The organism is Pseudomonas sp. DC3200b2, from assembly GCF_049895785.1.
In the GTDB taxonomy this organism is placed as follows: domain Bacteria; phylum Pseudomonadota; class Gammaproteobacteria; order Pseudomonadales; family Pseudomonadaceae; genus Aquipseudomonas; species Aquipseudomonas massiliensis.
In genome coordinates this window covers 1-49,198 of record NZ_JAFCTA010000012.1, presented here as the reverse complement: position 1 = coordinate 49,198, position 49,198 = coordinate 1, and the positions used below count along the sequence as shown (strand labels likewise).

The window sequence follows — 49,198 nt, the reverse complement described above, 5'->3', positions numbered from 1 at the left end:
GTGAACAAGGTACTTCCTTTGGGAGAATGGTCCGATGTTTACGACACGGTACAGAATATTGCGAGTTTGCGTGACCGCTACGGTTTGAAGTCCGATAATGCGACCGTTCAAGCCAAGTTTGATCGGATGCTAGCTGCCATGGATGCACTGGAGCGCAATTATAAGGCCACTACGGAGCGGGTCAGCAACGCTGAGCAGCTGCGCGCTAAGCTCAATGAAGTCCAAACCCCCCAGCAGAAAGAGGACCTCCAGTTGCGCTACCAGCAAGAGTTGCTGGAGCAGCAGAACCAGCAAATGCGATTGGCGAACATGCAAATGCTTCAGCAGCAGCAGGAAAAGCTTCAAAGTAAAAAGCTAGAGCAAGATATTAGCGACTACTACTTTGGAAAAACCACTACTAGACCTCAATAGCGAATTAAAGGTTTGATGTATGAATAAGGTTATATTAGCTGGGCTGGTAATTGTTTTCATGGGTACGCTAAGTGCTTGCCGGGACGATGAAGACAAATTGGCCAAGGAGCGCGAGGCTAAAGCCCTTGAGAGTCAAAGGCGCGCTCAGGCGGCTGAAGATTACTACTTTGGAAAAACCAAGGAGCGACCGCAATACAGTGAGGATAAAAAACAGAATTAATTACTGCTAAAAGGAGGAGGTGTGAATGGAAATCCATATCACCCAGCTGATGTATGATTTTTTTGACGCCTCGCTCGAAAGTACTTTGTTAAACGGCATGGCTAAGGTAATGCTTGTGCTTTCTGCGCTAATAGGTACTTTTTGGCTATTGCACATGACCTTAAGGAGTATCTATTGGCTTTTCCAAGGCATGAATACTATCTTTCAAGAGGTCGTTTTTGAGATCGCGAAAGTAGCATTCATATGTTCTTGCGCTTTTAATTTGCAATGGTATTGGACTACCATCGTGCCGTTTGTTACCGGTTTCCCATCATGGATGGGTGGAGTGCTTTCAGGTCAGGAAGGCAGTCAAATGAATCAAATAGATTCTATGGTTGCTACATATCTTGATAATTTGATGCAGTTATACGATGTTTGGAAGATAAACATATGGGATGTAGATCTAAAGACTTTATATCTTGGCGCGCAAGCCATAGTTATTTATCTTGTGGCTGGGGTTCCTTTCATGCTAACGGTATCAGGAACACTCATAGTCCTTAAGGCTGCATCCACCGCCATATTAGCGGTTGGTCCTTTGCTGATTGCCTTTTCATTGTTTTCTCAGACCCGGCATTGGTTTTGGGGATGGGTATCCCTGTTGGCAGGGTTCATGCTGACACAGGTACTGTTTTCGATGGTCATGGCGTTAGAGATGAGCTTTATCAACGGGAATATAATTAAAAACGGCGTGATTGATACCAGTTTGGCGGGTAATTTCACGATGTTTCTGTGTTTTTCTGCTTTTACAGTTTTGGCCGTTGAGCTTCCTAATTATGGAGCGTCTATTATGGGGGGTTCTCCTGTTGCGGCTACGGGAATATCTGGCTTGCTAAGTAAAGGAACTGGGATACATGCCGCAATGAATGGAGCCCGAGGAGCAAAACAATTGATTGATAAAGCTAAAGTTTGGCGGAGAAACAGAATAAACTAGTAAATAGTAGAGTTTTTAGCCCTTCTTACTTTCGCTTCATCCCCTCGCTTCTATCAGGTACTCAACCATGAACTTCAAACTTGCTTTGAGCGGGCTGCTTTCGGCTGCCTTGCTGACAGGCTGTGGCTCCGCGCCCAAGCTTTCTGAGCCTTCGGGAAGCTGGGAGGACATGCCCTTTACCCATGCACCCACGCCCCGGCAGGCCGTGATTGCAGCCCCTGTGCCGCCACCCCTGGCCGAACTAGAGCAGCCGGTGGCCAGCGCCGCGCCTGAAGCGCCGCCCATCACCGTGCGCAAGATCGTCAAGCGCAAACCGCGCCCGGTCGCCGCTTCGCCGGTCCCCGAGGCCCCCGCAGCCACCCCACCCAGCGATTCCAAATGCTCCACGAACTGAACCCCACGCAGCGCGTGTTCGAGCCCAGGTTTTAGGTGATTTTTATGATGAAGCTACGCAAGTCAAAGCAGGACGTGATCGAGCAGGAGCGGCAGCTGGCCGCCCGTACCAGCCTCGATGCTGCGACCGCACAGGACATCAGCCTGGCCGAACAGGCGTACATCCACGCGGCCCGGTATTTCGAAAAGAACATTGCCGCTGATGAGCGCGCCAAGGCCAAGCGAGCCACCCGCCTGAACTATGTGTTCGGTGCCCTGGCGTTCATGTCGGTCGGTGCCGTGATCGGCCTGACCCCGCTCAAGACCGTGGAAACCTACCTGGTGCGGGTAGACAACAACTCCGGTTTCACTGACGTGGTGAAGCCTGTCAGCAAGGAAAAGTCGCCCGAGCAGATCGACGACGAATTCTGGCTGGCCAGCTATGTGCGTTTCCGCGAGAGCTACAACTTTTCCAGCAACGACGCCAATTTCAACATGGTCAAGCTGATGTCCTACGACGCGACCTTTGCGGATTACCGCAATTTCCAGCTGTCGTCCAAGGGCTACCTGTCCGTGCTTGGCCTGAACCGCCAGATCCGCACGGACGTGACCAACATCAGTTTCCTGGACCGCAAGGACGGCAAGGGCACCGCCCAGGTGCGCATGACCAAGACCGTCCTGGACCGCAACGGCCTACCTGATCCCCAGCTGGACCCGGCGACCTGGATTGCGACCGTCACCTATGACTACAAGAACCCGGCCAAAAAGGCCGGCGATCAGTGGCTCAACGCCCGAGGCTTCGGCGTGAAGGCGTACACGATGACCCAGGAAGTCGGGGTGCCGCATGAGTAGCACATTCAAAACCGCTAGCAGCGCCGCCGTCCTGTTGCTCATGGCATGCGCTCCTTTGGCCCAGGCCGAAATCATGGGCAGCGGCTCAGCGCTGGATAAGCGCGTACAGACCGCCGTGTACAGCCCCGACAACGTATACCGCGTCCAGACCGCCATTGGCCGCACCACGCTGGTTCAGTTTCCGCCCAATGAAACGATCAACGAGGACTCCGGCCTGATGGCCTCGGGCGACCCCAAAGCCTGGACCATCGGCCCCAACAAGGCAGGCAACCTGGTTTCGATCAAGCCCATCACGGACCTGGAGCCCGACACCAACATGGTGATCAACACCAACCGGCACACCTACTTGCTGGAGTTGAAGCTGGTCAAGCGCACAGAGGATATGACCTACGCGCTGCGCTTCACCTACCCCGAGGCGCCCAAGAAGCCCGCAGCGGTGCGCCGTGACCCCGGCAACCCTTGCGCCGGCCCCGTGCAGAACGGCCCTTACCAGCGCCGTTCGGACGACACCAGCCGCTCCATTGCCCCGGCTGAAGGCTGGGACAACGGCATGCTGACCTGCTTCCGCTTCACCGGCAGTGGCCCGCGCCCGGTGCTGTACCAGGTGCTACCCGATGGCACCGAAACCCTGGCCAACACCCACAACGAGCAAAACGTGGTCGTGGTGCATGGCGTCAGCCAGCTGTTCCGGTTCCGGCTGAACAAGATGGTCGTGGAGGCCCGGCCCAAGACCCAGATCGACACCGGGTACAACTTCAACGGGACCACCACCGGCGAGATTCGGGAGCTTAAACATGCAGAACAATGACAACACCCAAGCCCCGGAGCATTCGTCAGTGCCTGACAGCATCGGTCCTGCTGAGCCTAACGGCACGACTGAAGCCACACCGGGCGCAGCCAGCACCCAGGTCCGAGGCGCCTTCGACGTGCGCACCAAGCGCAAGGCCGTGACCACGGACAAGAAGCGGCTTTACCTGGGCATCGCTGCCATCATCGTGGTGTTCCTGGTCGTGGTGATCGGCGGCTGGTCGATGCTGATTTCGAAGATGAAGCACGGCAGCACCAAGGTTGATGAAACCCACGTCAAGAAGGACGCCACCCTGGACGTGAATCAAGGCGAAGACGACAGCATGCGGCAAGCCAAGATGGCCAAGCTGCGCGCCGAGGCGGCCGAGGAGGAGCGCAGAGCCCGCGCTGAAAAAGAGCGTCAGGCCCGCGAGCAGCAAGCCAAGGCGAACCCGGAGCAACCGCCCCAGGCGCCGACCGCTCAGGCCGCACCTGGAGCCAGCAACAAGGCACAGCCACCGGTGATCACGGCCAGGCAACGCAAGCTGGACCCGGCCATGTTCGTGCAGTCGGACGAAGGCCCCGCCAACGGCGCCGTGGGCAGCGCGCATTCGTCACAGGGCGGCGAACAGTCGCCTAGACCGCCATCGCTCTTAGCCGATGGACAAGGCGGCTCAGGCGGCCCTCTAGGCGGCGGTGATGCGTCATCAAGGACACGCGGCAGCTTGAGCGACCTTGGCGGTACAGGGTTCGCCCCGGCCAAGGCGTACCTGGCCCCGCCGCGCAAGTACTTGGTCACGCACAACACCTACACCCGTTGCGCGCTGTACACGGAAATCATTTCCACTCATCCGGGGATGGTCGATTGCCGCCTGACCGAGCCGCTGTTATCGGCCGATGGCAGCACGGTCATTGCCGACGCCGGCGACAAGCTCACCGGCGAGCAGCGGGTACAGGTCGGTCGCGGTGAATCCAGCGTGTTCACCACCTGGACCGAGCTTGAAACCCAATCCGGTACGCGTGCTCAGATCAACAGCCTGGGCGCCGGCCCGATGGGCGCCAGTGGCACCGAAGCCTGGATCGATCACCACTACCTACAGCGCTACGGCGGTGCGGTGATGTTGTCGTTCATCCAGGACGCGCTTCAGGCCGCCGCCAATAGCACGCAGCAAAGCTCAAGCGGCTACACGGTGAACAACAGCGAGCAGAACGTGGAAAGCATGGCCAACAAGGCGTTGGACAGCACCATCAACATTCCCGACACCGCGCACGTTCTGCCCGGCACCGTGATTACTGTCATCGTCGCTCGCGACATCGACTTTTCGCCCGTTTTCGAGAACCGCTAAGGAGGCTGCATGACAACGCTAGTGCTACCTGACGAACCCCAGGGATTGACCGAAGACACCCTGGTTCAAGACTTCCTGGACCAGTCAGGTGTGACCGAGCGGCTGAACCGCCCGGGCACTACGGACGTGGCGATCAACCGGCCTTATGAAATCTGGGTAGACGGCTCCGAAGGCTGGCAGCGCGAGGAGGCGCCCTGGCTAACCGCGACCCTGTGCTGGAGGCTGGCCAACGCGCTGTGCGCGTTGAATTTCCGTGTGCTATCAGCGCACTCACCGATTCACACGGTCGAGCTTCCTGGAGGCGAACGCGGCCAGATCGTGATGGCCCCGGCCTGCGAGAAGGGGACGTTGTCTATGACGTTTCGTAAGCCGTCGCTGGAGCGCTTCACGCTTCAGGATTACATCGACAGTGGCCGCTTTGACCGTGCCCAGGCTATCGCCGCGCCTCGGACTCACCTGGCCCCCTGGCAAGTGCAGATGAAGACGGCGCACAAGGCGCGGGAGTGGGGACGGTTCTTCCCCCAGGCCGTAGCCTACCGTCAGAACATCATCATTTTTGGCGGTCCAGGCTCCGGCAAGACCACCTTTGGCAAATCGCTGATGGACCTGTTTCCCGAGCAGCGCCGGATGATCACCATCCAGGGAGTGAAAGAGCTTCAGCTTCCGTATCACCCTAATCATGTGCATCTGTTCTACGGCCATGTGGTGGCCCCCAAGGCCCTGGTGGCCAGTTCGCTACGGATGAAGCCTGACCACCTGTTCCTGGCCGAGCTGACCGGCGACGAGGTATGGCATTTCATCGAGATTCTGAACACCGGCACTAGGGGCACCGTGACCACCGCACACGCCAATGACAGCGAATCGGGTTATGCCCGCGTGTGCGGCCTGGTGAAGCAATCGGAGGTAGGCAAGGGCTTGGAATATGACTACATCGAGCGCCTGGTACGCACCTCGTTTGATGTCGTGGTGTACATGGAAGGGACTCACATCCTGGAGGTGCATTACGAGCCCGATCACAAGCTGGCCCTGCTCAGCGGCAAGCAAGCCCTAGCAGCCTAGGAGGCGCCTATGTGGTGGAAAGTCTCGTTATCGATTCTGGTCCTGATGGCCGTGTGTTTCGTGGTCGGCCTGTACGCCGGCGGCGCGCTGTTCCTGCACCTGAACCATATGCCCCTGGCTGGCCTGTCCTGGGACACGCTCTGGGAGGCTCGCAAGCTGCCCTGGAATGACAGGCGTGTGCTGTACCTGCCGTGGTCCTGGTGCGTTACAGCCGGCCTGACCTTCCTGCCAGCCGGCGCCGCGCTGCTGGCCGTATTCTTCCGGCTCAAGCCCAGGACCACGCTGCACGGCGATGCCCGCTTTGCCAACAACCGCGAGCTTCGCCAGTTCGAGTACGCCGGCGAGTATAAAAAAACCTAACGGGCACCTCACACCGCCGCTTGCTTCACTGCGTTGTATGCAACACCCCAAACCGTCCCGCCAGCTTCCCCAAACGCTTATCCAGCGTCCACAGGGTAGCCTTTGACATCAATGTGGAGGCGAGCAGAAACATGTCGACAAGCCCGCAGCCAAGACCATAAAGCTGGTGACGTTCAACAAACTCCAGCGCCTCGCTTAACGAGGCTTGTTGGCCATAGCGAAGGCTTGATAGGTCAGCCAATGTTCTGACCCGGTCAGGTGGTGTCCCGCAGGCCAACTCGCCAAGAATCATCGGGTGTATCAACACCTGGTCCCGGCTAAGCAGATCCACCAGTGCCTCATTACGGCTACGAAAGTGCGCTATCCACACTGAGCTATCGACCAGCACATCCATCAGCTGAGTTCACCCTGCCGGCGGGGAACGTCTTCCATCGACGGCGCTGCAGAACCCAGTGAGGCAAGGCGTTTGGCCGCTTGAATGCGCACAAACGTCTGTACGGCCTCACGAAACAGGTCGGCCTTGTCCATGTTGGGGTCGGCCAGTTCAAGAGCGCGCTCATACAACGCGTCGTCAATCGTTACCGTGGTTCTCATCATATGCCCTCATCAAAATTGATGTTCTAACGCATCAAAATAGATGATTGCATGTGTTTGTTTGTGCATCAACCTGTGGAGAGTCAGATGGCCAAACCATTGGCTTATAGCCCAGAAAATCCGCAAAAGCGGATCGAAGAGTACCCAGCGTTTTTGCTGGGCAAGCACCCGACCAAAGACACCTTCCTGGCCAGCTACGGGCAACAGTTCGTAATGCTGGCCGCGCCACCGGGGACGGGTAAAGGCGTCGGAGCCGTGATCCCCAACCTGCTGAGCTACCCCGATTCAATGGTCGTGAACGACCCCAAGTTCGAGAACTGGGAGATCACCTCGGGCTTTCGCGCCTCGGCAGGCCATAAGGTATTCCGGTTTTCGCCGGAGCGCCTGGAGACGCACCGCTGGAATCCCATTAGCGCCATCAGCCGCGATCCGCTGTACCGGTTAGGCGAGATCCGCACCCTGGCCCGCGTGCTGTTCGTGTCGGACAACCCGAAGAACCAGGAGTGGTACAACAAGGCCGGCAACGTCTTCACCGCCATCCTGCTGTACCTGATGGAAACCCCGAAAATGCCGTGCTCGCTGCCCCAGGCGTATGAAATCGGCGCACTGGGTACTGGCATCGGCGTATGGGCTCACCAGGTCATCGAGCAGCGAAGCAGTGGACCCAACCCGCTGAGTGTTGAAACCCTGCGCGAGCTTAACGGCGTGCTGGAGGCCTCAAAGAACAAGAGCAGCGGCTGGTCTACAACCGTCGATATTGTGCGCGACGTGCTGTCGGTCTACGCCGAGAAGACTGTGGCCTGGGCCGTGTCGGGTGATGACATCGACTTTGCCAAGGCCCGCGAGGAAAAGACCACCATCTACTTCAGCGTGACGGAGGGTTCGCTGAAAAAATACGGCCCGCTGATGAACCTGTTTTTCACCCAGGCCATCCGGCTCAACTCCAAGGTATTGCCCGAGCAGGGCGGTCACTGCGCCGATGGCACCCTTCGGCTCAAGTACCAGCTGGCCTTGATGATGGATGAATTCGCGATCATGGGCCGCATGGAAATCATGGAAACCGCGCCGGCACTGACCCGAGGCGCCGGCTTGCGGTTCTTCCTGATCTTCCAGGGCAAGGACCAGATCCGGGCCACCTACGGCGAGGAAGCAGCCAACGGCATCATGAAGGCGATTCACAACGAAATCGTATTTGCCCCTGGGGACATCAAGCTGGCCGAGGAATACAGCAAGCGCCTGGGCAACACCACCGTGCGCGTACAGAACCAGTCGTTCAACAAGCGGGACATGAACCACCGGGGCCAGACGGACAGCTACAGCGAGCAGGCACGGCCCCTGATGCTGCCCCAGGAGGTCAACGAACTCCCCTATGAGAAGCAGCTGATTTTCATCCAGGGCACCAAGCAAACCGAGCCTATCAAAGTGCTGTCTCGCAAGATCTTCTTTTACGAGGAGGAAGTGTTTCGGTCGCGGGCCAACATGACGCCCCCGCCGTTGCCGATCGGAGACGCCTCGAAGATCGATGCGCTGACCGTGCCGGTACGCACCACCGAGGCCAAGGTAGCCTTGTCGGACGAGCAGCCGCTACGCGCCGAGCAAGAGCAGCGCTGGAGCCCCCGGAATGCCGAGGCTCCAGCGACTCATGCTGAAAAGCTAGGTTGTGCAGCGCCGGATTCAAACTTTGTAGAAGAAGGAAGCAAGCACTTGTAAGGCTAGCGAATAAGAAAGGTATCAGCTGGAGACAAGCCCCAGCTGAGCAACGATGCTACTGACCTGATCGAGCGTCCAGGGCTTAGGTAGTAGATGTACGTTTGGAGGAACGTTAGGGTGCTCATAGTGGTTGTACCCACTAGTCACAATGACAGGCATAGAGGGGTGGGTCTTGTGGACTTCTTTCACAAAATCAAACCCGTTGAGCCAGCCTGGCGTCACCACATCAGTGATTATCAAGGATATGCCTGGGTTGTCTTTGAATACCTTAAGACCTGCATCAACGGAGTCAACGACTCTTACGCTTGCGCCGGCTTCTGATACAACGCTGGCGAGGATTTCGCTCAAAGCAAGGTCGTCCTCGATGATTAAAACTTTAAACATGTGACTAGCAAAAGGGCAGATGAAGGAAGTTTGCCATTATGGCATCAGCAAAAGAATCATGCCTCTTCATGACCTTACCTTTCGGCGGGAGAGGAAAATTCCGTCATATGCCTAATCGATCAAACACAGAAACGCCCTCTGAGTGACCGGCGCGCCTGCGCCTTTCAGGAAATACCACCATGAAAACATCCGTACACACGGCTGACCGCCCAGGTCAGGCCGAGGGCAACGCCGTGCCTGGACGCGGCAAAAAACTGGTTTGTGCGCTGTTCGCGGTGTGCCTGTTCGGCAGCCCCCAAGCCTTCGCCGGCGACGCCTGCAAATCGGTGCTGTGCATGTTCGGCAAGCTCACCGGCAACAGCGGCGGCAACGCATGCAGCAGCGCCGAGCGGGACTATTTCAGCATCGTGGTGAAGAAGCACGGAAACATCAAATGGGGCAAGACGGCCACGGCGCGCCTGAATTACCTCAATGGCTGTTCCGAAGCGGATCGCAGCTACACCCAAAAAATCAACGACAAGTTCGGCATGGTCCGGGGCTGAGCGCCCTGGTCAGGACAAGGAGACAACCATGCGAGTATTCATCGCTGAAAAGCCTGCGCTGGGCCAGGTCATTGCCGAAGCGCTGGGGACGGTCATCCGCAAGGACGGCTATTTCGAATGCGGCAGCAACGACATCGTGACCTGGTGCGTAGGCCACTTGCTCGAACTGGCCCCGCCCGAGGCGCACAACCCCGCGTATAAAGCCTGGAACCTGGCCGACCTGCCGTTGAAGCTGCGCCCGGCCAAGTACCAGCCCATTGCGCGTACCCAGGCCCAACTCAAGACGGTTCAGCAGCTGATCGGTCGTGCCTCGGAAATCGTCCATGCCGGCGACCCGGACGACGAAGGCCAGCTACTGGTCGATGAAGTCCTAGAGCATTTCGGCAACACCGCGCCGGTCAAGCGCATCCTGATTAACGACCTCAACGCCAACGCCGCCCGCAAGGCTCTGGAAGGCCTGCGCGACAACCGCGAGTTCTTCGGCCTGTACCAAAAGGCGCTGGCCCGCAGTATTGGCGACCAGCTGTACGGCTTCAACATGACCCGCGCCTGTACCCTGGCTGGCCAGGCTAAAGGCGTCAAAGGCGTGCTATCGGTAGGTCGCGTGCAAACCCCGATCCTGGGGCTGATCGTGAACCGCTACCTGGCCAACAAGAACCACGCCAGCGCCTTTTACTACACCGTCGCGGCGAGCCTCGCCTTTGATGGCCAGCGCGCCCAGGCGCGCCTTGTGGTGGCCGAGGATGCGCCGGTGGACGACAAACGCCGGATCATCGAGGAGGGGTACGCCAATCAGCTGGCTGACGCCTGCCGGCTCAAGCCCGCCAGCGTGATCGAGGCTCGCGTGGACGAGAAGCAGACGCCAGCACCGTTGCCGTTCGCCCTGCTGGACCTTCAGGTGTACATGAGCAAGGCCCATGGCATCGACGCCGAAAAAACCCTGGCACTGACCCAGGCGCTGCGCGAGAAGTACAAGGCCATTACCTATAACCGCTCCGATTGCAGCTACCTGTCCAGCGACCAGTTTGCCGAGGCACCGCACACCCTGGACCTGCTGAGCCAGGCCCTGCCGGACCTGGCCGGGATGTTCACCGAGGTCAAACCCGAGCGTAAAAGCCGCGCCTTTGATGACAGCAAGGTATCGGCCCATACCGCGATCATTCCCACAGCGGTGAAGCTCAACCTGGAGCAGCTGAGCGCCGACGAGCGCGCCGTGTACCTGGCCATCGTGAAACGCTACGTCGCTCAGTTCCTGCCGGAAAAACGCTACCTAAGCGCCGAAGCGCGGTTTGACGTGAGCGGGCACACCTTTGTGGCACGGTCCACCCAAGTGACCCAGCCCGGCTGGACCGCCCAGCTGGCCGAGGAGCGCGAGGAGGACGACGACCAGGACGCCCAGGCCGTAAGCCCGTTCGATGCCCTGGCCAGCCTCAAGGCCGGCGACAGCGGCCTGTGCGACGGCATCACCGTGGCCAAGGAAAAAACCAAGCCGCTACCGCTCTACACCGAAGCAACCTTGCTCAAGGATCTTCAGCGCGTGGCCAAGTACGTCAAAGATCCGCGCATCAAGCAGCTGCTGATCGACCGCGACCAGGGCAAGAAAGGCGAAAACGGCGGGATCGGCACTCCGGCCACCCGCGCCGCCATGCTGGCCAAGCTCCAGGAGCGCGGTTTCTATCAGGTTGAGAAGAAAAAGCTGATCCCGACCCCGCTGGGTCTGGAGTTCATCGCCGCGCTACCGGCCATTGCCACCACACCGGATATGACGGCGCTCTGGCATGAGCAGCAACAGATGATCGAAGCCGGCGAACTGACCGTAGATGCCTTCCTGGACGAGCTCGAGCGCTTCATTGCCGACCAGGTGAAAGGCGTAGACCTGGGCAACGTGCAAGGCACCCCCAAACCGGCCCCGATCGCGTTGAACGCCAAGTGCCCCATGTGCGGCCACGAACTGGCCGTGACGCCGCGTGTGATCGGTTGCCGCGCCTGCGCCTTCAAGCTGTACCCGGAAGTCAGCGGCAAGATGCTGACCCCTGGCCAGATCGAAACCCTGCTGACCAAGGGCAAGACCGGCGTGCTCAAGGGCTTTCACAGCAAGAAAACGGGCAAGTCCTTTGACGCGGCCTTGAAGCTGAACCACGAAGCCAAGCTTGAGTTTGTGTTCAGCCGCTAACCATCGCCGCACAACCTGACAGACACACGGAGGGCTTAGGCATGAGCCAGGCTTTAGACGTGCGCTGTGACTATGAAAAGGCGCTGATCCAGGACGACGCAGAAGCCGCGGCATTTGCCTGCTACGACGCGGGCTGTCTTGGGCACCGAGCTTACGGAGAGGGGCAGAACATGCCCCCTGCGCTGTTCAGGAGCGCCCTGGACCTGCACAACGCCTGGACCGCTGGCTGGAAAGCCGCGCAACGCGCCCAGGCCCTGGATGACTAGCCCCAGCGGCCAACAACCCAACGACCCAACCTGACCCGTCAGGTGCCGCGCTCCCGGCTCGTCGTGACGGCTCCACCGTCGCGACGAACGGAAGCAAGGGCGAAGCGAACACTTGACGGCACCCCGACCAGAAAAGGCTTACCGACGGAGTGTGGGGTGGCTTCATCACCCCGCGCTCCCGAGGTCAACGCGGCCGTTGCGGGATGACAAGGGCAGCGCCCTTGGTCTTGATCCTTCCTCACCCTATCACCTACTACCAAGGATTAATCAGCATGAAAGTTGTCACCATTAACTACACCGGCACTGTTGGCAAAACCACCCTGGCCGCTAACTTCCTTTCGCCGCGTATGAGCGGCGCACCGATTTACGCCATTGAATCCATCAATGAAACCGCCGAAACCCTCGGGCTGGACGTAGAGAAGCTGCGCGGGAACAAATTCCGCGAGCTGTTCAAGAAATTGATGCTGGAGGACCATGCCATTATCGACGTTGGGGCTTCCAACGTTGAAGACTTCATGGCCAACCTGGAAGGCTTCGACGAAGCCCACGAAGAAATTGATTTCTACATGGTTCCGGTGACTTCAGGCACCAAAGAGCAGAAGGAAACGATGACGCTGATTAGCAGCCTTTCCGCTATTGGCGTTCCGCCAGAGAAAATCAGGGTGATCTTCAACCGTGTTGAACGCGATGTCCGGGCAGAATTTCCAATTATTTTTGCCTACCACAACACTTCTAAGTCGTTCTGGCTCAACGAGCGCTGCGCCGTATTTGAAACTGAGCTTTTTGATGCCCTTTCGGTTAACCGAACTTCCATGCAAGCGCTGATGGAAGACGAAACGGATTATAAGCAACTGCTCAAAAACAAAGAGGCGAGCCCAGAGGACCGCAATCGCTGGTCTGATATGTATGGGTTGCGCGCACTTTGCCGTGGGGTCAACCGTAAACTTGACGTGGTATTTGCTGAGTTGTTCGCTGAGGAGACTGTCCAATGAATGAGCACGTCGCCATGCCAGCAACGGCCAGGGATGCATTAATCACGGAATTACTAAGCGATGTTGGTCGTCTGCATGACGATATCAAGAGCATTCCCAAGGTACTTGAACTGTCCATGCGAGATTCGCTCAACATCGTGGCCGACGCGGTTGAAGACGCCGAGGACACTGCGCTATCTCTGCAAAAAAGCACCAAGGAGTTCATCCAGGCGGCCACGGCTCAAGCTGGCATGGAGGTTGGCATTCAGCTAACCCAAGCGATCCACCAAAGCCTAGGCCGCGCTTTTGAACCTGCTCTGACCAGTGCAGCCGTACAGATCGAGCAGTTGGAAAGCAGGGTTAAAGCGCTTTCTGGCAGTGTGCGTGACACGCAAGCCACCCGGTTAAATTACATCCTATTGGCCGGCTTTGTCGCCGTAGCGCTAACGATGATTGGTGCCATGGGATGGCTTGCAATCAAGGCCCAGGATGCTAGCGAGACGAATAAATGGTTCTTTGATGAATACCAGACCCAGCGAAAAGCGATTGACGCGTTACCGCAGAGCATCCGGGATCGCTACAAGCTTCAGCCGTAAGCCTCACTTGTCTGCGTACACGATCCCTTTGCCTGAAATGAGCGCGTTTAGGTCCATTTTGTTCACGTCCTCCCTGATCTTCCTGAAGTCCGCTTGTGTAAGCGGGGCTTTAGGAGCCGGGGGAGCCTCTACCGCGCTTTCAGCGGCCTGTTGGGGACGTTCACCAGGCTGTTCGGTCACCGGTGCTGTGCGATTGCTTCTATGAGCGCGTGCCGGCATCTGGACGCTGGCTGTAAGGCCGAACGTCTTGATGTAGCGGCTGAATTGCGCAGCGCTCATCTCGAAATCCCCGCCCTGGCTCAATGCCTGGAGAATCGTGGTTTGAGTTTCGCCGGCATTTAGTCGTGCTTGGATCACCGCCAGGTGCCTCACAAACAGGGCTTTGCCGGTGCGGGGTTTGCTTCTCCAATCGGCCATTTTGCCGTCCTCATTGGTCGTTCGAGCCTCAAACCTACCAGCGCACGCCTATTAGTGCAACGCAGTGCAAGCTAGTGCATCTGTGTGCGTGTTAGTGAAATCTAGTGCAACGCAGTGCATTGTAATGCACGCCAGTGCATGGCTGTGCAACGTAGTGAAATCGTCCTCAATTTCCCGGGCCAACCCCCACCCTCGGGGGCGATAAGCAGGCACGTTACCGATGTATACGGGGGCAAGCCCCCTCCTACATCGACGTGCCAAAGGGGACACCCCTTTGAAACCCCGCAGAGCGTCAGGCGCTTCGCTTGTCGTTTGTCATCAGTCGTCGTCATTGGAGGCCCCCATGGCTGAGCAGCCCAAGAAAACCCGTGTCCTGACCCTACGCGTGACCGACGAGGACTTTGCCGAGATTGATAAAAAGCTCAAGGCCGCAGGCATGACCACCTCCGAGTTTCTGCGCGATGTGTTTATCAATTCCAAAGTCACGTTCAACGTCAAACAAGCCAGGCCGGTTGATTATCAGCGACTGCTGTTCTACTACAACAAGGCCAGTAACAACATTAACCAGCTGGCCCATAGCGTTAACGCCGCTCACCGACGCGGTTTGATTTCCGAATCAGTGTATCTCAAATGGCTCAACAAACTGGCTTCGATAGAGTCCCGTTTTCTGACAGGTATATCCAATGCTGATTAGGGCAAGTGGATACAATACCGACGCCAAAGAGTACCTGGAGGAAGGCAATAAATCGGGACGCGAATTCACCCGCGACGAACTAGACCATCGCATGGTGATTTCGGGCGACCTTGATTTGACCCGCGCCATTTATGAAAGCATTCCCGACCGAGGACAGGACCGGTATCTAACCTTCACGCTCAGTTTCTACGAAGATATTGTACCAGAGGAAAAACTTCGAGCGGTGACTACTGAATTCAAACAGTTTCTCATGTACGCCTATCAGGAGGATGAATTCAATTTTTACGCCGAAGCACATTTGCCAAAAATAAGATGGGTCAATGACAAGAAGACCGGAGAAGCCATCGAGCGTAAACCGCATATTCACGTCATCGTGCCGCGTATCAATTTGCTCAGTGGCAACGAAGCTAACCCGGTGGGTTTCTATAAAAACCATGAAAAGCACTTTGAAGCGTTTCAAGAGTATCTCAACCAGAAGTACAACCTTGTCTCACCCAGAGAGCGTGTTCGGGCTGACATCAGCGACGTGGCCAGCGTGCTGTCCCGATACAAGGGCGATGACTTCTATGGAAAGAACCGCGAATTCAAGCAATCCCTGGTCAAGCAGGTAATTGAAAAGAACGTAAAGAGCCGCGCCGATTTTTACGCTTTGGCGGCTAACTATGGCGAAACGCGGATTCGAAATCAGGGGAAGGAAAACGAGTACCTGGCAGTCAAGCGACCCGGCGATGCGAAGTTCACCAATCTGAAAGAGACCATCTTTCAAGACACGTTCATCGTCCGGCGGGAGTTGAAAAAGCCACCCTTGGACCAAGCCGTTATTGCCCAGCGGCTCACGGAATGGCCGCAGCGTTCCAAAGAAATCAAGTATGTGGAGAAGGCTTCGCCGTCCTTTCGCAAGCGCTATGTGGCGGCGAGCCCCGAGGTAAAACAGCAATTACTTGCTGAGCGTGAACAGACCTTCTACCGAATCCATGGAGAACATCATGACAGCCTACAGCCCAGCCAACGGTCGCGAGATTACCAGCGAAGTGCTGCTGAAACTTCGGGGCGACGCACTGCCCAGCCTGCCGATGGCCTGCAAAACCTGTCCGTCAGCCATGTGGCAGATCACCGGCAAGCCGGATCGACCAGAAGCCGTGACGGTGCGGTGCTACTGCCCAGTGATGCATACCTTCACCTGGGACAGCCGCAACCAGGAGGAGATTCTGGACTGCGATCATCTATACGAGGAGGAGGACGAGGAGGGCGCCGGCCCGCAGCTGAGCGAGGAGGAAGAGGAAGCCAGCCTACCGCCGTTCCTAAGACAGCAGCGGGCGCAGCAGCGCCAGCAGGCACCACAAGCCGGCGAGGAGTCCGAGTTGCCCGAACCCCTCGAACTGCCCGAGTACAACGAACTGGACGCCTAGTCCCGCCCTACGCGAAGAACCCGCACCGGGTAGCGACGATTGCCGACATCGAGGAGCGCGGGCGGCGTCTGTTCGACCCGCTCAAGCGGCCCGCGCAGAACGAGTTGGTGTTTCTCCGCGAGCCGTTCGGCAAGTCATCCAGCCCGCTGGCCAGCGAGCCACTGACCACGAAGCCCGCGCCGAAAGCAGTCCCAGGCGCTGGCCAAGCCCGCGCTTCACACAAACCCCGTAAGGGCCGGCCTGGAGCGGTCATCCCGCCCTATGCCAGAAACCGTCACCGGGTGGCCAGCGTGAACGACATCGAGCAGCGCGCCCGGATGTTGTTCGATCCGCTCAAGCGTCCTGCAGAACAGCCACTGGTGTTCAAGAGAGCGCCGATCACGGCGCTGACCGCCAACAAACACGCCTCAACGGTTGCCGCGTATTTCACGCGGGAGGCCCAGTACAACCAGATTTTGCCCGCGCACCGTCACGCGCTGCGCCGCCTCGACCAGCAGTTCTACTCGACTCGAAGAGCGGTGTTCGCTGACGAGCGTTTGACCCGCCAGGACAAGGCTCAGCTGATCTCCGTGCTGACCTTCGAGCGGCTGCGAGCGCGTGAACAGCTTCGATCCCCCCAACCCAGCAAAGAGGTAGACCTAATGGGCAGCGCCGCCATACGCGAGCTTATCGAGGACGAGAAGGACGAACCGGGCTTCACCATCACCGGCGCCAAGGGGCCTAGCCCTGAAGGCGTGCGCGACCGGGTGAAGCGCATCATGGATCGGTTCGCCAAGCAGGTAGACCCGCAGGCCGCCGAGGAACGCGCCCGCGACCTCAGCGCCAAGGATCTTTACACCAAGAAGGCCAAATTCAGCCAGAACGTTCACTACCTGGACAAAGCCACCGACAAGACCCTGTTTGTGGATACCGGCAAGGCCATTTCGATGCGCCGTACCGGCATCACCGAATCAGGCGTGGCCGTGGCCCTGGAGCTGGCCAAGGAGCGTTTTGGTAGCACCTTGACCATCAACGGCACCGCCGATTTCAAAAAGCTGGTGATCGAGGCCGCCGCCAAGAATGGTCTGGACATCCACTTTACCGACAAGGCCATGAACCAGGGCCTGGCCGCCAGACGCGCCGAGCTTGCAATTGAGAAGGAAGGCCAAAGCATCGAGCCCGGCGTTGCGCCGGCACCGGATGCCGAGAAGCCCGTCGCTGAACGTGCCGCAGAGTCCGAAACAACCGCCACGGCACCAACAGCCGAAGCCGCGGCGCCTGCTAAGGCCGGCCCGGATCCTGACTTGCAAAGCCCCAGCGAACTGGTCAGGCGCGAAGCCCTATACCGCCAGAACATGGGCATGAAAGAGGCTGACGTTCACGCCTCCGACACGATCATGAGCCTTCGCGGTGAAGATCATGCCATGTGGCTGATCGGCACCGGGGATAGCACACCTGAAGCGGCAGCGATGCTGACCGCCTACATGGAGCGTGACCACTATCGCGAGGCGTTCAAAGAAACGATAGAAGCAGCTTACCGGCAGGTAGGCGGCTCGCCCGAGGCGTTGAAGGCGTTGGACGAGGTGACCGGCCTGGCTGAGAAGATCGTCAACGAAGTGGAGGGGCGCCTTCGCATGGCAGACGCACCGGCAACCGCACCAGCGGCTACGACAGCAGCGGCGCCGACCGCCAACGCTCCTGAAGGCCGCTCCAGGGTGATCGAGGGCGAACTGGTGGACCATGGCGCAGCGCGCTACCAGCACCAGGATGACAAGCAGATGAGCTATTTCGTCACGCTCAAAACCGACGCCGGAGAACGAACCGTCTGGGGGGTTGGGCTGGAGGAGGCCATGAATGCCTCAGACCTGGCCCGTGGCGACCAGGTGCGCCTGGAAGACCACGGCACGCGGCCTGTCATCGTCCAAGAGGTCGCCGAAGACGGTACGGTGAAGGAGAAGATGACCAACCGCCGCGAGTGGTCAGCCGAACCGGCCTTGCCCGAACGCGAGGTGGCCGATACCACGCCCAAAGGGCTGGCCGTGGCGGCAGGCACGCCGGAATTGCCAGAGCCGGAGCCAGAGTCCGGCATGAGTACCGATTAACCCCAGCGAGCCGCCTCCTCAAGCGGGAGGCGGTGACGGTCATTGAGCAACCGCCGTCTGGATAGGCCAAGCAGGTTAGTTAACTGCACCGAGTTTTGAAGCGTTCTATCAAGCAGCTACACGCGCAGAAGCTCGGAAACCTTAGATCGCTTGCTTGGCCTCAAATGCCGCTTTAACTAGCCCATCCAGCCAATCTTGATGGCCGTTGATCATTGGATTGGGTTTAGCATTGGCCAATTCCACCGCAGGTTTGCCCTTTTGCGTCTCTTGCGTGAGGATGCGCACTCGGCCATGAGGCAAATCCTCAACTAGCCATGCGTGATGCACGTCCAGTCGTGTTTCGCCTTCACCCGTCCAACCGTGCCATGCAATGCGGCCTGGATTGGTTGTGGAAGGCGGCAGATATTCGTTGCACTGGGCTTCGACGGGAAAACCGAACGTCTCGAAGTAGAAGCGCACGCCGTCTTGCAGATCTGGACCGTCATGGTCGTGGAAAACCACATTCGCCGAGTTGCTGTAGTAAGAGGGCCATTTAGCGGCTTGACTGAGTAACGGCCAGATGTCCGCTGCAGAGAGGCCAGCGACAATTACCTCGTTGGAAACAAAGTTTTCAGTGAAACCAGGCAGATAATCTTCGGGCCAAATGATGTGATTCATGGTGCTTGCTACCTGATGCAATGGATTTACATCAGCATGCTTGCTAGCCTGAAATAACTCCAATCGTGAAAAATTATTAAATTCATCATGTCAGCTGATATCAGGAAGCTGGATCTTAATCTGCTCAAGACCTTGGATGCTCTGCTTGATGAGCGCAGCGTGACGCGAGCGGCTGAACGTCTTTCCCTCACGCAGCCGGCTGTGACCGGAATGCTCAATAGATTACGGGAAAGCTTTCATGACCCTCTCTTCGTACGAGCTCAACGAGGTATTGTGCCGACGCTTAGGGCTGAAGCGCTTGCTCGGCCCGTCAAGCAATGGCTCGCGGACGTTGAAAGCATGCTGCAACCTGATGCCTTCGACCCTCAGACAGCAGGGCTGACGATCAAAGTGGCCTCAACCGACTACGCGTTGCGGGCAATCGTGGTCCCTTTCCTGAGCACCCTTCGTCAGCAAGCGCCAAATATAAAAGTCTCAGTAGTGCCAATTGACGACAAGCTGCTCCAGGTGCAGATGGATCGAGGCGACGTTGATTTAGCCCTGATTTCAGCGAATCCGGGTGTAGCGGGTCTTCACAGCCAATTGCTGTTCGTCGAGCGCTATGTGTGTGTTATGCGGGCCAATCATCCTGATGCCAAAGTAGGCACGTTGTCCCTGGATCGGTTCTGCGCGCTGGATCATGCTTTGGTGTCCCCATCAGGTGGCGGATTCAGTGGCGTGACCGATGAGGCCTTACGAAGCATTGGCCGAGCGAGGCGAGTCGCGATTTCTGTTACGAGCTTCCTGGTACTGCCAGAAATTCTGTCAAGCAGCGATTTGATCGCTGTTGTGCCTCACCGACTGGCAGTTCGTCAGGCCGGGCTGGCGATCATTGAACCACCGGTTGAGATCCCGGGCTTCAGCAAATTGCTTGCTTGGCACGAGAGAACACACCGAGATGCAGCTCATCGCTGGCTTCGTTCTCTGATGGCAGAAACAGCAGCAGCGCTCTGAAGGCATTCATAGGGTCAGTATAAGGCTGTAAGGGAAAAGCTTACAAATACCTCGCAGCCTGTATGGCCTTGCCTTACACTTTAGGCATGATAAAAAGCTTCCGACATAAAGGCATCAAGGCCCTGTATCTGACGGGCAACGCCAAGGGCGTTCGAGCTGATCACGTTGCCCGGTTACGCCGCGTACTGGCTTCGCTGGACGTGGCCAAGGTGCCGGATGACATGGACGAACCAGGTATGCGCCTGTATCCGCTTAAAGGCGAGCTAGCAGGCTTCTGGTCAGTGAGTGTGTCGGGCAACTGGCGGGTGATTTTCCGCTTTATCGATACTGATGTAGAACTGGTGGATTACCTGGACTACCACTGACAGGAGAACGTCAAATGACCATGCACAACCCGCCCCACCCAGGCGAGGCACTACGCGAAGACGTATTGCCTGAAATGAAGCTGTCCGTGACGGCGCTGGCCAAGCATTTGGGGTATTCCAGAGGGCAGCTGTCCACGATCCTCAATGGCCGAGCGGCCATTACGGCTGACCTGGCTTGGCGCCTGGAGCTAGCCGGTTTGGGCAAGGCCCACATGTGGCTTGCTAGGCAATCAGCCTATGATTTGTGGCAGGCTAAGCACAAAGAGGTACCTGCGATCACTCGACTACATGCGGCCTAGTAAGCGGTTCCTTCGAGTCGTCGTTTAAGGCTCGAAGGAGCCTAAATATCCAGGTTCAGATGTAAGCATAAGCTGTTGCTCCAACAGTCCCAACGGCGCGCCGGCGGCTGAGTAAAGCAGCTCTGATGCTGCTAAGTCACAATACACCACATCGCTTAGGCTGAAATGCGCATAGCCATAGTCTTGGTTAGCGAGATCCATGGCCGCCGCCTCGCCATAGGCGGCGTACACCGCTTCCCTTCCTACGCGATAGGCCTGGAACGGGTGTGATCTGTCGTACTTCGCGTCGTTAGCTGCCTTCATATAGGTCTCCGTAGACCCTGTCAGGTTGTCTGAATGGGAATATCCGGCCCGCTTCGGCCAGCGTGGACCTGAGAGTCAGGCTCCAGGACCATGCAGAGAATCATAGCGAAGCGACAGAAACTTATGTAAGTTACGTAACTTATTCGAATGAGGCCGCACGTTTTTATGATCCTGTTACTAGGCGGTGAAAAGGGAGGTAGCGGCAAAAGCTGTCTCGCTCAAAACCTCGCCGTATGGCTCCAAGCTCGAGGGGGTGATGTCCTTCTCCTCGATGCAGACCCTCAGGGCACGACTGCAGATTGGGCAGCGGAACGTTCCGCCCAGGGAGATCTTCCGGCAATCCCGGTCGTACAGGCCCACGGTAATATCAGGCAGACGCTAGCGGACCTACGAGGTCGGTACAGGCAAATCGTAGTCGATGCTGGAGGGTCGGACTCTGAAGCCTTACGCTCGGCAATGACTGTCGCAACGCACATGCTGATTCCCTTCCGGCCAAAGCGGCGTGACTTGAAGACCTTACCTAAGGTAGACAATCTGGCCAGGCTGGCTACCGCTGTGAATCCTGCACTGACCATCCGTGCTGTGATTACGCAATGTCCCGCATTGCCCAGCCAGGTACAGCGAATTTTGGATGCCAAAGAGGCATGCCGGTCCTTTGGCATTCCGCCCCTGGACGCGATCACCACCGCCCGTAACGTCTACGACGATGCCGATGAAGACGGCTGCTCCGTTCTCGAAAGCACGAATGATCCGCGGGCTAAGGAAGAAATCGAGACGTTGGCCACCGAGCTCTGGGGGAACAGATCATGGGCCTGAAGGATTTGGTACGAAAACCTGATCAGGCTGTAATGCCCACCGACGCCAATGAGGAAGCTGCACTGGCCTTCATTGCTGGAGCGCCTCTAAGCGCGACTCCCAAGGCCAAGCGTAACCGGAAAAAGGCCCCTACCTTCGTAAGAACAACATTCTCTCTGTCTAAAGACATCAATCTGAAAATCGACAAAATGGCTCTCATGCCACGCGATTTCAAAGCCACGCGTTCGGACGTAGTTCGTGCAGCGATTCTTGCCATGCGCAAGCTTGGTAAAGCCGAGATCATCGCTTTGCTCGAAGCTACTTCTCAAGCCGAACCCCTTACCAGCCGGGGCTCAGAGGACGAAGACGAATAACTTACGTAAGTTACGTAACTTACGTAAGTTACGTAAGTTTCGAGCCCTAGGGGTCGAGATTACGGGGGGTATGGAGCAAGTGTTCGGCATACCTTCAAAGTAAAATCACATCTTAGGCGTGACATTTTTGCATTGCAGAGAAAATTCTGGGGTGATAGTGTTCACGCACTTTGCGTTCCTGAACGCCGCTGGGGTTGCCCTGCGCAATCGTTTGGGACCCAACGTGAACCAGATTGAAAGGGATTCTGAGTGAGATAACCGAATCGCAGAAACCAAAAAGCCCCGGTTGGCGCCGGGGCTTTTTGGAAATCATGAACAGGCCGTTGTCTAGGCGGATTACCTGTTCACCACACACGTGAGCCAATTATGGCGATCACTATGGCTTCGTGCAAGCCCAAAAAAGTGATCCTAAATGGCTCACCGCTCAATGGCGGACTTATGGAAAAGATTCCTCCGCAGGCGGTGCCGTTTGCCGGCCTCAGCCTGTACACCACGCGACACCCGAGCTTGACCGGCTTCACCGCAGCGCATGGCCCCCAGGCCCTAGGCGGTGAAGCATGAGCCACCTCAAGGCCGTCAGGCTCGCCCCCTCCGATCCCCACTCCGCGCTGCGCCGTCCTGGTCGGCAGATGCCTGCCCGCTATGCAGCCCCGCGTCACCTCACCGAACAGCAGCTCAAAAACCCCCTGATCCGCACCGCGTATCACCGCCTGGGCAACATCGTCAGCTACCGTGGCCAGTACCTGCGTCGCCTGGACGGCGTACACGGCGACCGCCGTACCCGCCTGGAGAAGTTCACCGCCATCGAGCGCGTGGCTGAGCAAGTCCTGGTGCGCCTGGACCTGGCCACCGGCGTGCTGGGCTACATCGATCCGCAGAACGGACGCTATGTGCTCAACACCCAGCGCGGTATTGCCGAAGACGCGGGTATCTCCGCGCCGGCGCTGTGCCGCCTGCTGAAAACCCTGGACGATGCCGGCTATGTTTATCGCCGGATCGAACGCGTTCGCCTGGACGGAAAGGACGAAAACGGTTTGCACCTGGTGCGTACCCGCGTCCTGGTGCGCTTCACCAAACTGTTCTGGAAAGACCTAGGCCTGGCCTACGTGTTCGAACGGGTGCAGAAAGCGGCCAAAAAGCGCCGCGCCGTGACCCTGGAGAAGATTGGCCAACAGCGCCTGTCCGAGCTGGAGCAGCATTCCCTGGAACTACAGCGCCGTGAAAGGTCGCGGCAGCGTTGGCAGGCCAAGGAAGCACGCGAAGCCGGCGGTGATACCGCAGGCGGCCAGGCTCAGCCACAGGCCCGAGAGAACGCGCCGTCACGCCCAGGCAATGCGTTGCAGAGCGCGCTGGAGAAGCTAATGGCGTCGGTGGCCAACAAGACCAAATAACACCCCTGCTTTGCCTCAAAACCGTATCCGCTCACGCGGAGGCCCTGTCACGCCCGCAATTTAGAGGGCTTTTGGTCGTTTCGCTGGCCAGCCCGCAACGGGCCCAAAAACGGCGAATTTTCAGCCCCAACCACCCCTAAAACAGATGGTTCCAGGCCCTGCCGTTGGGGGCGTTGAAATAAATGAAATCTTATACCCCCTTCAGTTTCCCCGTCCCGGAAAAACAGGGCTTTTCGAGGTGTGAACCCCACCTCAGCAGTAATGCCCGCGCATTTCGTGCCGATGGCACGGCGCGGACGCGTGAACTTCAGACCGTGCCCAAGCCTGTCTAAGCGGCCCAGGGCGGCACAGCCGCCCTGCCCTGGCCTACGGCCACCCTTCGGGCGCTAAGACCCCGGATAAATCGCCCCAGGGCGGCTACGCCACCCTGCGCCTCAACCGGGCGCGTGTGCGCTCAGGCTTTTCGGATTCGATAGCGCTTTATCGGCCGCATTGTGCCTTCGGTGAAGGCATGCGTTTTGGGCTGACACCGGGGTAACCCGTGGCACAATGTGAACAGCCTGCGCACTCACAGAATGGAACAATGGGAAAACCTACAACGGGTCTTGCCTGGACCCCGAAAATCATCGGGGGCATCACCTACGACCTTAGCCACCTTCATCCTCGCCTCTGGGACGTGGTCATCCCTGGCAAGGATGGGAAACCTGACCTCGCCCTGAAGGTGAACATTTCCTATGGCCTGCACTGCTTCGCCAGGGATCGCTTGCCAGGCGAGACGGTCATAGAAGAGCAGTGGTACCAGGACAACCGGGAAAGAAGAGTGTTTTGTCTGGTCCGCTGGGCGCTGTCCAAGCACCTTCCCGAGATCATCACGACCTTATGGGATCGGCGGTGTATGCATACCGGGCGAGAAGAGTTCGTGACCATTGAGGTCGTGCATGAAGGCAGGCGTTTTGACTACGCGGTCTTTTTCACAGTCAGCAAAGCCAGAAAAGCGGAGGGAGTACACCTCAACCTGTTTGTGAACAGCGCGCATGAGCGGGTAGACCCCCTGCCCTACACAAAACCCATCAAATTCAGGTTCATTCTGCTCAACAGGTACCAGGGAAAGGACATCAACCCCCCGCGCTAGAGAGCCAGATAAGAAAAAGCCCCGCATGCGCGGGGCCTTTCTTTAATCCGGAGTCTCTTGATTATCCCACTCTATGGTGCGGACCTCTTTCGAGGTGGACGGGCGCTTTCACCGGTCGGCGTTACCTGTAGCTCAATCTTATACAAGCTGACACTTGTGTCAACCGCGACGCCATGCCTTACGTCGCCGCTTACGTCAGGCCCTTCGCGCTGGAAAGATCCGCTCTGCTATCCCAACTGATGGCAGCGGCGCTGGGACCATTGATCGGACGTAAGCGGTCATGCCTCACTGTCTGAGGAACCTCAAGAAAGGCGGTCGGGTCCTCAGTAGTCCTGTATCTATGAGTCCTTCCCCTGTGCCAGCGTCAACGTTGCAACCGCCTACTCCAAGCTGCGTTGTGCTTGTGGAAGACGATGACCTTCTGAGGTTTCTCATGAGCGAGCTCATGGACGACCTTGGGTATGCATTTGTTGAGTTCAACAATGCCGATGACGCCTTGCTCCATGTGATGCAGCATGCCAGCAGCGTAGGGCTGGTGGTCACTGACAAGAATATGCCGGGCCAGATCGATGGAGGGGAGCTGTGCCTGTTGCTGCATGCGCGCTGGCCCTCGCTCCCGGTCATTCTGACGTCAGGCCGCCAGCTGAATGCATTGGATTTCCCAGGCGTAGAGCTGCTACCCAAACCGTGGTCCCTTGAGCGCCTGGCCGCGTCGGTGAGGCAGGCGCTGAGCCACTAGACTGAGGGTACTTTGCATTTTTTAGCGCATTGGTATCATAGCGCCGCTACCGACATCACCCATCATCGGAAGCCTGTCGTAGTGATGTGTCAACCTCTCCATCTGTATGACTACTTGGCACCGTAAGCGCGTTGGACATGGCCCGGCTGTGTTCCAAGAGTTGCGCGAGTTGCGCATGCTTCGCCTTGAGCACGACCGCGAATTTGGCCCTTCTTCGTTGTTTATTCTGGCGCTTGAGGTGGCTTCCGGGGAGCTATACGTCTACCTGCCGCCTGGCAATGGGAATTTCGCCAAGCTCTACGGTGCGCAGCCTTGCAATGCACCGGTGTTGCGCCCGATACGCTTCGCCTGATGAGTGAGGAAGCCCATCCTGCACAACCTCCGCAGCGAGTGATGGCAGCCGATGGGAAGGCCATCGAACATCATCGGTTTGATGCACCTTGTATCGAAAGACTTGAGCGTGGGCTAAATACCGAGCCGTAGTCATCCATACGGGTAATGCTTCCCCTGGATGCACTTGTGGGCGCACCCAGCCATCCTCCCACAAGGTTACCGGGATGATGGGGCCTTAATGGCGTAGGTCAGTCCGCCTAGCCGTGGCCGTATAGGCTTTTCTCCTGGTCAATCATCCGATTGGCCAGGTACCAATAGGCTTCGCCCCAGGCGTTCAAAACCTCGTCCGTTGCCGCCTCTCCCAAGACGTCCTTGATGGCTGGAAGCAACGCATTAGCCACTGCAGGGTAGTGCTCGGCTTTGACATGGGTTGCCACATGCCGGGCACAGATGCTGTCGATCGCACTCTGAATCGCCTCAAGCCGATCCACATTGTTGGCAAAGGCCAAGATAGCCGCCGCTAGACGCTTGGGTTGTTCACCAGACTTTTGTTTGGCCTCATCGAACAGTGATTTGATGTCAGGATCGACGAACAGACGCTCGTACATGCGCGTGGTGATCTCAACCCCGTGTTTTTGCAACACCGGAGCCGTGGACTTGATGGTCGTGATGGTTTCAGGAGAAAGGGTGGTCATCAAGGTTTCCTTTATAATTCCACATCAGGCGTAAGTAATTATAGACCATCTATAGGCTGCATTAGATCAGGCCAACTAGGCGGCTTGTCCTTGACAGAGGGACAAGCTTACCGCTTATGCGAAGCCGCGATTTTCAAAGGGGCCTGGTAAACGCTTGGTCACGTTGGTGTCAAGCCAGTGGGGCCCAAACGGCGATAGGCACCAAACCGTTTGCAGTAATGCTCTTCAAGCTGACGACGTAGACTGGCGTATTGATAGATACCTACCAACCCTACGTCGACCAGGCACTTGAGATACCCCTCGGCTCGGTAAAACGCTTGCATGGCTTCCTGCTCAGTCGCCGCTTGGTCAATTGTCTTGACCATAGCGCTCCAGTTCAGCACGTCAGTTGAAAGCGCTGAGGTGATATAGGGATCATCAAGCATAAGCACCCATCTCCGAGTTCTTTCGTTGTACGCTCGGCGTTAACGTCGATAGGCGTTTTTATGCTTGTTGATGCCTAATAGCAGTTTCACGCACGCGGGTAGCTTCTAAAGCCCCCGTCAATGCCATGGTCACAGACTGCATGCAGAATTGACCGAGGCTCGGACAAAATGTGACCTCGGGGTAGCCGAATGGATCCAGCCCTACCCTAGGACAACCGGCACCTTGGGGCAACAGCAGCCTGTACAGCTCTTCACCCTAGTTAAACTGGCGATGCATGGTCTTATCAGTTGCTTATAGCTGAAGCGGTGCAGCCTTTCGTCAGTCAGCGTGTGCTGCGGCTTTAGATATCCTGTACAGAGTCGATACAGCCTAAAAACCTTAGGGCGATTGGCTATGATCCGCACGATACCGATCGCAGACCTTACCGTTGGTATGTATCTGCATGAAGCTACTGGCAGCGCCATTACCCAGACGTTGTGGAAGGTCGGCTTCAAGATTCAGCATCCAGCCGACCTGGAGCGGATTCGCACGGCCGGGATGACCCAGGTATCCATTGATACCAGCAAGGGGTTGGATGTGGCGGTGCCTGCTCCAATGGCTGTGGAGACCCAACCTCGGGCTTTGCAAGAAGAGCTTAGAGACGCGATGGCCGCGTGTGCGCGTGCCAAACAGGCCGTGGCCAGGATGTTCAATGATGCACGGCTAGGCCACGCCATTAGCAACGAAGCCTCGATCGAAGCGGTTGAAGAGGTCACGGCCTCGATCATGCGCCACCCTCACGCACTGATCAGTCTTGCCCGTTTGAAGTCGGCAGACGAGTACACCTACATGCACTCGGTAGCCGTGTGCGGATTGATGGTTTCGCTTGCACGACAGCTTGAGCAGCCTGAGGCCGTCATACGGGAAGCCGGTAAGGCCGGGCTGCTTCATTATATTGGCAAGATGGCCATTCCTGCGCACATTTTGAATAAGCCAAGTCGCCTTACCGATGAGGAATTGGCCATTGTGCGGGCCCATCCTGTGGGTGGGTTGGAGATTCTGCGCCGTAGCGGCTTCATGGACGTCGCGGCCATTGATGTGTGCTTGCATCATCATGAGAAATTCGACGGTACCGGCTACCCACATGGCCTATCAGGCGAAGCCATCAGTCCCCTGGCCCGTATGGGGGCCATCTGCGATGTCTATGATGCCATTACGTCGGCCAGGCCCTACAAGCAGCCGTGGGGGCCAGCTCATTCATTGGCGAAGATGGCCACGTGGAAGGGCCATTTTGACGAACACATGTTTCAGGCCTTCGTACGCACCATAGGGATTTATCCAATAGGCACCTTGGTCCGCTTGGCGAGCGATCGCTTGGCCATTGTGGTTGAGCAGAACGAGCAGACCTTGCTCACCCCCAAGGTCCTGGTCGTGTTGGACTGCAAACACCGCTACCGCCTCACGCCGACCCCCTTGGATCTGGCTGAAAGTGGCGATCAAATCATACAGGCGGAGCTTGCTGATGCCTGGGGGCTACGTGATCTCGACCGCCTATGGTCTGGCCCTGCGGAGGCGCCCTAGCCGCTCTTTGGCTAGAATGATGCCAGCGTAGACCAAGCGGCAAGGAGCCTCCTGGGTAGGGGCTTCTGACCTTTCATTCCTCTATTCCAGATGAACCCTTCAGCTGACTAGACTTCGTAAGTCCATCATTCTCTCTGGAGTACTTTGGATTCATGCCCTACCGCAAAACCAGCCTTTTAGTCGCTGCGACCCTTGCCACGGCCGTAACAGCCCTCACGGCAACCATAGGGCCGGTCACGCTGCTATGGACCAACCAGACACGGCTTGAGCGCAATAGGGTTGAGCACGAGATTGAGAGCGTACGCACGGTTCAAGGCTTGTTGGTCGATGCCGAAACCGGCCAGCGGGGCTATGCCCTGACGGGCAAAGAGCTGTTTTTGCAGCCCTATTACGTCGCCACCTCGTTGCTGCCCGGCGCCTTGGGTGACTTACGCAAAGCGTATCAAGGCGATAGCCAGGAAGACCTTGAGCGGGTTGAAGAGGTCATCAAGCACGCCGGGCTGCGAATGGCTCATCTGGAACAGGTGATTGCGCTCAGACGAGACTCAGGGTTTGAGGCGGCGGAAGTTGAGGTGGCCACGGGACGTGGAAAGGCGCTGATGGATCACGTCCGTGGTGTGTGCGCGGAGCTTCTGACCGACGCTCACCAGGAGCAGGTGTCGCTGGATGACCGACTGGAAAAAAACCTGCGTTGGGCCGTGGGGTTAGCGGCAGCCTCATTCCTCCTGACGCTGGCCCTGGCGCGCTTTATCTTTGTGTCCATGCGCCGAACCATACAGCGGCAAGCCGATCTGGTCGCCGAACAGAAATCGTCCGCCGCTGCGGCCAATGCCGCGTCAGCTGAGCTCAACAGCAGCCTGGCCCGCCTGGAGCTGCGCAACCGCCAGATAGGGATGATCGCGGAATTGGCGCAGCTGCTCCAAAGCGAGCTGAATCAGGAGGAAACGCTCAAACTCGCTAGCTCTTACTGCCGACGTTCCTTGGAAGGCAGCAGTGGAACCATTTATCTCTACAGAAATTCGGCAGATGTCCTGCAACCGGCGGCTCACTGGGGGAACGAGGCTTTGGTCGAGGACGCACTGTTGAGCCCGCAACAGTGCTGGGCGGTGCGCCGCGGCCGCCGCTACATCGCCGGCCCAACCGATGACGTGCGCTGTAATCATTACCCCTCAGAGGGTGAAGAGGGACACAGCTGTCATATCTGTCTTCCCTTGAACGCCTACGGTGAGATTTTGGGATTGCTGCATATTAACTTCCAGGGCGTACACGAAATCTCCGAAGCCAGCCTGCAGTGCTCGGAAGCCATCGCCGAGCAAACCGCCTTGGCGTTGGCCAACGGCAGGATGCGTCAGGTGTTGCAGAACCAGTCGATCAAGGATCCGCTGACAGGCCTTTACAACCGTCGATTCATGGAAGAGACGCTGGAGCGCGAACTGGCCCGCGCCCGGCGCAGCGATTCCGCACTGAGCGTATTCATGCTCGATCTGGACAATTTCAAAGCCCTGAATGACACCCACGGCCATCCGGTGGGGGATGCGGTGCTGCAGGCCTGTGCTTCACTTTTGAAAAATGCCCTGAGGGCCTCGGACATCGCCTGCCGCTATGGAGGGGAAGAACTGCTGGTCATCCTTCCGGACTGCGGTTTGGACGATGCCCGAGCAAGAGCGGAAGCGATCAGAAGCTCGCTCGAAGCCATGACGCACCATGAGATAGACGGGGCCTTTCGCGTGACGGGCTCGTTCGGCGTTGCCTCTACCGTTGAATGTGGGCTTAGTCAGAACGCCCTGCTCAAGGCGGCGGACGCTGCGTTGTACAAGGCCAAGAAAGCCGGGAAAAACCGGGTAGAGCCCTGGTCAACCTTCATTCCAGTGGGGAAGCTGTCCTAGGCCTACAACATCATTCCGTCACCGCAGACGGCCCTGATGCGCGCACATGGCCTACTGTTAGGCCTATTCAAGGAGGCTACGGATGAAAGCGGCGAACGAACTCTGGAACCTGACCAAGCCCTTGCACGCGTTTTGGATCGATGACGACACGGTGTACGCGGCCTTCGATGCACAAGGTGCCTTGCAGCTGGCCAACGAGGAATACGGCTATGAGTGCTTCAGCCTGGGGCAGGTAGTCCGCTGTGACGGTGCTGCACTGGAAGGACCGGCGTATTCACCGACAGGCCGGCGACTGGGTACCCTGTGGCAACAGTTGGCCCTGATGCAAGGTCCCGGCTACCTATGTGCGAGGCGGCCATGAGGCCGGAAGGGTGAGCGTAGTGAGACTGAAGATGCCCGACTTTTACGGATGAAGTGCCAAGGCCATTGAACAACCTTAACGCGTCGAGCGCGTGAACGTTGCGCGGCTGATCGAGCAGCGCCGGTGGGCTTCACCGAAGCGCTCCAATGGGGCGAGCGATGATACAATGCCAGAGACCCTGCGCCTGTTTCGAAAGCGCACTCCAACCGGCTCTGCCGGGGTGTGGCACGGTATCGTGATGACGGTATGCTCAAGCCCATTCTATTAGTCGAAGATGACCCCCATGAGCTCGAACTGACCCTGGTGGCCCTGGAGCGCATCCAGCTGGCCAACGAGGTCACCGTGGTTCGCGATGGGGCCGAAGCGCTGGACTATTTGCTGCGCCGCAACGCCTTTGCCCATCGGGCCGTAGGGAATCCCGCCGTGATCCTGCTCGACCTCAAGTTGCCCAAGGTCAGCGGCCTGGGAGTGCTCGAAACCCTACGGGCCACGCCTTACCTGGCACAGATCCCCGTCGCGATGCTGACCAATTCAACGATGCCCTCGGACCTGGACCTGGCCTATACGCTGGGGGTGAATGCCTACGTGGTCAAGCCAGCGGCGTTCAAGGACTTTGTTGACGCCGTTTCCCAGCTGGGTAAGTTCTGGGTCACCCTCAACGAACCTCCACCCGGATCGGTAGACAGGTTGCCACGCCCCGTCTAGTACAACCCTGCCGCTTGCCTACCGCTCTAACCAGTCCAGCAGGTCCTGGCCAAGGGGTGTCAGCGATGCCCTGAAGGTGGCCACGTCCGGCCCGAGCGTGGTGGCCAAAGTGATATGGCCTGACTGGGAAAGCTTCTCCGCCCAGAGGCGGGTATCCAGATCCAGCGGAAGGGGTATGCCACGGGCCGCTGCTACCAGGATGCGTGAGGTGGTCGTAGAAGGAAGGGGCATGCTCGACTCATCTTTAGCCCGAAACGGCCCTGTTTAGCGTTTAGTCCGTACTGGCCGTTGGATGCGGGTCGGTTTCAAGACCTATTGGCACACGCGCCTGGCAACAGCGTCACCCGCAAACGGCCGGCCTAAAACAACGCCATTATTTTGCCATTTTTTCTGGCCAATATGCCGTCCGCTCGGCTGTTGCCCTCCAGCAACAGCCTTCCTCGTTAATCTTGTGATTCGATAGCCCTTTGTCTGACGTGTGCCCTCGGTGAAGGCAGGTTCTGGACCTTCCTGGCTGAAAAACCAGCGTGGTGCCAGCCTTAAGGCAAACCAGGTCTAGTCGCTCAGATGCACTGACAGTGTTTGAATAGGGTGCAATATCGAGACTGCGCGCTAATCTTCATCGAACTGTCTAGCACCGGATTTTCTAGCCCCAGGCTTGGGCAGATTAAAGTGCCCTTACTCAAACGGAGCCGCCTATGAACGATCAGGAATTCATGGACCACCACAACCGAGTGATGGAATCCCTGCGTGACGACGAGCTGAAAATGATCGAGGACCGCAAGCGCGAGCGCGAATGGAACCGTTCGCGCCTGGGCCGCCTAATGAATTCCCACTGGTTTCCGACCTTGATTGGCGCAGGGTTGGGCATCTTCGTAGGGCTGGCCTTCGCTCTGATCATCCTTTACCCAGAAAAGCTCTTTAACTGCGTTCCGTGACGTCTCGACGCACCTCTAGGCTGATAGTCGGCGGAAAAATCTTGAAGCCCGCGCCGGGGGTGTAATACTGTAAATACATACAGTTTCGAGCTAACCCCTATGGCCCTGCCACAACCCACCTCCTATGAATTGCTCGCTCTGCGTTTACAGCGAGCCATCAACAACCCACTCGCGCAGCGCGCCAAATCGGCCTTGCTCGAACGACTGGACGGGGATTGTGAGGACGCCTGGGCTCAGGTCCTGGAGGAACTAGGGGAAAACGACAACGTGACGGTGGCCTACCGCGACGATGGTCACGTTCAGATTTTCTGGACCGTTCTGCAGGACGACTGACCATGAGCATTGTTGTCCTGGGGCCGCTGGAGCCTTCCGTCTACCCGTTGCCGTTTTTCGCCTACCGGGTGCCCGCGGGCTTTCCGTCGCCGGCAGCGGACCACCTGGAAAAACACATTTCACTCGATGAGTTGTTCGACCTGCGCGCACCGCATGTCTACCTGGTGAAGATCGATGGCGACAGCATGAGGGGCGCTGGCCTGTTTTCCGGCGACCTTTTGATTGTCGATCGAAGCCGCGAAGCCCGGCATGGCGACATCGTGATTGCCGCGCTCAATGGCGAGCCCGTGTGCAAGCGCCTGCACTGCAAAGGCGCTGAGGTCATCCTTCAATCCGAAAATCCGGCCTACCCCCAGCGCTTCGTCCTGGAAAGCGATGAGCTGGCCATCTGGGGTGTGGTGCGCTACAGCGTGCGCGATCATGCCTACGCCTGAGCCCACCTTTGCGCTGGTCGATTGCAACAGCTTTTATGCGTCCTGTGAGCGTGTGTTTCGGCCCGACCTGGCCAAGACGCCGATTGTGGTCCTTTCGAACAACGATGGCTGCGTGATTGCGCGCAGCTATGACGCTAAGCCCTTCGTGAAGATGGGCGCGCCTTATTTTCAGATCAAGGACACGCTACGCCGACACGGCATCGTGGCGTTCAGCAGCAATTACGCGCTCTATGGCGAAATTTCAGAGCGCGTCATGACGCTGATCGAAAGCATGGTCCCCAGGTCCGAGGTCTACAGCATCGACGAGATTTTTTGTGACCTGACCGGCCAACTCGGCGACCTGACGGCCTTGGGCCGTTCGATCCGGCAACGGGTGATGAAATGCACCGGCATCCCGGTCGGTGTGGGGATCGCCCGGACCAAGACCCTGGCCAAGCTGGCCAACCACACCGCCAAGCGCTTGCAGCAGCACACAGGAGGCGTCGTAGACATTTGCGACCCGTTCAAGCGTGACTGGGTACTGCGCAACACCGCCGTGTCCGAGGTTTGGGGCGTGGGCCGGCGCCTGACCGCCCACTTGCAGGCCATGGGCATTCAGTCGGCCATGGACCTGGCCAACGCCAACCCGGCGACCCTGCGTGCAAAATTCAGTGTGGTCCTGGAGCGCACCGCTCGAGAGCTCGCCGGCGTGTCCTGCCTGGAGCTTGAAGACCCGGACCCGCCAAAACAGGAAATCTGTTGCAGCCGAATGTTTGGCAAACGGCTGACCGAGCTAGCGCCGATTAAGGAAGCGGTGGCCACCTACACCGCCCGAGCGGCGGAGAAGCTGCGCGCCCAGGGCTCAATGTGCAAAAAAATGCGCATCAGCGTGCGCACCGGCATGTTCAACCCGGACGAGGCCAAGTACGCGAACGGCATCCTGGTCGAACTGCCCTACCCCACCCATGACACGTTGCTGATGACCAACGCGGCCACCCAGGCCGTGGAGCGGATCTACCGGCCAGGCTACCGCTACAGCAAGGCTGAGGTGCTTTTGCTGGACCTACGGCAACCCGGTGAATACACCGACGACCTGTTTGCCGTGACCCAGCCAAAGAAATGCGAGCAGCTGATGCGCACCCTGGACACTATCAACGCCCGTTGGGGACGCGGTACGCTGCGCTCAGCCACGGTGCCAACAACTCCGGACTGGGGCATGCGCCGCGAGCTGATGAGCCAGAGTTATACCACGCGCATTGACCAGCTTTGGACAGTGAAGGCGTAAGGTCGCATTTTCCGTGAGCAAAGCTTTGCCAGCCATGGAGAGGCACACGATGCCTGAGCGGTCGCGGTTTGGAAGACCGCTATCGACCTAAGCGGACGTTCGTGGAAATGACAGGTTGACCTGGCAATCGCCGAGGGCATGAAGGTGCATTTAATGCACCTAAATAGGAGAGCCTACAAACCTCGGTAAAAGCATGCGTTGAGACCGGGTCTGCTTGGCTTATTTGCTGCCGTAAACAGTCCTGCGGGGTGTGCATAGTCTACAGTTACGGTGACATACATGCGTTGGTCGGATAATCATTAGGAACAAAACGGTATCGCTGGCGATCTGCTTATACCCGAATACAATAGCGCCCTGCGCATCGAATCGGAGTACAGCGTGGAACAATGGTATCGCTTTCCCCTCGGGCATGGCTGTGCGGAATATCAGGCACTGCGCGACGTGCGTCGATTGCGATTGCAATACGATGAGGGTACGGGCCCGCAAACGGTTTTCCCGGTAATGCTCGACCGGGATGACATTAGCCTCTGGCTTTACCTGCCCCCGGGCAATGACGACCTGGCTCGGCGCCTGGCAGCGCTGCCCTGTCCTTGCCTCGAACAGCAGCCGGACAGGCTGGTCAAGCTGAGCGAGGAGTACCACCCGGCACATCCGCTGCTACGACATCCCGTTCCCAGCAGCGGCGAACTCGAGCTGCCGCTCGAGGACGTACAGTTTCCAGTCTGTACGCCCCCATGCAGCGGGGCGCTTTGGGGCCCTGTCGGGTTCAATCGCTCACGGGAAGGATGACGCCTGACCCAGGCCAATGATCCTGCGCCGTTTTGCGTGCTCTACCGTTCAAGCCAATCCAGCAATTCCTGGCCCAGCGGGGTCAGCGTTGCCCTGAAACAGGGCGTGTTCGCATCAAGCGCTGCGGCCAGGACGATGTGGCCTGACTGTAAAAGCTTCTCAGCCCAACGGCGGGTTTCTTCATCCAGATGAACCGGTATCCCGCGGGCGGCTGCGACCAGTATTCGCGAGGTAACCGTGCTGGGAAGCGGCATTTTCAACTCCTCTCGCGGGAAAGCATTCTTTAACGCCTGAAGACCATCGGATCGTTTGGGTCAGAGCCTGGGGTCAGGATCTTCTTCGGAGAACCATCCTGCCAGCAAGAGCAGAAAGCACACCGTGAGCCACAAGGCCGCAATGGCCAGCCAGCCTTTGAGCTGTACCGTGGGAAGCGCTTGCTGGCCGCTCAGGTACCGCGATTCGACCAGCGAAACCTTGAGCTAGGCGTCGAACACCGCTGCCTTGGCCAACCGACGACCAGGGCCTTCGCCTGGAGGCGCTGAAATGGGGCTGGGCGCCCTTCTGGGCCAAGGGCAAACGGCCCGACCCGATCAATGCGCGGATCGAGACGGTGGCTACCGGCAAATTCTTCAAGCAGCTATGGCCCCCGGGCCGCGTCCTGGTACCGGCCAACAACTGGTTCGAGTGGGTGGAAGGATCCTGACGACCCGAAGAAAAAGCAGCCTTACTGCATCCATCTCAAGACCCAGGCGCCAATGTTCTTCGCGGGACTGGCCCAGGTGGATCCAGGGTTCGAGCCGCACGATAAAGATGGCTTTGTCATCATCACCGACGCCAGTGATGCCGGCATGGTGGACATCCATGATCGCCGGCCCGTGGTCCTGGATCCTGACGCTGCAAGGGCCTGGCTTGAGCTTGACCTGGAGGGCGATGCAGCCCTGCAGATCGTGCAACAGCAGAGCCGCCCAGTGGCCGATTTTGAGTGGTACGAGGTGGACAGAGCCGTGGACAACGTCAGGAACCAAGGCAGCAGGTTGGTTGAGCCACTGTCCCTATAAGGACACGAGTCAGTTGTGCAAGTGATTGGCAAACTGGCCCACGGCATCCACGACCTTCTTGGCCCCCTCGCGGATCTCGACGATCACAGCGCCTGCCTGATTGGCCAGGTTAAGGCCCTCACGGGTTTCTTCCCGGCTGCTCGAAATGCTAGCAATCGCTTCATTTACCAGCGCCTGGTTCTGTTGCACCACGTTCACGATTTCCTCGGTAGCCGTACTGGTACGGTTGGCCAATTGTCTGACCTCATCCGCTACAACCGCAAAACCGCGACCCTGCTCACCTGCCCGTGCGGCTTCGATCGCAGCGTTCAAGGCCAGCAAGTTCGTCTGGCTCGCGATACCCCCGATAGTCTGGACCATGGTGCTGATCAGCAGAGACTGTTTGCCCAAGGCTTCAATACCAGTGGAGGCAGCCGCCATTTCGGTAGCGATCTTGCTCATTGTTTTCACAGTCTGCGCAATGACCTCTGTACCGCTTTTGGCCTTCTCGTCCGTTTCCCTTGACACCTCGTAAGCGGTCACGGCAGCCTCGTTGACTTGCGCTTCACGGTTCACCTGGTCCGTGATGACCGTTGCAAATTTGACGACCTTGTATAAAACATTTCGCGTATCTCGTACGGGATTGTACGTTGCCTCAAGCCATACATCGTTGCCGCGTGCATCTTTTCGCTTGAATCGGCCACCCATGATCTCCCCCTGATTAAGACGACGCCAGAAATCTTCATATTCTGCCGATGCCGCCACGGCCGGCATGCAGAACATCGAATGATGCTTGCCTTTCAACTGGGACAGGTCATACCCCATGGCTGCACTAAACGGCGCGTTGGCAGTAATAATGTGGCCTTTCAAGTCGAATTCGATTACAGCGGTAGACCGTTGCAAGGCTGCAATCAAATCCTCGTTCTCGCGCGCGATCTCAGTGGCCTGCGTAACATCAGTGCCAATGCACATGACCCGGATGACCTTGCCATCTGCATCCTTGATAGGCTGCCAATAGGCTTGGATCCACACCAGTGAGTCGTCCGGCCGAAGGAAACGATAGTAGTCCGAAACCGCAGCACCGGAATCGACGGTCTGGCGTAGGTTATGAAAGCAGGGCAACGTCTTTGCATAAGCGGGTACGAAATCGCTCATGGGGCTGCCGCTTACCTGCTCGACGGATCGGCCCAGAAAGTCGGCAAAGCGTTGGTTGCATTCGATAATCCTGTAGTCCAGATCAACTGAAAACGTGATCATCTGGGCTTCCAAGCCTGCTTGAATTTGCCGCAGGAACGCTAATTCACTCGCGTTACGACGCAGTTCCTCTTTTAGAGCGGTGTTGAACATTGCGACCACCTAGGCTGATTATGGCCACTCTATCGGCTCAGTCCTACGTTTCTTTAACGAATTTATTATATTTTATAGAAAACATGTGGTTGGCGATTATTGAAATATTTATTAGGGCGGTTAAAAATTACGGTTTATCAAATATTCAAGGGGCAGGCGAAAATATTATCGTCTGTAATCGGATGGAGGGACCGTCTTCCTACAATCATAAAATTTCTTAATTACACTTAGACTATTTTGCTTGCAGGGCCACCGATGAGTGCGTATGGACTGATTTAGCCTGGCATTGAAAACGCCGCGATGCTTTTAAAGTGGGCATCTTAAGCGCTGACGTTTCACAAGAAATGGCGATTCTGAATTCTTCACGGAAAGCAGCGCAAGCTATAACACGTAAGTGCACGCTTATGTCGTTGGCAGAATTTATTTGAGTTGACTCGCCATCCTATTGCGCTGTGTGGAAGCTAACGGTGATTAGCTCGTGCAAATAACACAGGTAATTTTCTGCTGCATGTGATTGGGCAGAACACCCGATCTCCTGAATACGTGGATCACGAGAGCCTGATCGTTTCCCCCCACCCTTCACCAAAACGAGGGATCGTCATCTCGCAACCTAGCAAGTAAAGTACGGACCCATCGTGATCAGGTTGGGCAGCGCTCAAAGGTATCACCGCAACCAGCTTCCAACCCGTTGCTAAAAGCGCATTGGCCCTGTCTAAAACAGCGGTCTGTTCCAGCCTATCAACATCGAACAAATGCATTTGAATTTCACTCAAGATAATGCTGAGGTACGTACGTATAGCTAAGCACAAAGCCATATAGTAGACGTAGACAGACATTGCGCCAGGTGCATGACAAGGTTGTGCTGAATTGGAATGGTTATCAGCATATCCGTAACCGCTTTTTAACCGGCGCTCAAGCGCGTGTTGTGCCGGGGCCAATGGCATCATGACCGGGTTGTGACAGCGATTCCAAGAGCTCACTTAGACATGTTTCCGAAAGCGGCTCACTGAACAGGAACCCCTGTGCCAGGGGACAGCCCGCTTCACTCAGCCATTGCGCCTGTTCGTGCGTTTCAACACCCTCTGCCACGGCAGACAGACCCAACCCCTCACTCAGGTGAATGACAGCCCGGACAATGCGGGCATTCTTGCCGTTTTCGAGAGCTGTGCTGATGAAGGTGCGATCTATTTTTAGCTTGTCAAAGTGGAAGCGGCTCAGCTGCGCCAGGCTGGAGTAGCCTGTTCCGAAATCGTCCATCGCGATCCGGATGCCCAAGGTTCGCAGCGCTTCGATATGTTTGCCGGCCAATTTGACATCGCCCACCACAGCTGTTTCGGTCACCTCCAGCTCCAATCTGTCCGGTGGTAATCCGCTTCGCTGCAACGCCCCTTGTACCCGGTCGACGAGACATTCATCACGAAGGTCCAACGCGCTCAGGTTGAATGCAAGGTAGAGGTGTTCAGGCCAGGCTTTCGCTTCCCGGCAGGCTCGCTCCAGCAATAGCGTAGTCAGTTCGCGTATTAGACCTGATCGCTCCGCCGCCGGGATGAAATGCATAGGTGAAATCGTCCCATGCACTGGATGATTCAGTCGGGCCAAGGCTTCGAAACCAACAATGTGCTCATTTTCCAAGGCGACAATCGGCTGATAAGCCAAGCTCAGGTAGCCATAATCGAGCGCTTCGCGTAGCAACTGTGCTACCTGGGATTGCTCTTCCAGGTGCAGGTCACGCTGTGGATCGAAAAACCGGATCGCATTCTTTCCATCATGCTTGCCCTGATACAGCGCAAGATCGGCCCGACGAAGCAAACTGCTAAGGTCCATCCCGTCTTTGGGGTACTGCGCCACGCCATAGGTGCATGCAGCGCCAAGGCGTACGGAATCAAATACCATTGGGCTTGAAAGCAATAAGGCCAATTGATCGAGCAATAGCCCGGCCGATTCGGCCGTTTTTGCTGACCGAATGATCAGCGCAAACTCGTCTCCCCCCAACCGACAGGCGAAATCACCGCTGGGTAAGCCCGTGCGAAGACGGATGGCCAGCTCCTGCAAAAGCCGATCGCCGTTGGCATGGCCATAGACATCGTTTACGGATTTGAAACCGTCAAGATCAAACAGTACAAGAAAGAAAGGTTCTTCAGGGCACAATCTGTGCGAATGAAACTCAAGGTCCAGTCCTCTGCGATTGGGCAGTCGAGTCAAAGTGTCATGGATGGCCATATCCATGGCCGCTTTTTCAGCCAGGCGTCTGCTAAAGACTTCCTTACGAAGCTCGTAGAGCCTTCGGAGGCCGAAGACAAATCCACACCAGCCCATGACCATGAAGCCCAAGAAGAATTCATCCAGCTGCCAGGGTTCGTGTCGGGCACTGAATCGAATGAATGCTTCAAAAAGGTCGTAGTGAATACCGTTCCAAAGCACAAAAATGCCCAGACAGACGATTCCAAGGAGGTCAAACCATGCTGGGGGAAGCGTAAGGAAACGGCGTAATATGCGGTTGGCCATAGGAATGCCATCATTTTGGACGTATGCGGTACTATCGACTGAATAAAGACTTCCTTGAGACCATTGGTCATCAGATGAACGGTGAAGGCCAATGTTAGAGGTCAGTAGCAAAGGGCCGTGACCGGCCCAAAGCTAACTTGGATGTACATAATCCTGAATTCAGTGTGCAATTAGACTCTGAATTGACCCACCAGGCGGCTCAGGTCGGTAGCCAGCTTCGACAACTCAGCTGTTGCAACTGTTGTTTGCCGTGAACCTTCTGATGTCTGCTCGGAAAGATTCCGGATGCTTACAAGACTTTGATCAACCTCTCGGGCAACTTGCGCCTGCTCTTCGGCTGCGGTGGCAATCAAAAGATTTCGCTCGTTTATCTGGGCTATAGACTCGGTAATGGTCATCAGCGCTTGGCCTGCCCCCTCCGCTTTTTGCAAGGTGTCGTTCGCCTGAACGCTTGTGGCCTGCATCGAATCGACTGCTTCGTGCGTCCCGTTCTGGATGGCGCTCACCATCTGGGCGATTTCCTGCGTAGAGGCCTGGGTACGGTGAGCCAGGGCTCGTACTTCATCAGCGACTACCGCAAACCCTCGTCCAGCCTCCCCTGCCCGAGCGGCTTCGATGGCCGCATTGAGCGCCAACAAATTGGTTTGTTCAGCGATGGCACGGATCACTTCAAGGACCTTGTTGATGGCACCGGCGTTTTCCGCAAGGGTTTTCACGCTACCGGATGTAGCTTGAACGGTGGAAACCATGCGGCTAATTGCACGAACCGTTTCTTCAACTTGATTTCGGCCATCCAGTGCGGCGACACTCGAATGGTTGGCCGCGTCTGAAGCCGCCGCTGCGTTTCCGGCGACTTCATCCACCGCAGCACTCATCTCTGTCACCGCCGTTGCGGCCATCTCGATTTCGCTATTTTGCCGAGAAAGACCACGTCCGGCATCTTCTGTCACGGCGTGCATCTCCTCGGCAGTGGCAGCAAGGCGCGTGGCAGAGTCGCCAATCAAACCAATGGCTTCTCGTAGTTTCTTCTGCATATTTTGCATCGCCATCATCATACGTGCCGGCTCATCGGTGCCCTCAACCATAATGACCTGTCGCAAGTCGTTGGCAGCAATACCTTGTGCCGCTTGCAGCGCTTGAGAGATCGGGCGGGTGAGGCTCCGAGTGAATACCGTTGCCATCACAATGGAGAGTAGTACGCCGATGATAATTAGGCTGACTACCCAAAAGAAAGCGGACCTATAGGCAGCCCGTGCAGCCTCACCTGCGTTGCCAGCCTTGGTTACGTTGATCTCAATCAGCCTATTAAGCGTTGCTTCAATCTCATTGGCATTGGAACGCATGTCGCCGCTGGAAAAAGCAACCGCTTTGCTGAAATCTCCTTGATTTAGGATAGATTGGTAACTATCCAGCTGAGTATTGTATCTTTGGAGCTGTTTTTGCACCGATTCAAGCGCCTTTCGACCCTCAGGAGTTATGATAAGACGATCAATCTGTGTGAAGGCCTCGTCGATGCGAGTGCGGCTCTGTTGCACGGCCTGGCTTGCCAGGGCCCGTACGTCTGCGGACTCCGCTGCATTTCGTAAGCGTGCATTATTAGCTCGAATATTTACAAATTCCCGATCAAGAATTCCGAGAAGCCGAATGCTTGGCACCACATTCTTTTCGACAAACTGTTCAGTTTCGTCCAGTTTGTTTGCTTGAACAAGGGAGACGAGGCCTAATATGATAAGCATCATACATATCAAGCCGAATCACAGTGTAGTACGTGGACCTATATCAATTCGGCGTAACGTCATCGTAAATCCTCTTTGCCTCTGATTCTGACAGTTAAGCGCTTGCAAAAGGTGATGACAATATTCCTTGTAACCAAGTGTTTCAGATCTTGGCCCTTCCAGGCCGCGCATCACGCCTTGGCACAGCTTCCCTAGCTTATCGACCAAGCATCGGATATGTTTAGATTAAACGCTCGAGTCGAAGATTAAAAATTTGGCACGGATCAGCGCCAATCGTACGTGGTCTCGTAAATAGCACGTCATTCCTACTTGTCGTGCCAATACGAAGCAAGTACTCGATAAGGTGACCAGAAACACTAGATTTATAGGCGGAGCTTGAATTTTATCCAGCACCTATCTATAGGTTCAACTGCATTAATATCTTACTTTATAGGTCGGAGAGTCCTCAGGCCGATTCTGCCGGCGATCATAGATCCGCGTTGTACTGATGTTGGCATGCCCCAGCCAGGCCTGTACCTTGGCAATGTCCGCCTCATGCTCCAGGGCATTGGTAGCTGCCGTTGCACGCAGCCCATGCACGCCCAGGCCAGCGACCTCGATGCCGGCTTTCTTCGTATATACTTCCACTAGGGTATAAATGCCATTGGCGGTGACGCCGGCGCCGGTCTGACGACCGCGCAGGGGCATGAACAGCGGGGCCTTGGAGTTCGCCAGGTGATGCGCTGAGCGCTCCAGGTAGGCATGGATGCGCTCGGCCGCAACGGCGTGCAGGGGCAAGTAGCGCACCTTGCCGCCCTTCCCTTGCACCAACAAATGCTTTACGCCGCGCCGTTCGAGCATGTCACCCACCCGCAGCTGAGCCGCTTCCTCTCGGCGCAGGCCGTGGTACAGCAATACCGCTAGGATTGCCCGGTCGCGTAGCCCTTTGAGCGTAGTCTGATCGGGGGCTTCAAGCAGGGCCTTGGCCTGATGGTCGCCCAAGGCCGGGGTCTTGCCTTCGTTGGTTTCGATCCGGGGCCGTTTGACCCCGTGCACCGGATTGCCGCCGGCAACTGCATTGTTTTCCAGCAAGTGATCAAACAGGCTGGCCAACGCGGCCAGCTTGCGACGGATCGTGGCCCCGGCCAGTCCACGCCGTTCCAGGTCAGTGCGCCAGGCCAAGACATGTGCTCGCGTGACCAGGCGAAAATCTTCCGCTCCGACCAACCCTATAAAGGAAGAGAAATCGGTCAGGTCATTTTGGTAGGCACGGCGTGTGCGCGGGTTGTCGATGTTGGCAAACCATTCAACCGCGGCCGGCACCGCAGCCAGCTGCTGAAATTCGACCGCTGTTAGCCGCCGCTCCCCTTCCCGCTCCTGGATGGCCAGTTCTTGCACGTCTGTCGGTCCTCGGGTCAGTTCAGGGAGAATCACTGCTCAGCAGTCATAGATAGCACAGATCAAGGCTGCGTGTACTCAACTGACCGAAGCCGCCGATAATTAGTGATAACGTATTTTATCAATAGTTTTAGGGCCACGCCTATGGATGGGCATTTTTTGAGCAGCAAAGACCAAGAATCATGCACTAGGCGCATTGTGCCTAGAAAAGCCTTGACCGCTAGGCGCAATGCGCCTAGTATGGATCCTGTTGGTGGCGAGCAGAAAGCCACTCGACTCTGAGGGGGCTAGTCACGCCGCCAGCGGAGAACGAGATGAAACTAGCTGCGGTGGCGACCATCCAGACGAACTTTCCAGAGGCACATTTTTGGTTAGTTCGTCGGGGCTCAGCAGAACGGTGTGGCGAGGTAAGCCGAGTGTTCAACCCTGAACACATCGGAATCCGAGTTGATCGAACCGACCTGTTGTTACCTGACTACCTGTTTTATGCCCTGGCTCATGTACATCAGACAGGGCATTGGAAACAGCTAGCCACAGGGACGTTGAGTCTGGTCAATATCCGTGTTTCAGACGTTCGAAGCATCGAGCTGTCACCACGGTGAAGAAGGGGCCGAAAGGCCCCAGCTTCTTAGGTACCACCGAAGGAATCAGATATGAAGCTAGAGATACCCCTGCCTTCTATAGAGGAGCAGCAAAGAATAGTTTTCGAGGCCGCTACAACGGCGGCTATCGAACAGCTGAAAGCAAACCTGGATGCCCCCCGGTGTCAGGGCCAAACGGAGGTGGACGAGAGCACGCTGGGTCGTGCTCATCTTTTGCGTGAGCATGAAGGCTGGGAGGCGCCTTCCCCGGACATAGTGGGGGCGTATTTCCGGCATTTCCAAGGCCACTTTCCCGAATACGGCACAGATGGAAGGCTGGCAACGCTGCTAGGCGTGTCGTCAGATCGTCGCGTGCGTGACTATAAACAGGGCGTCAGGAAAGTCCCCTACGGTGTCTGGAGGCGCTTTCTGGTGCTTACGGGACGTGTGCCCCAGGACATCCTCCCAGTGCTTGCCTTTATGGCATAAGTCGAACAGACGAGGTGCTGAGGCGTGGCTGCAACCACCCCCAGCGCGGAACACACTCATCCCGATCAGGTACAAATATGCTCGACCGTGACTATACCACGCCCGCCGAATCGCTCTTGGCTTTGCCCTTAAATGACCTAGGTAATCCTCATTACCTGGCATCGCTAATCGCATTTGCAGGCAGTGATGCGCCGCCCTGCGTGGCCGAGGCTTTAGCCCGGTTTACTGGGTGGAAATGCTTAGTGTCCCTGCTAACCATAGCCAAGATATCGTGCGATATCGGTTGCTATTGGATGCTATCGTATTGTTGCGCAGCTATTGATATCATACGATATCGCACGCTATCATAATTATCATATCTAGCGATATCGATTGATATCATTTTCAATCTGCTCTAAGCTCGTCTGGCGATAGGACGCGCTATCGCACGATAACTTTTTGCGATATCGAACGATAGCGCATGCTATCGTACCTGTTCGGTCCTATCGTCGCTGCTTTGAATTGAGGTGCCTATGCCTACAGTCCCGTTCATTTGCCCTAAAGGGGGGGTGGGCAAAACAACCACCTGCCTTACTGTTGCTCTGCAATTTGCCAAAAACGGTGCAGATGTCACTATCATTGATGCCGACCCAAATACACCAATGATGAAATGGGCAAAAGGGGGGTACTGCCCGGCGAATTTGCATATTATTTCGGATGTCACCGAAAACAATATAGCAAGCAAAATTAGAGAAGCAGCAAAAAATGATCCTTTTGTCTTTGTCGATCTAGAAGGAACGGCAGCTAAAATAGTCGTTCATGCGCTGCAAGAATCAGACTTTGTAATAGTACCAATGCGCGGCTCATACCTCGATGCTGAAGAAGCGTCCAAAGCCATAGAGTTAATCCATGACCAAGAGCTTTCTGTAAGACGCCACGCACCTGGATATAGACTGCCACACGCAATACTTTTTACAGGAACACCAGCCGCTTACACTACGCGGACTACCGCAAGCTTAAGGGGAAGTCTTTTAGACCAGGGCGTAACCGTATTTGCTTCTGAAATGTGCGAGCGAGATGCATTCAGGGCAATGTTTACGTTTAAACGGCCTTTGGAAGACCTCGATAGTAGCCAAGTACCTGGTTTAGACACAGCATTGATCAATGCTCAAGCCGTATCTGGGGAAGTGCTAGCCCTGCTAGAAAGAGAGTTGAAGCTATGACAGAGTCAAACAGGCCCGATCCGTTTGCTAATTTGAAAAAATTCAAACCCAAAGATGAAGATGCTAACGTAACGATAGCGAGCGATATCGACGCGATAGCGCAAGCTAACAACTGGCCGTCGCGTGAGCCAGTAAGGCCCCAGGAGCCCGAAGGTGCTAGGCGACGTCCTTTTGGGAAGTCAGCGGAGCCCCCGAAGGTACAGTTCAATATCCGTGTGGACGAAGACGATAAGGAACGGTTCTACCGCATTGCCGAACAGAAGGGAATCAACAAGCTAGGTGTACTGTTCAAACAATGTTTGGATGCGTTAGAAGCTTCTGAAGGAAAAAAATAATTATTCTGGTAGCGCCTACGTATATTCTCGAAGGCGCTCTAGGGAATTTTACAAATGCTTATAAGCGGTGAACTCGTAAGCATCTTTTTGTAATTTTCCCCTGGCATAAAGACCTATAATGGTATGTTTAGAGTTTTCGTTTGGTGGTGAAATTAAAATTTCTCCCGGAAATTTTAAATCTTCGATCCTTGACTCTATTTCAGCTTTTTTCGTGCTGAACTCATCTTTTCCGACGAATACAGATATTACGTTATGGAACGCTACCATGTAATCTCCATCTTTTAGTGGAATTACTTGGAAATCAACGATGAAACGGGCTTCGTTCATGACTTTTTTTGCCAGTTCGATCGCGTCTGGCCTTTGTGGAATGGCGATCAGCGTTGCATTTCCGAGAATGAGGACACCTCCCCGGTTGTCGGTAAATTCACGTAATTTTCTTTCGATTTCCTCTATGGGTGTGCCGTTGGTTGGTTCCCATCCAAGCCGAAGCTCGTTCATTGTTATGTCACCCGAGGCTGAAAGTACAAGGTTGTATCTTGTGCAAGCGCTAAACTAGGGGCACTGCCCTAAGCCGGCGTTTTAAAAAAAAGATAGTCTTGACTAGGTTAGACACTTTTATCCATCAAGGATATTAAGATATTACTTATTAACATTTCCTTGTTATATTGAATGTCCAACATTGCTTCGGGGTGTAAACAAGAATCTAGTTGGTAAACATCCCATCCATATAGTTCTGTAGGAAACAAATCCAGCTGCGACTTGGTGAACATAGGAGCCCCCAACTCCTTATGAACTTCAGTCTGACTCTCTATGCGATTAAGTGGTTTGGGTAAAAAAGCTTTGAAATCGTCTGTCACATTCTTTGAGATTCTTGTGAATGATAGTGTAATCATTTCGAAGCGTTGCGTTTCTGAGTAAAAGACAAGTTCAACGCCTGGCGCTATTTCTAGCTCCAATGTGTCGTCATCTTCATAAAGGTGTACCAACTCCGTATCGGGAATCAAACCTTTCTCTATCAAGGCGCTGTGGGAGCTACCCATATTGCTAATAAGGTTGGCGAAATAATTATTATTCATATTTACCCTGACCTATGTGTGGCTGCATAAAGTCAAAAGCTCCGGTTGAAAAGCAACCTTTTACCAGAAAATTCTAGACTTTTCCTTAACGTCCTTTACGATCCGGCGTTGTAAATTCCTGAGCTACGCTAATTAACCGTTCCAGCTGCCTGGGATCGTTGATTTGGAAAATGAGGTCTGTCAGCTCCGAACGCATATCCAGGACTGTCTGGCGGGTCACGTCGGTTTTTACAGGGAGGAAATCCATTGGCGATATGCCGAAGTATTCCGCCATTCTAATTAACTGCTCCCCATCTGGGGCGGTTTCTGCCCTCTCGTACCTACCGATTGATGTCACTTCGCAATCAATAGCCTCAGCCAAAGCAGATTGCGTTACCCCTTTGATTTTACGGTGCGCCTTGATGCGAGAGCCGATGATCTTTTTTATAGAACTCATTTTTTGGCGCCCAAAAGACTTTGATTTTCAAGGGTTTATGTGGTTTTAACAGTGCAAAATCGCATTTTAAGCGAAAATGCTTGTTAAAGAGCTATGAAGAGCCTATTATTGCGGTGAGGAAATGTGTTGTGGCAATTTTTTGTACTGTACGTATAATCAGCCCCCGCAATAGGATCCACGGATTCGGCCAAGGTTACTGCTGCATGGCCAGGAAGAAATACAGACGGCGCGTTTGTGGCGGAGCGTGCCCAGTTGTAGGAGGTAAAAGGATGTCCAGATGGTATCTCATCACTCATAACCCTAAAGCTGCTCAGCTACTCGTACACCGCATCAGGGCTCTAGGAGCCGAGGTTTTTTCTCCGACCAAGCTGAAAGTGACTAAACGAGCCGACTGTAACGGCGTCCGCACCTCAGAAACTCAGCTTTTCCCGGGTTACCTTTTTGTACGGCTGGACCCTGAAATGGTACACACCTCAGCGGTGTTGCAGCTTTCAGGCGTCAATGAGTTCGTTAGCTTCGGTGGTGTCTTGGCGACCATTTCTGATTCCTTGATCGAAGCAATCAAGGGCTCGTTGTTGGTCAGAACTGACAAGAAAATCGCTAAAATCGAACATCGCAATGTCTCCCCTGAGCTTCTTGCCAGGCTTGAAGCCATTACCCTGATAAAGTCGGTGCCGGATAGACAAGTGGCCCTCTTTGAGATTTTGCAGAAAGAGAAAAGCCTCTTGAATCGCCTTCCTGCTAGCTCGCAGATTTACTCTGCAATTGAGCAGCCATTCGTGAATGACCTTATTAGCTAATTCTAGCTAATTCCTTACCTGTCAAATCAAATCTAAAAACACTGCATACGCGGTGTTTTTTTCGTGTCTGGAGATTTTATGTCCCTGAAAGATCGTGGAAAAATTGGCGCTAAAGCGGATGTTCGAGTCATCTATATCGGCGCTGAGCGTTTCAATACACTTTCCGAATCGGCTATTGATGTGAGCTACAGGGGCAAGCGTCAAATCACGGCTTCGCAGATGGCCCAATATGTAGTCGATAACTACCTGGAGGAAGCCATGGAAAAGCTACTGAAAGAAATTCAGGAGTCTTAAATTCCGCTATCCCTCATGGAGTTTTAAATGCTCACCACCAGTGCCTTCTTGGCCCTGGCTATGCAATGCGCCCCCTCGATACACCCCGCCACGCTTACCCCTATCGTCAAAACAGAATCCTCCTTCAATCCCTGGGCCATTGGGGTCGTGGGCGGAGCCTTGCCGCGTCAGCCACAAAGCCTGGATGAAGCGGTGTTGACGGTGAAAAAGCTGGTAGGGCAGGGCGCCAACTTCAGCATCGGCCTGGGCCAGATCAACCGGCAGCATTTCGATGTCAGCCACCCCGAAACCATGTTCGAGCCCTGCACCAACCTGCGCATGACCGCGCAGCTTTTGCAGGACTGTTACACCGCTGCGGCTGAAGCCGACCCCGACCCGCAAGGCGCCTTGCGCAAGGCCATCTCCTGCTACTACAGCGGCAACCTCACACGCGGCTTCCAGGCCGAAGCCGACTTTGGCGGCAGTAGTCACGTTCAACGTGTGCTGGCCAACGCAGACATCAGCGTGCCAGCCCTGGAAGGCGGCGCTCAGCCAGCGCAAAGCCGGCTACAGCGCGCAACCGCCGAACCCGTAACCACCGTGCAGCCGGTGTACGAAAGCTGGGACGTGCTTCGGCAATACCCACGCTATCCACCGCCCGCCCCGGTTTCTGCTCCACCCGCTCCACCTGCTGTTTCCGCCGTTCCCGCATCAACCCCGCAAGAAACCTCCCCGACCGTTAAGGAAGATCAATGATGACCAAGCGAAGCCTTGTCCCCAACAAAACCGAACTGTGCATTCTGCTGGTAGCTGTGGCCTGCATGCCGGGCTTTGCCTCGGCTGACTGGCAGGAGACGTTGCAGACCTGGGGCACCAACATCCGTCTGGCCCTGTATGCCCTGGGCGGCACCCTGGGCCTGTGTTGCCTGATGTGGTCGGGTATCCAGTGGATGATCGCCCGTTCCACCGGCGATCGGTCCCACACCTTCATGGACTACCTGCAACAAATGGGTGTGCTG

At 56.3% G+C, this 49,198-nt stretch carries 60 protein-coding genes and 4 pseudogenes; 44 read left to right on the top strand and 20 right to left on the bottom strand.

The window, feature by feature from the left end; genetic code table 11:
• The 9 genes from ACP691_RS21485 to ACP691_RS21445 form a co-directional block, all read left to right on the top strand.
• Positions 1-411: type IV secretion system protein (locus tag ACP691_RS21485; protein WP_426154273.1), on the top strand; the 411-nt coding region annotated here is incomplete at its 5' end.
• 19 nt (positions 412-430) lie between these two features.
• Complete coding sequence (locus tag ACP691_RS21480) at positions 431-631, top strand: hypothetical protein (RefSeq protein ID WP_426154271.1); 201 nt, start codon at positions 431-433, stop codon at positions 629-631.
• Between the two features lie 25 nt (positions 632-656).
• The gene (locus ACP691_RS21475; protein WP_426154269.1) at positions 657-1,601 is read left to right on the top strand and encodes a type IV secretion system protein; all 945 of its coding nucleotides are present in this window, start codon (positions 657-659) and stop codon (positions 1,599-1,601) included.
• A gap of 67 nt (positions 1,602-1,668) precedes the next feature.
• On the top strand, positions 1,669-1,995 hold the full coding sequence (locus tag ACP691_RS21470; protein ID WP_426154267.1) for a conjugal transfer protein: 327 nt from the start codon (positions 1,669-1,671) through the stop codon (positions 1,993-1,995).
• A gap of 44 nt (positions 1,996-2,039) precedes the next feature.
• Positions 2,040-2,825 carry a virB8 family protein gene (locus ACP691_RS21465; protein WP_426154265.1) on the top strand — a complete coding sequence of 262 codons (786 nt, stop codon included), beginning with the start codon at positions 2,040-2,042 and terminating at the stop codon, positions 2,823-2,825.
• A 40-nt stretch (positions 2,826-2,865) separates the two neighbouring features.
• Positions 2,866-3,633 carry a TrbG/VirB9 family P-type conjugative transfer protein gene (locus tag ACP691_RS21460; protein WP_426154289.1) on the top strand — a complete coding sequence of 256 codons (768 nt, stop codon included), beginning with the start codon at positions 2,866-2,868 and terminating at the stop codon, positions 3,631-3,633.
• On the top strand, positions 3,620-4,957 hold the full coding sequence (locus ACP691_RS21455) for a TrbI/VirB10 family protein (protein WP_426154263.1): 1,338 nt from the start codon (positions 3,620-3,622) through the stop codon (positions 4,955-4,957). The genes ACP691_RS21460 and ACP691_RS21455 overlap by 14 nt, the downstream gene beginning before the upstream one ends.
• Before the next feature lie 9 nt (positions 4,958-4,966).
• A complete protein-coding gene (virB11, locus tag ACP691_RS21450; RefSeq protein ID WP_426154261.1) occupies positions 4,967-6,016 on the top strand; it encodes a P-type DNA transfer ATPase VirB11 in 1,050 nt (349 codons plus the stop codon).
• 9 nt (positions 6,017-6,025) lie between these two features.
• The gene (locus ACP691_RS21445; protein ID WP_426154259.1) at positions 6,026-6,376 is read left to right on the top strand and encodes a hypothetical protein; all 351 of its coding nucleotides are present in this window, start codon (positions 6,026-6,028) and stop codon (positions 6,374-6,376) included.
• 25 nt (positions 6,377-6,401) lie between these two features.
• On the opposite strand, the gene ACP691_RS21440 is transcribed toward ACP691_RS21445, so the two are convergent.
• Together ACP691_RS21440 and ACP691_RS21435 are read right to left on the bottom strand one after the other, a co-directional pair.
• Positions 6,402-6,773: a type II toxin-antitoxin system VapC family toxin gene (locus tag ACP691_RS21440; RefSeq protein ID WP_426154287.1), complete on the bottom strand. Its 372-nt coding sequence runs from the start codon at positions 6,771-6,773 to the stop codon at positions 6,402-6,404.
• The gene (locus ACP691_RS21435; protein ID WP_426154285.1) at positions 6,770-6,970 is read right to left on the bottom strand and encodes a type II toxin-antitoxin system VapB family antitoxin; all 201 of its coding nucleotides are present in this window, start codon (positions 6,968-6,970) and stop codon (positions 6,770-6,772) included. Before ACP691_RS21435 ends, ACP691_RS21440 begins: the two co-directional genes overlap by 4 nt.
• 87 nt (positions 6,971-7,057) lie before the next feature.
• On the opposite strand from ACP691_RS21435, the gene ACP691_RS21430 reads away from it, so the two are divergent.
• A complete protein-coding gene (locus tag ACP691_RS21430) occupies positions 7,058-8,680 on the top strand; it encodes a type IV secretory system conjugative DNA transfer family protein (protein WP_426154257.1) in 1,623 nt (540 codons plus the stop codon).
• A gap of 21 nt (positions 8,681-8,701) precedes the next feature.
• Here ACP691_RS21430 and ACP691_RS21425 read toward each other — a convergent pair whose 3' ends face one another.
• Positions 8,702-9,064 (bottom strand): response regulator, encoded by a 363-nt coding sequence (locus ACP691_RS21425; protein ID WP_426154256.1) that lies wholly within the window; start codon positions 9,062-9,064, stop codon positions 8,702-8,704.
• Between the two features lie 179 nt (positions 9,065-9,243).
• Between ACP691_RS21425 and ACP691_RS21420 the strand changes: the two genes are divergently transcribed.
• The 5 genes from ACP691_RS21420 to ACP691_RS21400 all read left to right on the top strand — a co-directional run bounded on the left by ACP691_RS21420 (position 9,244) and on the right by ACP691_RS21400 (position 13,612).
• Positions 9,244-9,606: a TrbM/KikA/MpfK family conjugal transfer protein gene (locus ACP691_RS21420; RefSeq protein WP_426154254.1), complete on the top strand. Its 363-nt coding sequence runs from the start codon at positions 9,244-9,246 to the stop codon at positions 9,604-9,606.
• Positions 9,607-9,634: 28 nt separating this feature from the next.
• Positions 9,635-11,779, top strand: a complete 2,145-nt coding sequence (locus tag ACP691_RS21415; protein ID WP_426154252.1) for a DNA topoisomerase 3 — start codon at positions 9,635-9,637, stop codon at positions 11,777-11,779.
• Between the two features lie 41 nt (positions 11,780-11,820).
• Positions 11,821-12,045 carry a hypothetical protein gene (locus tag ACP691_RS21410; RefSeq protein ID WP_426154250.1) on the top strand — a complete coding sequence of 75 codons (225 nt, stop codon included), beginning with the start codon at positions 11,821-11,823 and terminating at the stop codon, positions 12,043-12,045.
• Between the two features lie 272 nt (positions 12,046-12,317).
• A complete protein-coding gene (gene stbB, locus ACP691_RS21405; RefSeq protein WP_426154248.1) occupies positions 12,318-13,037 on the top strand; it encodes a StbB family protein in 720 nt (239 codons plus the stop codon).
• Positions 13,034-13,612: a hypothetical protein gene (locus tag ACP691_RS21400; RefSeq protein WP_426154246.1), complete on the top strand. Its 579-nt coding sequence runs from the start codon at positions 13,034-13,036 to the stop codon at positions 13,610-13,612. The genes stbB and ACP691_RS21400 overlap by 4 nt, the downstream gene beginning before the upstream one ends.
• Before the next feature lie 3 nt (positions 13,613-13,615).
• On the opposite strand, the gene ACP691_RS21395 is transcribed toward ACP691_RS21400, so the two are convergent.
• The gene (locus ACP691_RS21395; protein WP_426154244.1) at positions 13,616-14,029 is read right to left on the bottom strand and encodes a hypothetical protein; all 414 of its coding nucleotides are present in this window, start codon (positions 14,027-14,029) and stop codon (positions 13,616-13,618) included.
• A gap of 343 nt (positions 14,030-14,372) precedes the next feature.
• On the opposite strand from ACP691_RS21395, the gene ACP691_RS21390 reads away from it, so the two are divergent.
• Positions 14,373-14,723 carry a plasmid mobilization protein gene (locus ACP691_RS21390; RefSeq protein WP_426154242.1) on the top strand — a complete coding sequence of 117 codons (351 nt, stop codon included), beginning with the start codon at positions 14,373-14,375 and terminating at the stop codon, positions 14,721-14,723.
• A 166-nt stretch (positions 14,724-14,889) separates the two neighbouring features.
• On the opposite strand, the gene ACP691_RS21385 is transcribed toward ACP691_RS21390, so the two are convergent.
• Positions 14,890-15,183: a hypothetical protein gene (locus ACP691_RS21385; protein WP_426154240.1), complete on the bottom strand. Its 294-nt coding sequence runs from the start codon at positions 15,181-15,183 to the stop codon at positions 14,890-14,892.
• 30 nt (positions 15,184-15,213) lie between these two features.
• Positions 15,214-15,489, bottom strand: coding sequence for a hypothetical protein (locus tag ACP691_RS21380; RefSeq protein ID WP_426154238.1), 276 nt, complete (start codon positions 15,487-15,489; stop codon positions 15,214-15,216).
• Positions 15,490-15,709: 220 nt separating this feature from the next.
• On the opposite strand from ACP691_RS21380, the gene ACP691_RS21375 reads away from it, so the two are divergent.
• Together ACP691_RS21375 and ACP691_RS21370 are read left to right on the top strand one after the other, a co-directional pair.
• Positions 15,710-16,132 (top strand): hypothetical protein, encoded by a 423-nt coding sequence (locus ACP691_RS21375; protein ID WP_426154236.1) that lies wholly within the window; start codon positions 15,710-15,712, stop codon positions 16,130-16,132.
• Between the two features lie 317 nt (positions 16,133-16,449).
• Positions 16,450-18,213, top strand: coding sequence for an LPD7 domain-containing protein (locus ACP691_RS21370; RefSeq protein ID WP_426154283.1), 1,764 nt, complete (start codon positions 16,450-16,452; stop codon positions 18,211-18,213).
• Positions 18,214-18,354: 141 nt separating this feature from the next.
• On the opposite strand, the gene ACP691_RS21365 is transcribed toward ACP691_RS21370, so the two are convergent.
• Positions 18,355-18,870, bottom strand: a complete 516-nt coding sequence (locus ACP691_RS21365) for an SRPBCC domain-containing protein (RefSeq protein ID WP_426154235.1) — start codon at positions 18,868-18,870, stop codon at positions 18,355-18,357.
• An 87-nt stretch (positions 18,871-18,957) separates the two neighbouring features.
• On the opposite strand from ACP691_RS21365, the gene ACP691_RS21360 reads away from it, so the two are divergent.
• The 3 genes from ACP691_RS21360 (at position 18,958) to ACP691_RS21350 (ending at position 20,527) form a co-directional block, all read left to right on the top strand.
• Complete coding sequence (locus ACP691_RS21360; RefSeq protein ID WP_426154233.1) at positions 18,958-19,863, top strand: LysR family transcriptional regulator; 906 nt, start codon at positions 18,958-18,960, stop codon at positions 19,861-19,863.
• Between the two features lie 86 nt (positions 19,864-19,949).
• A complete protein-coding gene (locus ACP691_RS21355; protein ID WP_426154281.1) occupies positions 19,950-20,228 on the top strand; it encodes a type II toxin-antitoxin system RelE/ParE family toxin in 279 nt (92 codons plus the stop codon).
• 14 nt (positions 20,229-20,242) lie between these two features.
• Complete coding sequence (locus tag ACP691_RS21350; protein ID WP_426154231.1) at positions 20,243-20,527, top strand: HigA family addiction module antitoxin; 285 nt, start codon at positions 20,243-20,245, stop codon at positions 20,525-20,527.
• Positions 20,528-20,551: 24 nt separating this feature from the next.
• On the opposite strand, the gene ACP691_RS21345 is transcribed toward ACP691_RS21350, so the two are convergent.
• Entirely contained in the window at positions 20,552-20,830 is a 279-nt protein-coding gene (locus ACP691_RS21345) for a hypothetical protein (protein WP_426154230.1), read from the bottom strand.
• Between the two features lie 165 nt (positions 20,831-20,995).
• On the opposite strand from ACP691_RS21345, the gene ACP691_RS21340 reads away from it, so the two are divergent.
• The 6 genes from ACP691_RS21340 (at position 20,996) to ACP691_RS21315 (ending at position 25,613) form a co-directional block, all read left to right on the top strand.
• On the top strand, positions 20,996-21,646 hold the full coding sequence (locus ACP691_RS21340; protein WP_426154228.1) for an AAA family ATPase: 651 nt from the start codon (positions 20,996-20,998) through the stop codon (positions 21,644-21,646).
• The gene (locus tag ACP691_RS21335; protein WP_426154226.1) at positions 21,637-21,999 is read left to right on the top strand and encodes a hypothetical protein; all 363 of its coding nucleotides are present in this window, start codon (positions 21,637-21,639) and stop codon (positions 21,997-21,999) included. The genes ACP691_RS21340 and ACP691_RS21335 overlap by 10 nt, the downstream gene beginning before the upstream one ends.
• A 629-nt stretch (positions 22,000-22,628) precedes the next feature.
• Positions 22,629-23,390: a MarR family transcriptional regulator gene (locus ACP691_RS21330; protein WP_426154279.1), complete on the top strand. Its 762-nt coding sequence runs from the start codon at positions 22,629-22,631 to the stop codon at positions 23,388-23,390.
• A 583-nt stretch (positions 23,391-23,973) separates the two neighbouring features.
• On the top strand, positions 23,974-24,522 hold the full coding sequence (locus tag ACP691_RS21325; protein ID WP_426154224.1) for a hypothetical protein: 549 nt from the start codon (positions 23,974-23,976) through the stop codon (positions 24,520-24,522).
• 280 nt (positions 24,523-24,802) lie between these two features.
• Positions 24,803-25,261, top strand: a complete 459-nt coding sequence (locus ACP691_RS21320) for a response regulator (protein ID WP_426154223.1) — start codon at positions 24,803-24,805, stop codon at positions 25,259-25,261.
• 175 nt (positions 25,262-25,436) lie between these two features.
• A complete protein-coding gene (locus ACP691_RS21315) occupies positions 25,437-25,613 on the top strand; it encodes a hypothetical protein (RefSeq protein ID WP_426154221.1) in 177 nt (58 codons plus the stop codon).
• Between the two features lie 238 nt (positions 25,614-25,851).
• Here the strand turns inward: ACP691_RS21315 and ACP691_RS21310 are convergent, their stop codons facing one another.
• Entirely contained in the window at positions 25,852-26,289 is a 438-nt protein-coding gene (locus ACP691_RS21310) for a globin domain-containing protein (protein ID WP_426154219.1), read from the bottom strand.
• Between the two features lie 158 nt (positions 26,290-26,447).
• Positions 26,448-26,714 carry a hypothetical protein gene (locus tag ACP691_RS21305; protein WP_426154217.1) on the bottom strand — a complete coding sequence of 89 codons (267 nt, stop codon included), beginning with the start codon at positions 26,712-26,714 and terminating at the stop codon, positions 26,448-26,450.
• Between the two features lie 394 nt (positions 26,715-27,108).
• Between ACP691_RS21305 and ACP691_RS21300 the strand changes: the two genes are divergently transcribed.
• The 4 genes from ACP691_RS21300 (at position 27,109) to ACP691_RS21285 (ending at position 31,227) form a co-directional block, all read left to right on the top strand.
• Positions 27,109-28,275, top strand: a complete 1,167-nt coding sequence (locus ACP691_RS21300; RefSeq protein ID WP_426154215.1) for an HD-GYP domain-containing protein — start codon at positions 27,109-27,111, stop codon at positions 28,273-28,275.
• Positions 28,276-28,427: 152 nt separating this feature from the next.
• Positions 28,428-30,161, top strand: a complete 1,734-nt coding sequence (locus ACP691_RS21295) for a diguanylate cyclase (protein ID WP_426154213.1) — start codon at positions 28,428-28,430, stop codon at positions 30,159-30,161.
• Positions 30,162-30,243: 82 nt separating this feature from the next.
• Positions 30,244-30,522, top strand: a complete 279-nt coding sequence (locus tag ACP691_RS21290; RefSeq protein WP_426154211.1) for a hypothetical protein — start codon at positions 30,244-30,246, stop codon at positions 30,520-30,522.
• Between the two features lie 246 nt (positions 30,523-30,768).
• Positions 30,769-31,227, top strand: a complete 459-nt coding sequence (locus ACP691_RS21285; protein WP_426154209.1) for a response regulator — start codon at positions 30,769-30,771, stop codon at positions 31,225-31,227.
• A gap of 18 nt (positions 31,228-31,245) precedes the next feature.
• On the opposite strand, the gene ACP691_RS21280 is transcribed toward ACP691_RS21285, so the two are convergent.
• The gene (locus ACP691_RS21280; protein ID WP_426154207.1) at positions 31,246-31,458 is read right to left on the bottom strand and encodes a hypothetical protein; all 213 of its coding nucleotides are present in this window, start codon (positions 31,456-31,458) and stop codon (positions 31,246-31,248) included.
• Between the two features lie 467 nt (positions 31,459-31,925).
• Here ACP691_RS21280 and ACP691_RS21275 point away from each other — a divergent pair, with 467 nt between their 5' ends.
• From ACP691_RS21275 to ACP691_RS21250, 6 genes and pseudogenes are all read left to right on the top strand, one after another.
• Entirely contained in the window at positions 31,926-32,165 is a 240-nt protein-coding gene (locus ACP691_RS21275) for a hypothetical protein (RefSeq protein WP_426154205.1), read from the top strand.
• Between the two features lie 99 nt (positions 32,166-32,264).
• Positions 32,265-32,498, top strand: coding sequence for a DUF1654 domain-containing protein (locus tag ACP691_RS21270; protein ID WP_426154203.1), 234 nt, complete (start codon positions 32,265-32,267; stop codon positions 32,496-32,498).
• A 2-nt stretch (positions 32,499-32,500) separates the two neighbouring features.
• Positions 32,501-32,932 carry a LexA family protein gene (locus ACP691_RS21265; protein ID WP_426154201.1) on the top strand — a complete coding sequence of 144 codons (432 nt, stop codon included), beginning with the start codon at positions 32,501-32,503 and terminating at the stop codon, positions 32,930-32,932.
• Complete coding sequence (umuC, locus tag ACP691_RS21260) at positions 32,919-34,196, top strand: translesion error-prone DNA polymerase V subunit UmuC (RefSeq protein ID WP_426154199.1); 1,278 nt, start codon at positions 32,919-32,921, stop codon at positions 34,194-34,196. Before ACP691_RS21265 ends, umuC begins: the two co-directional genes overlap by 14 nt.
• A 378-nt stretch (positions 34,197-34,574) precedes the next feature.
• On the top strand, positions 34,575-34,985 hold the full coding sequence (locus tag ACP691_RS21255; RefSeq protein WP_426154197.1) for a hypothetical protein: 411 nt from the start codon (positions 34,575-34,577) through the stop codon (positions 34,983-34,985).
• Between the two features lie 514 nt (positions 34,986-35,499).
• A pseudogene (locus tag ACP691_RS21250) lies at positions 35,500-36,043 on the top strand (SOS response-associated peptidase); the annotation flags it as partial.
• A gap of 9 nt (positions 36,044-36,052) precedes the next feature.
• Here the strand turns inward: ACP691_RS21250 and ACP691_RS21245 are convergent.
• The 6 genes and pseudogenes from ACP691_RS21245 to ACP691_RS21220 form a co-directional block, all read right to left on the bottom strand.
• Positions 36,053-36,493, bottom strand: a pseudogene (locus ACP691_RS21245) (methyl-accepting chemotaxis protein); the annotation flags it as partial.
• 102 nt (positions 36,494-36,595) lie between these two features.
• Positions 36,596-37,279 (bottom strand): annotated as a pseudogene (locus ACP691_RS21240) (PAS domain-containing protein); the annotation flags it as partial.
• A 1,002-nt stretch (positions 37,280-38,281) separates the two neighbouring features.
• Complete coding sequence (locus ACP691_RS21235) at positions 38,282-39,874, bottom strand: putative bifunctional diguanylate cyclase/phosphodiesterase (protein ID WP_426154195.1); 1,593 nt, start codon at positions 39,872-39,874, stop codon at positions 38,282-38,284.
• 170 nt (positions 39,875-40,044) lie between these two features.
• A complete protein-coding gene (locus tag ACP691_RS21230; RefSeq protein WP_426154277.1) occupies positions 40,045-40,749 on the bottom strand; it encodes a methyl-accepting chemotaxis protein in 705 nt (234 codons plus the stop codon).
• 378 nt (positions 40,750-41,127) lie between these two features.
• Positions 41,128-41,622, bottom strand: a pseudogene (locus ACP691_RS21225) (MCP four helix bundle domain-containing protein); the annotation flags it as partial.
• 402 nt (positions 41,623-42,024) lie between these two features.
• Positions 42,025-42,987, bottom strand: a complete 963-nt coding sequence (locus ACP691_RS21220; protein WP_426154193.1) for a tyrosine-type recombinase/integrase — start codon at positions 42,985-42,987, stop codon at positions 42,025-42,027.
• 653 nt (positions 42,988-43,640) lie between these two features.
• On the opposite strand from ACP691_RS21220, the gene ACP691_RS21215 reads away from it, so the two are divergent.
• The 3 genes from ACP691_RS21215 (at position 43,641) to ACP691_RS21205 (ending at position 45,594) form a co-directional block, all read left to right on the top strand.
• Entirely contained in the window at positions 43,641-44,057 is a 417-nt protein-coding gene (locus ACP691_RS21215; RefSeq protein WP_225776515.1) for a hypothetical protein, read from the top strand.
• Positions 44,058-44,569: 512 nt separating this feature from the next.
• Positions 44,570-45,259, top strand: coding sequence for a ParA family protein (locus tag ACP691_RS21210; protein ID WP_225776516.1), 690 nt, complete (start codon positions 44,570-44,572; stop codon positions 45,257-45,259).
• On the top strand, positions 45,256-45,594 hold the full coding sequence (locus ACP691_RS21205; protein ID WP_225776517.1) for a stability/partitioning determinant: 339 nt from the start codon (positions 45,256-45,258) through the stop codon (positions 45,592-45,594). Before ACP691_RS21210 ends, ACP691_RS21205 begins: the two co-directional genes overlap by 4 nt.
• 48 nt (positions 45,595-45,642) lie before the next feature.
• On the opposite strand, the gene ACP691_RS21200 is transcribed toward ACP691_RS21205, so the two are convergent.
• The 3 genes from ACP691_RS21200 to ACP691_RS21190 form a co-directional block, all read right to left on the bottom strand.
• A complete protein-coding gene (locus tag ACP691_RS21200) occupies positions 45,643-46,092 on the bottom strand; it encodes a hypothetical protein (protein ID WP_426154190.1) in 450 nt (149 codons plus the stop codon).
• A gap of 107 nt (positions 46,093-46,199) precedes the next feature.
• Complete coding sequence (locus ACP691_RS21195; protein ID WP_225776519.1) at positions 46,200-46,670, bottom strand: DUF6392 family protein; 471 nt, start codon at positions 46,668-46,670, stop codon at positions 46,200-46,202.
• An 85-nt stretch (positions 46,671-46,755) separates the two neighbouring features.
• Positions 46,756-47,106 (bottom strand): helix-turn-helix domain-containing protein, encoded by a 351-nt coding sequence (locus ACP691_RS21190; RefSeq protein WP_225776520.1) that lies wholly within the window; start codon positions 47,104-47,106, stop codon positions 46,756-46,758.
• A gap of 269 nt (positions 47,107-47,375) precedes the next feature.
• Between ACP691_RS21190 and ACP691_RS21185 the strand changes: the two genes are divergently transcribed.
• The 4 genes from ACP691_RS21185 to ACP691_RS21170 all read left to right on the top strand — a co-directional run.
• Positions 47,376-47,906 (top strand): transcription termination/antitermination NusG family protein, encoded by a 531-nt coding sequence (locus ACP691_RS21185; RefSeq protein ID WP_225776521.1) that lies wholly within the window; start codon positions 47,376-47,378, stop codon positions 47,904-47,906.
• 78 nt (positions 47,907-47,984) lie between these two features.
• Entirely contained in the window at positions 47,985-48,200 is a 216-nt protein-coding gene (locus ACP691_RS21180) for a hypothetical protein (protein ID WP_225776522.1), read from the top strand.
• A gap of 27 nt (positions 48,201-48,227) precedes the next feature.
• A complete protein-coding gene (locus tag ACP691_RS21175) occupies positions 48,228-48,935 on the top strand; it encodes a lytic transglycosylase domain-containing protein (protein ID WP_426154186.1) in 708 nt (235 codons plus the stop codon).
• Positions 48,935-49,198 (top strand): conjugal transfer protein (locus tag ACP691_RS21170; RefSeq protein ID WP_426154275.1); only part of this gene is annotated, 264 nt, incomplete at its 3' end. The genes ACP691_RS21175 and ACP691_RS21170, both read left to right, overlap by 1 nt.

Excerpts from the sequence above, each read along its gene's own strand:
- ACP691_RS21480 (WP_426154271.1), top strand. The coding sequence starts at position 431 with ATGAATAAGGTTATATTAGCTGGGCTGGTAATTGTTTTCATGGGTACG.
- ACP691_RS21475 (WP_426154269.1), top strand. The coding sequence starts at position 657 with ATGGAAATCCATATCACCCAGCTGATGTATGATTTTTTTGACGCCTCG.
- ACP691_RS21470 (WP_426154267.1), top strand. The coding sequence starts at position 1,669 with ATGAACTTCAAACTTGCTTTGAGCGGGCTGCTTTCGGCTGCCTTGCTG.
- ACP691_RS21465 (WP_426154265.1), top strand. The coding sequence starts at position 2,040 with ATGATGAAGCTACGCAAGTCAAAGCAGGACGTGATCGAGCAGGAGCGG.
- ACP691_RS21460 (WP_426154289.1), top strand. The coding sequence starts at position 2,866 with ATGGCATGCGCTCCTTTGGCCCAGGCCGAAATCATGGGCAGCGGCTCA.
- ACP691_RS21455 (WP_426154263.1), top strand. The coding sequence starts at position 3,620 with ATGCAGAACAATGACAACACCCAAGCCCCGGAGCATTCGTCAGTGCCT.
- virB11 (WP_426154261.1), top strand. The coding sequence starts at position 4,967 with ATGACAACGCTAGTGCTACCTGACGAACCCCAGGGATTGACCGAAGAC.
- ACP691_RS21445 (WP_426154259.1), top strand. The coding sequence starts at position 6,026 with ATGTGGTGGAAAGTCTCGTTATCGATTCTGGTCCTGATGGCCGTGTGT.
- ACP691_RS21435 (WP_426154285.1), bottom strand. The coding sequence starts at position 6,970 with ATGAGAACCACGGTAACGATTGACGACGCGTTGTATGAGCGCGCTCTT.
- ACP691_RS21430 (WP_426154257.1), top strand. The coding sequence starts at position 7,058 with ATGGCCAAACCATTGGCTTATAGCCCAGAAAATCCGCAAAAGCGGATC.
- ACP691_RS21425 (WP_426154256.1), bottom strand. The coding sequence starts at position 9,064 with ATGTTTAAAGTTTTAATCATCGAGGACGACCTTGCTTTGAGCGAAATC.
- ACP691_RS21420 (WP_426154254.1), top strand. The coding sequence starts at position 9,244 with ATGAAAACATCCGTACACACGGCTGACCGCCCAGGTCAGGCCGAGGGC.
- ACP691_RS21415 (WP_426154252.1), top strand. The coding sequence starts at position 9,635 with ATGCGAGTATTCATCGCTGAAAAGCCTGCGCTGGGCCAGGTCATTGCC.
- ACP691_RS21410 (WP_426154250.1), top strand. The coding sequence starts at position 11,821 with ATGAGCCAGGCTTTAGACGTGCGCTGTGACTATGAAAAGGCGCTGATC.
- stbB (WP_426154248.1), top strand. The coding sequence starts at position 12,318 with ATGAAAGTTGTCACCATTAACTACACCGGCACTGTTGGCAAAACCACC.
- ACP691_RS21400 (WP_426154246.1), top strand. The coding sequence starts at position 13,034 with ATGAATGAGCACGTCGCCATGCCAGCAACGGCCAGGGATGCATTAATC.
- ACP691_RS21395 (WP_426154244.1), bottom strand. The coding sequence starts at position 14,029 with ATGGCCGATTGGAGAAGCAAACCCCGCACCGGCAAAGCCCTGTTTGTG.
- ACP691_RS21390 (WP_426154242.1), top strand. The coding sequence starts at position 14,373 with ATGGCTGAGCAGCCCAAGAAAACCCGTGTCCTGACCCTACGCGTGACC.
- ACP691_RS21375 (WP_426154236.1), top strand. The coding sequence starts at position 15,710 with ATGACAGCCTACAGCCCAGCCAACGGTCGCGAGATTACCAGCGAAGTG.
- ACP691_RS21370 (WP_426154283.1), top strand. The coding sequence starts at position 16,450 with ATGTTGTTCGATCCGCTCAAGCGTCCTGCAGAACAGCCACTGGTGTTC.
- ACP691_RS21365 (WP_426154235.1), bottom strand. The coding sequence starts at position 18,870 with ATGAATCACATCATTTGGCCCGAAGATTATCTGCCTGGTTTCACTGAA.
- ACP691_RS21360 (WP_426154233.1), top strand. The coding sequence starts at position 18,958 with ATGTCAGCTGATATCAGGAAGCTGGATCTTAATCTGCTCAAGACCTTG.
- ACP691_RS21355 (WP_426154281.1), top strand. The coding sequence starts at position 19,950 with ATGATAAAAAGCTTCCGACATAAAGGCATCAAGGCCCTGTATCTGACG.
- ACP691_RS21350 (WP_426154231.1), top strand. The coding sequence starts at position 20,243 with ATGACCATGCACAACCCGCCCCACCCAGGCGAGGCACTACGCGAAGAC.
- ACP691_RS21345 (WP_426154230.1), bottom strand. The coding sequence starts at position 20,830 with ATGAAGGCAGCTAACGACGCGAAGTACGACAGATCACACCCGTTCCAG.
- ACP691_RS21340 (WP_426154228.1), top strand. The coding sequence starts at position 20,996 with ATGATCCTGTTACTAGGCGGTGAAAAGGGAGGTAGCGGCAAAAGCTGT.
- ACP691_RS21335 (WP_426154226.1), top strand. The coding sequence starts at position 21,637 with ATGGGCCTGAAGGATTTGGTACGAAAACCTGATCAGGCTGTAATGCCC.
- ACP691_RS21330 (WP_426154279.1), top strand. The coding sequence starts at position 22,629 with ATGCCTGCCCGCTATGCAGCCCCGCGTCACCTCACCGAACAGCAGCTC.
- ACP691_RS21325 (WP_426154224.1), top strand. The coding sequence starts at position 23,974 with ATGGGAAAACCTACAACGGGTCTTGCCTGGACCCCGAAAATCATCGGG.
- ACP691_RS21320 (WP_426154223.1), top strand. The coding sequence starts at position 24,803 with ATGCCTCACTGTCTGAGGAACCTCAAGAAAGGCGGTCGGGTCCTCAGT.
- ACP691_RS21315 (WP_426154221.1), top strand. The coding sequence starts at position 25,437 with ATGCTTCGCCTTGAGCACGACCGCGAATTTGGCCCTTCTTCGTTGTTT.
- ACP691_RS21310 (WP_426154219.1), bottom strand. The coding sequence starts at position 26,289 with ATGACCACCCTTTCTCCTGAAACCATCACGACCATCAAGTCCACGGCT.
- ACP691_RS21305 (WP_426154217.1), bottom strand. The coding sequence starts at position 26,714 with ATGCTTGATGATCCCTATATCACCTCAGCGCTTTCAACTGACGTGCTG.
- ACP691_RS21300 (WP_426154215.1), top strand. The coding sequence starts at position 27,109 with ATGATCCGCACGATACCGATCGCAGACCTTACCGTTGGTATGTATCTG.
- ACP691_RS21295 (WP_426154213.1), top strand. The coding sequence starts at position 28,428 with ATGCCCTACCGCAAAACCAGCCTTTTAGTCGCTGCGACCCTTGCCACG.
- ACP691_RS21290 (WP_426154211.1), top strand. The coding sequence starts at position 30,244 with ATGAAAGCGGCGAACGAACTCTGGAACCTGACCAAGCCCTTGCACGCG.
- ACP691_RS21285 (WP_426154209.1), top strand. The coding sequence starts at position 30,769 with ATGCTCAAGCCCATTCTATTAGTCGAAGATGACCCCCATGAGCTCGAA.
- ACP691_RS21280 (WP_426154207.1), bottom strand. The coding sequence starts at position 31,458 with ATGCCCCTTCCTTCTACGACCACCTCACGCATCCTGGTAGCAGCGGCC.
- ACP691_RS21275 (WP_426154205.1), top strand. The coding sequence starts at position 31,926 with ATGAACGATCAGGAATTCATGGACCACCACAACCGAGTGATGGAATCC.
- ACP691_RS21270 (WP_426154203.1), top strand. The coding sequence starts at position 32,265 with ATGGCCCTGCCACAACCCACCTCCTATGAATTGCTCGCTCTGCGTTTA.
- ACP691_RS21265 (WP_426154201.1), top strand. The coding sequence starts at position 32,501 with ATGAGCATTGTTGTCCTGGGGCCGCTGGAGCCTTCCGTCTACCCGTTG.
- umuC (WP_426154199.1), top strand. The coding sequence starts at position 32,919 with ATGCCTACGCCTGAGCCCACCTTTGCGCTGGTCGATTGCAACAGCTTT.
- ACP691_RS21235 (WP_426154195.1), bottom strand. The coding sequence starts at position 39,874 with ATGGCCAACCGCATATTACGCCGTTTCCTTACGCTTCCCCCAGCATGG.
- ACP691_RS21230 (WP_426154277.1), bottom strand. The coding sequence starts at position 40,749 with ATGAGTGCTGCGGTGGATGAAGTCGCCGGAAACGCAGCGGCGGCTTCA.
- ACP691_RS21215 (WP_225776515.1), top strand. The coding sequence starts at position 43,641 with ATGAAGCTAGAGATACCCCTGCCTTCTATAGAGGAGCAGCAAAGAATA.
- ACP691_RS21210 (WP_225776516.1), top strand. The coding sequence starts at position 44,570 with ATGCCTACAGTCCCGTTCATTTGCCCTAAAGGGGGGGTGGGCAAAACA.
- ACP691_RS21205 (WP_225776517.1), top strand. The coding sequence starts at position 45,256 with ATGACAGAGTCAAACAGGCCCGATCCGTTTGCTAATTTGAAAAAATTC.
- ACP691_RS21200 (WP_426154190.1), bottom strand. The coding sequence starts at position 46,092 with ATGAACGAGCTTCGGCTTGGATGGGAACCAACCAACGGCACACCCATA.
- ACP691_RS21195 (WP_225776519.1), bottom strand. The coding sequence starts at position 46,670 with ATGAATAATAATTATTTCGCCAACCTTATTAGCAATATGGGTAGCTCC.
- ACP691_RS21190 (WP_225776520.1), bottom strand. The coding sequence starts at position 47,106 with ATGAGTTCTATAAAAAAGATCATCGGCTCTCGCATCAAGGCGCACCGT.
- ACP691_RS21185 (WP_225776521.1), top strand. The coding sequence starts at position 47,376 with ATGTCCAGATGGTATCTCATCACTCATAACCCTAAAGCTGCTCAGCTA.
- ACP691_RS21180 (WP_225776522.1), top strand. The coding sequence starts at position 47,985 with ATGTCCCTGAAAGATCGTGGAAAAATTGGCGCTAAAGCGGATGTTCGA.
- ACP691_RS21175 (WP_426154186.1), top strand. The coding sequence starts at position 48,228 with ATGCTCACCACCAGTGCCTTCTTGGCCCTGGCTATGCAATGCGCCCCC.